This is a genomic window from Bradyrhizobium sp. 141, assembly GCF_023074055.1.
Classification (GTDB): domain Bacteria; phylum Pseudomonadota; class Alphaproteobacteria; order Rhizobiales; family Xanthobacteraceae; genus Bradyrhizobium.
Map to the genome: position 1 here is coordinate 111727 of NZ_JADPKR010000045.1, position 54204 is coordinate 165930.

Annotated in this window: 63 protein-coding genes and 1 pseudogene (2 of these 64 cut by a window edge); 30 read left to right on the top strand and 34 right to left on the bottom strand. The window is 64.6% G+C overall.

Features of this window, described 5'->3' with window-relative positions:
- Both minC and IVA81_RS12755 read right to left on the bottom strand, forming a co-directional pair.
- Window positions 1–146, bottom strand: the 5' end (the start) of a protein-coding gene (minC, locus tag IVA81_RS12750) for a septum site-determining protein MinC (RefSeq protein ID WP_247317035.1). It extends 553 nt beyond the left edge of the window; only the first 146 of its 699 coding nucleotides appear in the window; it begins with the start codon at window positions 144–146; the stop codon falls past the left edge of the window.
- A gap of 342 nt (window positions 147–488) precedes the next feature.
- Complete coding sequence (locus IVA81_RS12755) at window positions 489–1496, bottom strand: ABC transporter substrate-binding protein (protein ID WP_247317037.1); 1008 nt, start codon at window positions 1494–1496, stop codon at window positions 489–491.
- Between the two features lie 100 nt (window positions 1497–1596).
- Between IVA81_RS12755 and IVA81_RS12760 the strand changes: the two genes are divergently transcribed.
- From IVA81_RS12760 to IVA81_RS12785, 6 genes are all read left to right on the top strand, one after another.
- Window positions 1597–2244: a TetR/AcrR family transcriptional regulator gene (locus IVA81_RS12760; RefSeq protein ID WP_249812680.1), complete on the top strand. Its 648-nt coding sequence runs from the start codon at window positions 1597–1599 to the stop codon at window positions 2242–2244.
- Between the two features lie 83 nt (window positions 2245–2327).
- Complete coding sequence (locus tag IVA81_RS12765; protein ID WP_247317048.1) at window positions 2328–3098, top strand: ABC transporter permease; 771 nt, start codon at window positions 2328–2330, stop codon at window positions 3096–3098.
- A 26-nt stretch (window positions 3099–3124) separates the two neighbouring features.
- The gene (locus IVA81_RS12770; RefSeq protein WP_247317050.1) at window positions 3125–4162 is read left to right on the top strand and encodes an NAD(P)-dependent oxidoreductase; all 1038 of its coding nucleotides are present in this window, start codon (window positions 3125–3127) and stop codon (window positions 4160–4162) included.
- The gene (locus IVA81_RS12775; RefSeq protein ID WP_247317052.1) at window positions 4149–4970 is read left to right on the top strand and encodes a GNAT family N-acetyltransferase; all 822 of its coding nucleotides are present in this window, start codon (window positions 4149–4151) and stop codon (window positions 4968–4970) included. Before IVA81_RS12770 ends, IVA81_RS12775 begins: the two co-directional genes overlap by 14 nt.
- Before the next feature lie 6 nt (window positions 4971–4976).
- Window positions 4977–6032 carry a dihydrodipicolinate synthase family protein gene (locus IVA81_RS12780; RefSeq protein WP_247317060.1) on the top strand — a complete coding sequence of 352 codons (1056 nt, stop codon included), beginning with the start codon at window positions 4977–4979 and terminating at the stop codon, window positions 6030–6032.
- Window positions 6020–6802 carry an ABC transporter ATP-binding protein gene (locus tag IVA81_RS12785; protein WP_247317062.1) on the top strand — a complete coding sequence of 261 codons (783 nt, stop codon included), beginning with the start codon at window positions 6020–6022 and terminating at the stop codon, window positions 6800–6802. Before IVA81_RS12780 ends, IVA81_RS12785 begins: the two co-directional genes overlap by 13 nt.
- Before the next feature lie 148 nt (window positions 6803–6950).
- On the opposite strand, the gene IVA81_RS12790 is transcribed toward IVA81_RS12785, so the two are convergent.
- Complete coding sequence (locus IVA81_RS12790; protein ID WP_247317063.1) at window positions 6951–8042, bottom strand: substrate-binding domain-containing protein; 1092 nt, start codon at window positions 8040–8042, stop codon at window positions 6951–6953.
- A gap of 177 nt (window positions 8043–8219) precedes the next feature.
- Complete coding sequence (locus tag IVA81_RS12795; RefSeq protein ID WP_247317065.1) at window positions 8220–8774, bottom strand: MarR family transcriptional regulator; 555 nt, start codon at window positions 8772–8774, stop codon at window positions 8220–8222.
- A gap of 468 nt (window positions 8775–9242) precedes the next feature.
- Between IVA81_RS12795 and IVA81_RS12800 the strand changes: the two genes are divergently transcribed.
- Window positions 9243–11105: a tannase/feruloyl esterase family alpha/beta hydrolase gene (locus IVA81_RS12800; RefSeq protein ID WP_247317074.1), complete on the top strand. Its 1863-nt coding sequence runs from the start codon at window positions 9243–9245 to the stop codon at window positions 11103–11105.
- Between the two features lie 123 nt (window positions 11106–11228).
- Here IVA81_RS12800 and IVA81_RS12805 read toward each other — a convergent pair whose 3' ends face one another.
- Window positions 11229–11486 (bottom strand): hypothetical protein, encoded by a 258-nt coding sequence (locus IVA81_RS12805; protein WP_212085905.1) that lies wholly within the window; start codon window positions 11484–11486, stop codon window positions 11229–11231.
- Window positions 11487–11552: 66 nt separating this feature from the next.
- On the bottom strand, window positions 11553–12521 hold the full coding sequence (locus tag IVA81_RS12810) for a DUF2778 domain-containing protein (RefSeq protein ID WP_247317828.1): 969 nt from the start codon (window positions 12519–12521) through the stop codon (window positions 11553–11555).
- A gap of 202 nt (window positions 12522–12723) precedes the next feature.
- Between IVA81_RS12810 and IVA81_RS12815 the strand changes: the two genes are divergently transcribed.
- The gene (locus IVA81_RS12815; protein ID WP_247317076.1) at window positions 12724–13152 is read left to right on the top strand and encodes a DUF1810 domain-containing protein; all 429 of its coding nucleotides are present in this window, start codon (window positions 12724–12726) and stop codon (window positions 13150–13152) included.
- A 9-nt stretch (window positions 13153–13161) separates the two neighbouring features.
- Here IVA81_RS12815 and IVA81_RS12820 read toward each other — a convergent pair whose 3' ends face one another.
- On the bottom strand, window positions 13162–13938 hold the full coding sequence (locus tag IVA81_RS12820; protein WP_247317083.1) for a crotonase/enoyl-CoA hydratase family protein: 777 nt from the start codon (window positions 13936–13938) through the stop codon (window positions 13162–13164).
- A 40-nt stretch (window positions 13939–13978) separates the two neighbouring features.
- The gene (locus tag IVA81_RS12825) at window positions 13979–14461 is read right to left on the bottom strand and encodes a tautomerase enzyme (protein WP_247317085.1); all 483 of its coding nucleotides are present in this window, start codon (window positions 14459–14461) and stop codon (window positions 13979–13981) included.
- A gap of 103 nt (window positions 14462–14564) precedes the next feature.
- Between IVA81_RS12825 and IVA81_RS12830 the strand changes: the two genes are divergently transcribed.
- Complete coding sequence (locus IVA81_RS12830) at window positions 14565–15176, top strand: helix-turn-helix domain-containing protein (protein WP_247317096.1); 612 nt, start codon at window positions 14565–14567, stop codon at window positions 15174–15176.
- A gap of 117 nt (window positions 15177–15293) precedes the next feature.
- On the top strand, window positions 15294–17375 hold the full coding sequence (locus tag IVA81_RS12835) for a HAMP domain-containing methyl-accepting chemotaxis protein (RefSeq protein WP_247317097.1): 2082 nt from the start codon (window positions 15294–15296) through the stop codon (window positions 17373–17375).
- Between the two features lie 6 nt (window positions 17376–17381).
- On the opposite strand, the gene IVA81_RS12840 is transcribed toward IVA81_RS12835, so the two are convergent.
- Together IVA81_RS12840 and IVA81_RS12845 are read right to left on the bottom strand one after the other, a co-directional pair.
- Complete coding sequence (locus IVA81_RS12840; RefSeq protein ID WP_247317099.1) at window positions 17382–17972, bottom strand: NAD(P)H-dependent oxidoreductase; 591 nt, start codon at window positions 17970–17972, stop codon at window positions 17382–17384.
- A gap of 49 nt (window positions 17973–18021) precedes the next feature.
- Window positions 18022–18234: pseudogene (locus IVA81_RS12845) on the bottom strand (helix-turn-helix domain-containing protein); the annotation flags it as partial.
- Between the two features lie 127 nt (window positions 18235–18361).
- Here IVA81_RS12845 and IVA81_RS12850 point away from each other — a divergent pair.
- Genes IVA81_RS12850 through IVA81_RS12860 form a run of 3 tightly spaced genes read left to right on the top strand, consistent with a single transcriptional unit; the run spans window position 18362 to window position 20966 of the window.
- A complete protein-coding gene (locus IVA81_RS12850; RefSeq protein WP_247317109.1) occupies window positions 18362–19456 on the top strand; it encodes a DUF2336 domain-containing protein in 1095 nt (364 codons plus the stop codon).
- Window positions 19453–19782: a PilZ domain-containing protein gene (locus IVA81_RS12855; RefSeq protein ID WP_247317111.1), complete on the top strand. Its 330-nt coding sequence runs from the start codon at window positions 19453–19455 to the stop codon at window positions 19780–19782. The genes IVA81_RS12850 and IVA81_RS12855 overlap by 4 nt, the downstream gene beginning before the upstream one ends.
- A gap of 53 nt (window positions 19783–19835) precedes the next feature.
- Window positions 19836–20966: an HD domain-containing phosphohydrolase gene (locus IVA81_RS12860; RefSeq protein ID WP_247317113.1), complete on the top strand. Its 1131-nt coding sequence runs from the start codon at window positions 19836–19838 to the stop codon at window positions 20964–20966.
- Between the two features lie 122 nt (window positions 20967–21088).
- Here IVA81_RS12860 and IVA81_RS12865 read toward each other — a convergent pair whose 3' ends face one another.
- On the bottom strand, window positions 21089–21439 hold the full coding sequence (locus tag IVA81_RS12865) for a hypothetical protein (protein ID WP_247317119.1): 351 nt from the start codon (window positions 21437–21439) through the stop codon (window positions 21089–21091).
- Entirely contained in the window at window positions 21436–21567 is a 132-nt protein-coding gene (locus tag IVA81_RS12870; protein WP_247317143.1) for a nitroreductase family protein, read from the bottom strand. Before IVA81_RS12870 ends, IVA81_RS12865 begins: the two co-directional genes overlap by 4 nt.
- A 114-nt stretch (window positions 21568–21681) precedes the next feature.
- Here IVA81_RS12870 and IVA81_RS12875 point away from each other — a divergent pair, with 114 nt between their 5' ends.
- Window positions 21682–22644 carry an alpha/beta hydrolase gene (locus tag IVA81_RS12875; protein WP_247317146.1) on the top strand — a complete coding sequence of 321 codons (963 nt, stop codon included), beginning with the start codon at window positions 21682–21684 and terminating at the stop codon, window positions 22642–22644.
- Between the two features lie 6 nt (window positions 22645–22650).
- Here IVA81_RS12875 and IVA81_RS12880 read toward each other — a convergent pair whose 3' ends face one another.
- Complete coding sequence (locus IVA81_RS12880; RefSeq protein WP_247317149.1) at window positions 22651–23115, bottom strand: cupin domain-containing protein; 465 nt, start codon at window positions 23113–23115, stop codon at window positions 22651–22653.
- A gap of 202 nt (window positions 23116–23317) precedes the next feature.
- On the opposite strand from IVA81_RS12880, the gene IVA81_RS12885 reads away from it, so the two are divergent.
- Complete coding sequence (locus tag IVA81_RS12885; protein ID WP_038970146.1) at window positions 23318–23566, top strand: hypothetical protein; 249 nt, start codon at window positions 23318–23320, stop codon at window positions 23564–23566.
- A 181-nt stretch (window positions 23567–23747) separates the two neighbouring features.
- Here IVA81_RS12885 and IVA81_RS12890 read toward each other — a convergent pair whose 3' ends face one another.
- Complete coding sequence (locus IVA81_RS12890; protein WP_247317151.1) at window positions 23748–24623, bottom strand: MBL fold metallo-hydrolase; 876 nt, start codon at window positions 24621–24623, stop codon at window positions 23748–23750.
- A gap of 174 nt (window positions 24624–24797) precedes the next feature.
- Here IVA81_RS12890 and IVA81_RS12895 point away from each other — a divergent pair, with 174 nt between their 5' ends.
- A complete protein-coding gene (locus IVA81_RS12895) occupies window positions 24798–25748 on the top strand; it encodes a glycerophosphodiester phosphodiesterase family protein (protein ID WP_247317847.1) in 951 nt (316 codons plus the stop codon).
- Here IVA81_RS12895 and IVA81_RS12900 read toward each other — a convergent pair.
- Together IVA81_RS12900 and IVA81_RS12905 are read right to left on the bottom strand one after the other, a co-directional pair.
- Entirely contained in the window at window positions 25745–27367 is a 1623-nt protein-coding gene (locus tag IVA81_RS12900) for an ABC-F family ATP-binding cassette domain-containing protein (protein WP_247317154.1), read from the bottom strand. The genes IVA81_RS12895 and IVA81_RS12900 overlap by 4 nt on opposite strands.
- Before the next feature lie 137 nt (window positions 27368–27504).
- On the bottom strand, window positions 27505–27966 hold the full coding sequence (locus IVA81_RS12905) for a heme-binding protein (protein WP_247317156.1): 462 nt from the start codon (window positions 27964–27966) through the stop codon (window positions 27505–27507).
- Window positions 27967–28067: 101 nt separating this feature from the next.
- Here IVA81_RS12905 and IVA81_RS12915 point away from each other — a divergent pair, with 101 nt between their 5' ends.
- From IVA81_RS12915 to IVA81_RS12930, 4 genes are all read left to right on the top strand, one after another.
- Window positions 28068–28955, top strand: a complete 888-nt coding sequence (locus IVA81_RS12915) for a LysR family transcriptional regulator (RefSeq protein ID WP_256469333.1) — start codon at window positions 28068–28070, stop codon at window positions 28953–28955.
- 319 nt (window positions 28956–29274) lie between these two features.
- The gene (locus tag IVA81_RS12920; protein WP_247317173.1) at window positions 29275–29601 is read left to right on the top strand and encodes a hypothetical protein; all 327 of its coding nucleotides are present in this window, start codon (window positions 29275–29277) and stop codon (window positions 29599–29601) included.
- Between the two features lie 82 nt (window positions 29602–29683).
- Window positions 29684–30790, top strand: coding sequence for a tetratricopeptide repeat protein (locus IVA81_RS12925; RefSeq protein ID WP_247317190.1), 1107 nt, complete (start codon window positions 29684–29686; stop codon window positions 30788–30790).
- Between the two features lie 28 nt (window positions 30791–30818).
- Window positions 30819–31544, top strand: a complete 726-nt coding sequence (locus tag IVA81_RS12930; RefSeq protein WP_247317193.1) for a hypothetical protein — start codon at window positions 30819–30821, stop codon at window positions 31542–31544.
- 126 nt (window positions 31545–31670) lie between these two features.
- Here IVA81_RS12930 and IVA81_RS12935 read toward each other — a convergent pair whose 3' ends face one another.
- The 6 genes from IVA81_RS12935 to IVA81_RS12960 all read right to left on the bottom strand — a co-directional run bounded on the left by IVA81_RS12935 (window position 31671) and on the right by IVA81_RS12960 (window position 36328).
- On the bottom strand, window positions 31671–32375 hold the full coding sequence (locus IVA81_RS12935; protein ID WP_247317196.1) for a hypothetical protein: 705 nt from the start codon (window positions 32373–32375) through the stop codon (window positions 31671–31673).
- 244 nt (window positions 32376–32619) lie between these two features.
- Window positions 32620–32769, bottom strand: a complete 150-nt coding sequence (locus IVA81_RS12940) for a hypothetical protein (RefSeq protein ID WP_007591825.1) — start codon at window positions 32767–32769, stop codon at window positions 32620–32622.
- Window positions 32770–32840: 71 nt separating this feature from the next.
- The gene (locus tag IVA81_RS12945) at window positions 32841–33662 is read right to left on the bottom strand and encodes a tetratricopeptide repeat protein (RefSeq protein ID WP_247317850.1); all 822 of its coding nucleotides are present in this window, start codon (window positions 33660–33662) and stop codon (window positions 32841–32843) included.
- Between the two features lie 32 nt (window positions 33663–33694).
- Window positions 33695–34378 carry a substrate-binding domain-containing protein gene (locus tag IVA81_RS12950; RefSeq protein ID WP_247317199.1) on the bottom strand — a complete coding sequence of 228 codons (684 nt, stop codon included), beginning with the start codon at window positions 34376–34378 and terminating at the stop codon, window positions 33695–33697.
- Between the two features lie 18 nt (window positions 34379–34396).
- Window positions 34397–35098: a GrlR family regulatory protein gene (locus IVA81_RS12955; RefSeq protein WP_247317853.1), complete on the bottom strand. Its 702-nt coding sequence runs from the start codon at window positions 35096–35098 to the stop codon at window positions 34397–34399.
- A 195-nt stretch (window positions 35099–35293) separates the two neighbouring features.
- Complete coding sequence (locus IVA81_RS12960; RefSeq protein ID WP_246929930.1) at window positions 35294–36328, bottom strand: glutamine synthetase beta-grasp domain-containing protein; 1035 nt, start codon at window positions 36326–36328, stop codon at window positions 35294–35296.
- A 539-nt stretch (window positions 36329–36867) separates the two neighbouring features.
- Between IVA81_RS12960 and IVA81_RS12965 the strand changes: the two genes are divergently transcribed.
- Window positions 36868–37071, top strand: coding sequence for a DUF2735 domain-containing protein (locus IVA81_RS12965; protein ID WP_247317203.1), 204 nt, complete (start codon window positions 36868–36870; stop codon window positions 37069–37071).
- 113 nt (window positions 37072–37184) lie between these two features.
- Here IVA81_RS12965 and IVA81_RS12970 read toward each other — a convergent pair whose 3' ends face one another.
- Complete coding sequence (locus IVA81_RS12970; RefSeq protein ID WP_247317205.1) at window positions 37185–37496, bottom strand: MliC family protein; 312 nt, start codon at window positions 37494–37496, stop codon at window positions 37185–37187.
- A 70-nt stretch (window positions 37497–37566) separates the two neighbouring features.
- Between IVA81_RS12970 and IVA81_RS12975 the strand changes: the two genes are divergently transcribed.
- Together IVA81_RS12975 and IVA81_RS12980 are read left to right on the top strand one after the other, a co-directional pair.
- Window positions 37567–38310, top strand: coding sequence for a tyrosine-protein phosphatase (locus IVA81_RS12975; protein ID WP_247317208.1), 744 nt, complete (start codon window positions 37567–37569; stop codon window positions 38308–38310).
- Window positions 38311–38333: 23 nt separating this feature from the next.
- Entirely contained in the window at window positions 38334–39014 is a 681-nt protein-coding gene (locus IVA81_RS12980; RefSeq protein WP_247317226.1) for an SDR family oxidoreductase, read from the top strand.
- On the opposite strand, the gene IVA81_RS12985 is transcribed toward IVA81_RS12980, so the two are convergent.
- Window positions 39015–39362 carry a GrlR family regulatory protein gene (locus tag IVA81_RS12985; protein WP_246929940.1) on the bottom strand — a complete coding sequence of 116 codons (348 nt, stop codon included), beginning with the start codon at window positions 39360–39362 and terminating at the stop codon, window positions 39015–39017.
- Between the two features lie 140 nt (window positions 39363–39502).
- Between IVA81_RS12985 and IVA81_RS12990 the strand changes: the two genes are divergently transcribed.
- Together IVA81_RS12990 and IVA81_RS12995 are read left to right on the top strand one after the other, a co-directional pair.
- Window positions 39503–40210 carry a DUF2161 family putative PD-(D/E)XK-type phosphodiesterase gene (locus IVA81_RS12990; RefSeq protein WP_247317230.1) on the top strand — a complete coding sequence of 236 codons (708 nt, stop codon included), beginning with the start codon at window positions 39503–39505 and terminating at the stop codon, window positions 40208–40210.
- Between the two features lie 73 nt (window positions 40211–40283).
- Window positions 40284–40589, top strand: coding sequence for a hypothetical protein (locus tag IVA81_RS12995; protein ID WP_247317233.1), 306 nt, complete (start codon window positions 40284–40286; stop codon window positions 40587–40589).
- An 80-nt stretch (window positions 40590–40669) separates the two neighbouring features.
- On the opposite strand, the gene IVA81_RS13000 is transcribed toward IVA81_RS12995, so the two are convergent.
- The 7 genes from IVA81_RS13000 to IVA81_RS13030 all read right to left on the bottom strand — a co-directional run bounded on the left by IVA81_RS13000 (window position 40670) and on the right by IVA81_RS13030 (window position 47243).
- Entirely contained in the window at window positions 40670–41281 is a 612-nt protein-coding gene (locus IVA81_RS13000; RefSeq protein ID WP_247317236.1) for a GNAT family N-acetyltransferase, read from the bottom strand.
- A gap of 151 nt (window positions 41282–41432) precedes the next feature.
- Window positions 41433–41834, bottom strand: coding sequence for a PaaI family thioesterase (locus IVA81_RS13005; protein ID WP_247317239.1), 402 nt, complete (start codon window positions 41832–41834; stop codon window positions 41433–41435).
- A 257-nt stretch (window positions 41835–42091) separates the two neighbouring features.
- Window positions 42092–43294: a kynureninase gene (kynU, locus tag IVA81_RS13010; protein ID WP_247317242.1), complete on the bottom strand. Its 1203-nt coding sequence runs from the start codon at window positions 43292–43294 to the stop codon at window positions 42092–42094.
- Window positions 43295–43302: 8 nt separating this feature from the next.
- Complete coding sequence (gene kynA / locus IVA81_RS13015) at window positions 43303–44142, bottom strand: tryptophan 2,3-dioxygenase (protein ID WP_247317297.1); 840 nt, start codon at window positions 44140–44142, stop codon at window positions 43303–43305.
- Window positions 44143–44178: 36 nt separating this feature from the next.
- Window positions 44179–44988, bottom strand: a complete 810-nt coding sequence (locus IVA81_RS13020; RefSeq protein ID WP_247317302.1) for an alpha/beta hydrolase — start codon at window positions 44986–44988, stop codon at window positions 44179–44181.
- A gap of 198 nt (window positions 44989–45186) precedes the next feature.
- Complete coding sequence (locus IVA81_RS13025) at window positions 45187–46464, bottom strand: ArgE/DapE family deacylase (protein ID WP_247317320.1); 1278 nt, start codon at window positions 46462–46464, stop codon at window positions 45187–45189.
- Window positions 46465–46517: 53 nt separating this feature from the next.
- The gene (locus tag IVA81_RS13030; RefSeq protein WP_247317323.1) at window positions 46518–47243 is read right to left on the bottom strand and encodes a pyridoxamine 5'-phosphate oxidase family protein; all 726 of its coding nucleotides are present in this window, start codon (window positions 47241–47243) and stop codon (window positions 46518–46520) included.
- A gap of 74 nt (window positions 47244–47317) precedes the next feature.
- On the opposite strand from IVA81_RS13030, the gene IVA81_RS13035 reads away from it, so the two are divergent.
- Together IVA81_RS13035 and IVA81_RS13040 are read left to right on the top strand one after the other, a co-directional pair.
- Window positions 47318–48790: a PLP-dependent aminotransferase family protein gene (locus tag IVA81_RS13035; protein WP_247317326.1), complete on the top strand. Its 1473-nt coding sequence runs from the start codon at window positions 47318–47320 to the stop codon at window positions 48788–48790.
- Between the two features lie 67 nt (window positions 48791–48857).
- Window positions 48858–49103, top strand: coding sequence for a DUF6719 family protein (locus tag IVA81_RS13040; protein WP_247317854.1), 246 nt, complete (start codon window positions 48858–48860; stop codon window positions 49101–49103).
- Between the two features lie 12 nt (window positions 49104–49115).
- Here IVA81_RS13040 and IVA81_RS13045 read toward each other — a convergent pair whose 3' ends face one another.
- The 3 genes from IVA81_RS13045 to IVA81_RS13055 form a co-directional block, all read right to left on the bottom strand.
- Window positions 49116–49478 carry a hypothetical protein gene (locus IVA81_RS13045; protein WP_247317344.1) on the bottom strand — a complete coding sequence of 121 codons (363 nt, stop codon included), beginning with the start codon at window positions 49476–49478 and terminating at the stop codon, window positions 49116–49118.
- A 34-nt stretch (window positions 49479–49512) separates the two neighbouring features.
- On the bottom strand, window positions 49513–49740 hold the full coding sequence (locus IVA81_RS13050) for a hypothetical protein (protein ID WP_247317347.1): 228 nt from the start codon (window positions 49738–49740) through the stop codon (window positions 49513–49515).
- A gap of 591 nt (window positions 49741–50331) precedes the next feature.
- The gene (locus IVA81_RS13055; protein ID WP_247317350.1) at window positions 50332–50880 is read right to left on the bottom strand and encodes a CreA family protein; all 549 of its coding nucleotides are present in this window, start codon (window positions 50878–50880) and stop codon (window positions 50332–50334) included.
- A 208-nt stretch (window positions 50881–51088) separates the two neighbouring features.
- Between IVA81_RS13055 and IVA81_RS13060 the strand changes: the two genes are divergently transcribed.
- The 3 genes from IVA81_RS13060 to IVA81_RS13070 form a co-directional block, all read left to right on the top strand.
- On the top strand, window positions 51089–52678 hold the full coding sequence (locus tag IVA81_RS13060; protein ID WP_247317353.1) for a L,D-transpeptidase: 1590 nt from the start codon (window positions 51089–51091) through the stop codon (window positions 52676–52678).
- 89 nt (window positions 52679–52767) lie between these two features.
- Entirely contained in the window at window positions 52768–53337 is a 570-nt protein-coding gene (locus IVA81_RS13065) for a glutathione peroxidase (protein ID WP_247317355.1), read from the top strand.
- Between the two features lie 168 nt (window positions 53338–53505).
- Window positions 53506–54204, top strand: partial view of a polysaccharide deacetylase family protein gene (locus IVA81_RS13070; RefSeq protein ID WP_247317358.1) — the 5' portion only. It continues 327 nt past the right edge of the window; the window shows 699 of its 1026 coding nt (coding positions 1–699); the start codon lies at window positions 53506–53508; its stop codon lies off the right edge, out of view.

Below are 54204 nucleotides of genomic sequence, written 5' to 3' on the forward strand. Positions count from 1 at the left end.
GCAAAGAAGCCCGGCGAACGCGCGATGGTGGCGTCGATCTCGTGCAGCCAGTCCTGGACCGGAACCGTCGGCGTGAACACGAAGGCCACGTAGGAGCGCCCGCGCAGGCGCACCATTTGGCGTTGAGGTTTTGCTGCAGCCTCCATGGCGGCCGACTCGTTCCCTGTTATTGAATGGTTAACGATGCGGCGGATATGGTTAACGGCTGGTTAATTTCTCCGTGGAGATACGCGGGGGATGGGTTGCGGGGGCCGCTCGCGTGTCCCGGACGCGCTGCAACGCGCGAGCGTTGCCGCGCAGAGCAGCGCACCGTCGAAGAGACGCTGCGCTGCGTCCGGGGCACGAGCAGAGCGTGTGGCGGGCGCACGCTCTCTCCACCCCGTCATTGCGAGGAGCCCTTGCGACGAAGCAATCCAGAATCTCGCCTCAGAAAGATTCTGGATTGCTTCGCTGCGCTGGCAATGACGGAGGATGGAGAAAGCCCTCTCCTACTTCTTCACCTTGCTCGCATCCATCTTGATATCAGGATCCAGCATCTTCGTCGTGAACGCCGTCGTCACGTCAAACGGCTTCTCCATGCCGAGATAGGTGTGGACCAGCTCGTAGTCCTTCTTCATCCGCTCGCCGTCGATCCAGCCGAGACCCTTGGTGGTGGTGAACTCGTCCGTCATCAGGAATTTGATGCGCTCCCACTGGCGCTCCTGGTTCGCCTTGTCGAGGCCGGAGACCTGATCGAGCAACGCCTTCAGGCACGGCGTGGCGTCGGCGACGCAGGCCGCAAAGGCCTTCTGCGTAACGCGCACGAAGTCTTCGACGACCTTCGGATTCTTCTGCAGGTAAGCGCCGTTGACGATCAGCGAATTGCCGTAGGGGTTGAGTCCGATGTCCTTCCAGTTGACGTAGCCGAGATCGGGCCCGAACTCGATCACCTTCAGGTCATGCTCATTGTAGAAGTCGCTGATGATGTCGACGGTATGACTCTTCAGTGCCGCGATCTTCGCCGTCGGCCCGACATTGACGAAACCGACGGAGTCGGGCGCAAGCCCTGCGGCCTTGGCGAAGGCCGGCCACATCACGCGCGAGGCATCGCCGGGCGGATTGCCAATCTTGTGGCCGGCAAAATCCTTCACCCCGTTCACGCCGTGGCTCTTCAGCCAGTAGAAGGTCTGGCCGGTATTGGCATAGACGCTCATCACGGCAACCGTGTCGGCGCCCTTGCTCTTGGCCACCAGCATGGTGGCGAGATCGGCGACGCCGAACGGCGAGCCGCCGGAGCCGACCTTGGCGGCGGAGACCCCGGAGCCCTTGCCGGTCTCGATCGTGAGGTCGATCCCCGCCTTCTCGTACCAGCCCTGCGCCTTGGCGAAATAATACGGCGAGTGGTCGGCCGTCGGCGTCCAGTTCAGGATCAGATTGACCGCCTCCCCCGCGCTCGCCGGCACACCGAGCATCAGGGTCAAGACCAGGGCCGAGCCCGCCGCCTGCAAACGCTTCATCGCATCTCTCCTCATGCCAGCGACCCGGCTTGTCGCTCTTCCCTTGTGAGGATACCAATGCAACAAGTCCGCCCTCAACTTGTCAACTGTTTGGTTGGAAATGCCCGCAAATCGATCTGGCGACACCGTGCCACAGCGCCGCGATCCCGTCGCCACCCGGAAGAAACTGTTGACCGCGGCGCGGCTGGAATTCGCCCGCCACGGCCTTGCGGGTGCCCGCGTCGACGAGATCGCCGAGCGCGCGGGTGTCAACAAGCAGCTCGTCTACCACTATTTCGGCGACAAGGACGCGCTCTACCTCGCGGTGCTCGAATGGGTCTATGAGGACATCCGCGAGCAGGAGCGGAAGCTCAATCTCGAAGGCCTGCCGCCGGAAAAGGCGATCCGCAGGCTGATCGAAGCCTCGTTCGACCATCTGGCCGCGAACCCCGATTTCATCGTGCTTTTGAACGACGAGAACCGCGGCGGCGCCCGCCACGTCCGCGGCTCGACCCGGCTGGAGGCGATGCATTCCCCGCTGGTCAAGAGCGTCTCCCACATCCTCAACGAGGGGGTGCGCGCCGGCGTGTTCCGCAAGGGGATCGATCCGGTCCATCTCTATATCTCCATTGCAGGCCTCAGCTATTTCTTCTTCTCCAACACGCCGACGCTGTCGGCGATCTTCGGCAAGGACCTGTCGAGCCGCGCCCAGCGCCGCGCCCGCCGCAGGCACGTCGCCGATCTGGTGCTGCAGTCGCTCCGGCCCTAATCAACCAATTGGTTGAAACTTTCCTTGAGGACGGCTAGGCTCGCGACCTGCGGCATCGCCGTCGCGCCAACAGGGAGCAATCGGTGGCAGGAGACAGGGCACGCGCCTCGCGCAGCTTCGCGATCATCCTGATCGTGCACCTCGCCGTGCTCGTGCTCTGGCAGGTCGCGGTCGATGCCTTCCACGTGCCGAAATTCATCCTGCCCTCGCCGCTCGCCACCGTGCAGACGCTGGGCACCGCGGGCTATGCCTGGAGCAGCAACACACTGGTGACGGCGGTCGAGATCCTCGGCGGCTTCGCGCTCGGCGCCTTCGTCGGCGTCGCGCTCGCGGTGATCTTCAGCTGGGCGCCGCTGCTGAGCCTCGTGCTGCTGCCACTGTTCGTGACGCTCAACATGATCCCGAAGGTCGCGCTTGGCCCCCTCTTTATCGTCTGGTTCTCCTACGGCATCGTGCCGAACATCCTGATCGCCTTCAGCATCTGCTTCTTCCCGATCCTGCTCACCACTGCGCGCGGCCTGCGCGAGGTCGAGCCTGATCTGCTCGATCTCGTCAAATCGCTGCGCGGCTCGCGCTGGACGCTGTTCCGCAAGATCCAGCTGCCGGGATCGCTGCCTTACATCTTCTCCGGCATGAAGGTCGGCGCCATCCTGGCGGTCGCCGGCGCCATCGTCGGCGAGTTCATCGCCTCCGAGCGCGGGCTCGGCTACCTCATGATCCAGGTGCAGTCCTCGCTCGACACGCCCGCGATGGTGATGGCGGTCGTGCTGCTCACGCTGCTCGGGGTCGCTCTCTACGGACTGGTGCTCGTCCTCGAACGCATGTTCGTGGTCGGCGACGCAAGACAGACCTGACAACGGCAGACCTAAGGACCACATCCATGCTGCTCACCCGCCAGAAGCTGCCGAAGACCATTCCTGACATCGCTGCGCTCGACGATCTGCTGTGCCGGCCGAGCCAGGCGCTGATCGACGACCTCGCCAAGGTCGACGGCGACATCATGATCCTCGGCGTCGCCGGCAAGATGGGCCCGACACTGGCAGGGCTTGCGAAGGCCGCCGCACCCGATCGCCGGATCATCGGCGTCGCCCGCTTCAGCGACGCCAGTGTGAAGGACTGGCTGCACGCGCGCGGGGTCGAAACGATCAATTGCGACCTGATGGACGAGAAGGCGATTGCGGCGCTGCCGAAAGCGCCGAATATCGTCTTCATGGCCGGCCGCAAGTTCGGTGCCGAGGGCGATCTGTCGTTGACCTGGGCGATGAACGCGCACGTGCCCGCCCTGGTGGCCCAGGCCTTCCCGTCCTCGCGCATCGTGGCGTTCTCGACCGGCTGCATCTATCCCTTCGTCCCTGTCGACGGCAAAGGCTCGACCGAGGACATGGCGCCGAATCCGCCCGGCGAATACGCGCAATCCTGCGTCGGTCGCGAGCGGATGTTCGAGTATTTCTCGCACAAGTTTTCGACGCCGGGGCGGCTGTTCCGTCTCAATTATGCGATCGACATGCGCTATGGCGTGCTGCACGACATCGCCACAAAGGTGCTCACGGGCACGCCGATCGACGTCAGCCTGGGCCATGTCAATTTCATCTGGCAGGGCGACGCCTCGGCGCAGGCGCTGCGCTGCATCGCCCATTGCACCACGCCGACCTCGCCGATCAATGTCAGCGGCCACGAGATCCTCGCAGTGCGCGATCTCGCCCAAAAATTCGGCGCGAGGTTCGGCCGCACGCCGGTGCTGACGGGCAAGGAGGAGCCGACGGCGTGGCTGACCGACACGTCAAAGGCGGTCGAGCTGTTCGGCCTGCCGGTCGTCGACACCGAGCAGCTGATCGCCTGGACCGCCGATTGGGTCTCCCGCGCCATGCCGAGCCTCGGCAAGCCCACCAAATACGAGGTGCGCGATGGCCGTTACTGACGCCCCGCCTATCCTCAAGCTCGGCGTCGACGACGCGCTGGCCGGGCTGGTGCTGTCGACGGAGGCGCACTGGAATCAGACCGAGGACGATTGGCGCGTCTTCCTGCGTGAAGGCGTGGTGTTCGGCATTCGTGACGGTGCGAGACTTGTCGCGACCGCAGCCCTGCTGCCCTATTCCGGCAACAACGCCTGGATCAGCATGGTGCTGGTATCAGGCACGCATCGCCGCCGGGGCCTGGCAACGCGTCTCGTCGATGCCTGCCTGGAAACCGCGCGTAAGAACGGCCTGACGAGCTGGCTCGACGCCACGCCAGACGGCGCTGCCGTCTACGGCCCATTGGGGTTCACGCCGACGCTGCAATTGCGCCGCCTGAAGCTGTTAAAGCCTGCGCGCGCCGAAGCACCGCCATCGTCATCCGCAACGCTCGATGCGCTTCGCACGCGGGACCGGCGGGCCACCGGTTTCGACCGGACCGCCCTCCTCTCCGCCTTCGCACAGCGCTACGGCTCGCGCATCGTCGCCGCGAACGGCGCCATCGCGCTGGTTCGCGACGGCAGAACCGCCCGTCATATCGGCCCGTTGTTTGCCGACGATACCGCGGCAGCTCTGGCCTTGGTTGCCGCGATCGTGCGCTCCGAGACCAGCCCGCTCCTGCTCGACGCCGTCGCCTCGCAAGGCGCGTTCCTGGAAGGCTTGACCGCCTCCAGCTGGACCATCGAACGCCCGTTCCAGCGCATGCGGTTCGGGCCCGCCACCGTCACGGGTGAGGAAATGCCATTCGCCGTCGCCGGCCCCGAATTCGGATAGGACATCATGCACCACAGCCAGATCAACAGCGATATCCGCAAGCTGATCGCCGACGGCACCGTGCTGCCGGCGCATCCCCTCGCCCTCACCGCCGCGCGCCAGCTCGACAAGTCGCATCAACGCGCGCTGACGCGCTATTACATCGACGCAGGCTCAGGCGGCCTTGCGGTCGGCGTGCACACCACCCAGTTCGCCATCCGCGACGTCGGCCTCTACCGCCCCGTGCTCGAGCTCGCCGCCGAGACAGCAGCACACTGGACCAAGCGTCCGCTGGCAATGGTCGCAGGCCTTGCCGGCCCAACCAGCCAGGCAACCGCGGAAGCCCGCACCGCGCGCGACATCGGCTATCACGCCGGGCTGCTCAGCCTTGCCGCGATGAAGAGCGCGACCGAGGACGAGATCATCGCCCACTGCACGGCGGTGGCCGCCGAAATCCCGCTGATCGGCTTCTATCTTCAGCCGGCCGTCGGCGGTGTCATCCTGTCGAGCCGCTTCTGGCAGCGCTTTGCCTCGATCGACAATGTCATTGCGATCAAGATCGCGCCGTTCAACCGTTATCGGACCCTCGACGTGCTGCGCGGTGTCGCGGCGGCCGGCGCACTCGACCGCGTCGCGCTGTACACCGGCAATGACGATCACATCCTGCTCGACCTGATGCTGCCGTTCGACCTGCGCGATAAGGGCGTCACCACGCGGACTTATTTCAAAGGCGGCCTGCTCGGCCATTGGTCGATTTGGACCGCGAGTGCGATAAAACAGTTCGAGCGCTGCAAGGCGGCCCGGCACAAGGACAGCGTGCCTGCGGACCTGCTCGCACTCGATGCCCGCGTCACCGACTGCAACAGTGCGTTCTTCGACGTCGCCAACAATTTTCACGGCTGCATCGCCGGCTGTCACGAGGTGCTGCGGCGCCAGGGCCTGATGCAGGGCCTGTGGTGCCTCGATCCGAACGAGGGCCTCAGCCCTGGCCAGAAGGAGGAGATCGATCGCGTCACGCGCGAGCACGCCGACCTCAGCGACGATGCCTTCGTCGCCGCAAACCTGCACAAATGGCTGGCATGAGCTCGGCCCCTTTCATCAGCCTGCAAGGCGTCCGCAAGGTCTATCGCAGCGGCGGCGCCGAATTCCTGGCGGTGTCCGACGTCACCATGGACGTGCAGGAAGGTGAGCTGGTCTCGCTGGTCGGCCCGTCCGGCTGCGGCAAGACCACGGTGATGAAGATTTTGGCCGGCCTGCATGGTGCCGACGGCGGTACTGTGAAGATCGGCAATGCCAACAGCCCGTTCGATCCGACCCGCGACATCGGCATGGTGTTCCAGCAGGCACTGCTGCTGAAATGGCGCACGATCCTGGACAACGTGCTGCTGCCGGCCGAAATCGTTGGCCTGCCGATGAAGGCCGCGCGCGATCGGGCGCGCGATCTGCTCAATCTGGTCGGGCTCGCCGGCTATGAGCAGAAATATCCGCAGCAACTGTCCGGCGGCATGCAGCAGCGCACCGCGATCGCCCGCGCCTTCATTCACGATCCCAAGCTGATCCTGATGGACGAGCCGTTCGGCGCGCTGGATGCGCTGACGCGCGAGCAGATGAATCTGGAGATGCTGCGGATCTGGCGCGAGAGCGGCAAGACCATCATCTTTGTCACCCACTCGATCCAGGAAGCCGTGTTCCTGTCCTCGCATTGTGCGGTGCTGACCGCGGGCCCGGCGAAGATGGCCGACTACTTCCCGATCGACCTGCCCTTCCCGCGCGATCTTCCGCTGAAGACCACCGACGCATTCGGTGCCTATGCAAGGCGGATTTATGCGAAGCTGGGGCTGGGCGCAGCGTAAGACGCTTGCTCGGAGCCCGTAGGGTGGGCAAAGCGCAAGCGTGCCCACCATTGCCAGTGAAGCGAGAGAACGTGGGCACGGCGCAAATGCGCCTTTGCCCACCCTACGAGAGCCGGGCGCGGCGTGAACACCGCGCCCTCCTCTTCTTTCAGCTCTTGTTGCGCATCTTGCTGAGCAGGTAGTTGTCGTAGAAGTTTTCGGCGATCTGCGTATAGAACAGCAGCTCCTTCATATACGCGTCGTGGCTGTCCTTGGTCCGCTTGAACAGCTCGCTCTTGGCGGCGAGCTCGTTCAGATGCTCCTGGGTCGCGTTGTAGCAGGCCTCCAGCACCGGCTGCGGGAACGCCCTCAGCTCCGCGCCATTGGCGAGCAGCCGCTTCAGCGCCGCCGGATTCACGCTGTCGTATTTCTCGAGCATCCAGGCGCCGGCCGCCGCGCCCGCCTGGTTGACGATCGCCTGGTACTGCTTGGGCAGCGAGGCCCATTTCTCATCGTTGACGATCATGTGCAGCATGGCGCCGCCCTCCCACCATCCGGGGAAGTAGTAGTATTTGGCGACCTTCTGGAAGCCGAGCTTCTCGTCGTCATAGGGACCGACGAACTCGACCGCATCGATCGTGCCCTTCTCCAGCGCCGGATAGATGTCGCCGCCCGCGATCTGCTGCGGGACGACCCCGAGCTTTGCCAGCACATGGCCGCCCATGCCGGCGATGCGGAATTTGAGGCCCTTGAGGTCGTCGACGGTCTTGATCTCCTTGCGGAACCAGCCGCCCATCTGGGTGCCGGAATTGCCGCAGAGGATCGCGTGCGCCTTGAACGGTTTCAGCGCCTCATTGGTGAGGTCGGCGCCGCCGCCGAAGTGCCACCACGATTCCTGATGGCGATGGTTCATGCCGAAGGGCGCGCCGGTGGCATAGGCCAGCGCGGGCTCCTTGCCGATGTAGAAATAGAGCGGGGTCTGCGCCATCTCTACCGAGGCGGTGCTGACGGCGTCGAGCGCCTGCAAGCCGGGGACGAGCTCGCCGGCGCCAAAGGTCTGGATCTGGAATTTGTTGTCGGTGGCCTCGGCAATATATTTCGCGAAGGTCTGCGCCGTGCCGTAGATGGTGTCGAGCGACTTCGGGAAGCTCGAGGTCAGGCGCCATTTGATCTCGGGCGCGCTCTGCGCGATCGCAGGTGCAGCAACCAGCGTCGTCGCGCCGGCGACTGCACCGCCCTTGAGGAATGTACGGCGTTTCATGATGGGGGTCTCCCTTGATGTCAGCTTCGAAACGGGCGGTTCTGTGAACCGGCTTGGCCACGGACTTGGCGGACCGTTTGCCTGTTCCTGGCGCGGAGTACAAGCTGCGAGAACGCATGGTGCCGCAGCCATCGGCCGCCAAAAGGGCGTACCGAACCGAGGGGCGCGAAAGGCGGCTCAGGCGTCCTGGAGAAACACGGACAGCGCCCGCTGTAACTCCTTGAACGCGCGCGCTCCGATCTTGGCCGCAAGCATCTTCTCGCTCTCGGCAATCGCCGGGCGCAAGCGGCTCAGCAGCGCCGCCCCGGTCGTCGTCAGATGCAACACGTAATAACGGCGGTTGATCGCGGAGGCCGAACGCTGCACCAGTTCGCGCCGCTCCAGATGATCCACCAGTCGCCCGAGCCCGGCCCGCTCGATTGACAGGGATTGCGCGATGGCGAGTTGATTGACGCCCGGATTGGCCTCGATCACCGACAGGACGGAGAACTGTGCCGGGCTGATGTCGAAGGCGGCGAGCCGCCGGCTGACGTCCTTGAAGACCCAGAGCTGGGCCCGCCGGATGCGATAGCCGAGCGAACGGGACAGATCGTCGGAGGCGAGCAACCTGGGCCGGGCGGGCTTTGCAGCCGCTACATTGCGCGGCGCGGACCGCTGCGGCTTTCCAACAGGCGCCCTGCGCGGCGCGCCCTTGGACGATCCCTTCCTGACGCCCGTCTTCTTCGGCTCCATCGACGATGATCTTTCACGCAGCGGCATCCGTCCCGGCCATCCGGGATTCGCGTGTCGAGCCTATCGCAGCCGGGCAGGATCGAGAAGCCGGGCGGAGATCGCGCGCTTCGCGAGCACAGCTTCTACGACAGGTTGCGCAGCGCACTCGCGCGCTGCGTCATGTTGACACGGCAACATCGACCGCCCTAGGATCGTGAACGCCCGCCGCAATACGAGCGGGGCCAAAGGGGGATGACGTCGTGCTTCCATCACAGATGGGCGCCGAGCTGCGTGCGCTTATGCATCGCGGTGCGGCCGACCGCGTAGCACGCATTACGCGTTGCGTGTGCCACATCGCACAGCCGCGCCCGGCGACCGCACCGTCATCCCTGCACCGGCTACGACATTGCCAACGACACCAACTGAACGAACACGCGCTCACGGGGAGCGCTCGTTCGACCATCATTAATGAAACTGGGAGGGACTGACATGAAACGCCTATTTCTCGCATCGACCATCATGGCCGGCTGTGCCGTTCTCGGCACGCAGGCTGTTGCGCATGGATTTCCGCCGAGTGGCGTCGCGCCGCGGGCGTCCTGCACGGCGCTCACCGGCCTCACGCTGCCGAACACACAGATCCTGAGCGCGACGCAGAAGTCCGGCTATTGCAACGTGATCGGCATCATCAACAAGCGCGTCTCCACGCAGGATCCCAACCATTTCACCTACGGCATCGGCTTCGCACTCAACCTGCCCAACACTTGGCAGGGCCGTTTCGAGATGATGGGCGGCGGCGGCACCGACGGCAGCCTCAATGCCGATCCACAAGGCGCCGCCGGCACCGAACTCGGCCAGGGCTGGGCTGTCGCGGCCAATGACGGCGGCCACGAAGACAACGCCAACAATGTTGTCGGCGGACATCAGGATGACGATGTCAACGCCGGCGGCTCCGCGCATTTCGCCATCGACGCGCAAGCACGCCGCGACTACGGCTACAACGGCATCGAGAAGACCGCGACGATCTCCAAGCAGATCATCTCCTATTTCTACGGCCTCGACACCGTCTATTCCTACATCATGGGCTGCTCGAACGGCGGCCGTGACGCCATGATGGCGTCGCAGCGCTTCCCCTGGCTGTTCGACGGCGTCATCTCGCAAAATCCCGGCTTCAACCTGCCGCAGGCGGGCCTTGCGGAGGCCTGGAACGAGCAGGTGCTCGGCACGCTGGCGACCAGCAACGACGTCAACGGACAGCCGTTCATTCCCGACACGTTTCCTGTGCAGGATCTTCAGGTGGCCTCAGCCGCGATCCTGAGTGCCTGCGACGCACTCGATGGTCTGGTCGACGGCATCATCGACAATTATCACGCCTGCACCGCGAAGAAGGTGTATCCGGCTCTTGCTTCTTACACCTGCGGCACCGGCTCGCACGGCAGCACCCCGCATGGCGGCACCTGCCTCACCCCCGCGCAAGTGAACGCACTCAAGAAGATCTATGCCGGGCCGGTGAACTCGAAGGGCCAACGGCTCTATTCGAACTGGTTCTGGGATGCCGGCATCTGGACGCCGCCGACCGCGCCGGGCGCGGGCTGGCAGTTGTGGAACGTCGTCACCGCCCCGGTGCCTGGTGTCAACACCGCGATCAACCTGACGCTCGGCGCAGGCGCGATCCCGATGATCTTCCAAACCCCGCCGGTCGTCACGCCCGTCAACGGGCCGAACGGCCAGGAAGCCTTCGTGTTCAAATTCAACTTCGATACCGACGCGCCGAAGATCTTCACCAAGACGGCGGCCTATCCCGAAAGCAGCATGGACTTTATGGCCGCGACCTCGAGCGATTTGCGTCCGTTCAGGGCACGCGGCGGCAAGCTGATTATCTCCTCGTCTGTCAATGACGGCATCTTCTCGGGTGCCGCGATCGCCCGCTGGTACCGCAGCATGGACCGGCGCATGGGGGGACGCGCCGAGGATTTCGCGCGGCTGTTCATGGTGCCGAACATGGCCCATTGCGGCGGCGGCGCGGCCACGGCGAACTTCGCCGGCAACGAACTCAAGGCTATCACCGACTGGGTCGAGAAAGGCATCGCGCCGGAGCGCATCGTCGCGGCCAACACCAACGCGACCTCACCCTATCCGGCCGGCGGGCTGTTCGATCCGCGCATTGCCATCAACTTCCCGGCCAGTGGCACGCGGCCGCTCTGCGTCTATCCGAAGATTGCCGCCTACAAGGGCAGCGGCCTGACCAACGACGCCAGCAGCTTCGCCTGCATCGACGCGGGCTTCAGGCCCGGCGGCGATCACGACTTCCACGACGACGACGACGACGACGGGCACGGGGGCCACGGGCACTGATCGTCGCGACACCCACGCTCGTGCTCGCAGCGCATCGCTTCTTCAGCGGTGCGCTGCGGCGCGTCCGGGATGCGTCCCCATCTCGTCCTTGCGACAAGTCCTAGGCCTCACGCGGAGTACGCGTCAGAGCAGCTTCGCGCTCACGAACAGCGCGCGCACGGCGTTGGTCGCCTGCACCGCCAGCATCGCGTTACCGGCCGCGCCTTCCAGGGCCGCGACGGCGTCCTCATGCAGGGAGCGGAATTCCATCCACTCGACCGACTTGAAGTTGGTGAGGAATTGATAGGCCTGCCCGACAGTCGCGATCGCCAGCGTGTCACCGTTCAACTTGATCTTGAACGTCGTACGCAGCGGGGTCTCGGAATTTGTTGGATCACTCATGGGCTGCTTCTGGACGATGACGGCTTAACGAAGGGGAAACGGCAGCCCCGCCGCAGCAGGCAAATATCAGGAGTTGGTGCTCGCGCGCTGCGAGGCGGTCGCCGATCCGCTCAGGCTCGGCACCACGACAAGACGGTTGAACTCGCCATTGTCGTAAGCTTTGAGGAAACGATCATAGTCCTTGATCGAGACGCAGCCGTTGGAATCGCCGCGCGGCCCGAGCATGTAGTTGTGCGTGAGCAGACCGACGCGGCCAAGCGCGCTGGTGCCTTCGACCGGGGTCATACGCAGCGCACGGACGCCGTGGAACGGCTTTTCGCGCGGCTTCAGATCATAAGTCGCCGGCGGGGTCGCGCCGACCATCCGCCGGTCGACATGGTCGGGATCGTCCATCAGCGCGCCCAGGCCCGAATGGGCCTCCAGCGCCACGCCGCTCGGCAGGTAAAGCGCCTTGGCCTTGATGTCATAGACTGCGGTGCGCGAATCGTAGCCGAGGGCGGCGAGATCCGGTGCCCTGCCGAGCAGGCCATCGCCGGGTGTCAGCGAGGCCAGCCTGATTTTGTCGGTGAATTTCTCGAAGAAGTTGCGGTTGTCGACCCTGGGGTTGGTCTCGGCATAGGCTTGGCTGGACGCGATCTGGGCGGAGAAGTCCGCCTGCGCTGGGCGCGAGCGCGGCATCGGAATGGCGTCGGCGCGCTGTGAGGGCCTCGCCTCCTCCTCGGTCACGGACCGGTCGTCGTCGGTCAGGGTCGAACGCCAGTCGTCGCCCTGCAGCTTCTGGGCAAGCATCGCCTTGGCGTCGCGAAGCTTGAGTTGGACCGCATTCAGGGCGGAACGCTCCAGTGTCCGCAGGCCGAGGTCCCGGGCTGGCGGATTGCCGGACGCCGAAGCGAAACGATCTTCGAAAGACGGCGCATTGGTCGGCGGCAGCGCGGCGGAGACCAGGGGGCTCGAAGCGCCCAGATTCGAATCCCCGATGTCCGCGACCCAGGCGGCGGCGCCCAGCGCCAACGCGACGGCAGCCAGAGACAGCAAAACGCGCTCGGCCCGCCCGATACGGCGGCGCGACAACAGCCTCTCGGCGTGTCCTGCGTCGGAAACCATCAGATCCCCAAATCGACCCCCGGGGGGCCCAACCCCCACCCGGAGACTCTATACCAGCTACCACATTGGGAGCCAAAAGTTAGGCATAATCGCGGCCGGCGGCGGTCCGACTGGGCAAATCCCGAGGTATCCAATGACCGATCCTTTCGATCTAGACCGGTTTGTCCGGGCCCAAGACCCGGTCTATCGCGACGTTCAGGGGGAGCTGACCCGAGGGCGGAAGCAGAGCCACTGGATGTGGTTCGTCTTCCCGCAAATCGCAGGCCTCGGCTTCAGCGCCATGTCGCAGCGCTACGCCATCGGCTCCCGCGGGGAGGCCCGGGCCTATCTCGCCCACCCGGTCCTCGGCCCGCGTTTGGTCGAATGCACCCGCCTCGTGCTCGCCGTCGAGGGGCGAACTATCAACGCGATCCTCGGCGCGCCCGATGACGCCAAATTCCGCTCGTCGATGACGCTGTTCGGCGCGGTGTCCGATCAGCCCCTTTTCGGCGAGGCGCTCGCCCGCTATTTCGCAGGCGAGCGTGACGCCGCGACCCTGGAGATCCTGTCGAAACTGGGCTAGCGCGCGTGATCAACGCCCCTGGAAGACGGCCGCACGACGCTCGATGAAGGATTGAATGCCTTCCTTCGCGTCCGCGCTGCCGAGCACGCGGGCGCGAATCTCGGGGATGAAGGCGATCGCCGCCGCCTCGCCGCCTTCGACGTACTTGGCCGCCGCCTCCTTGGTGACCTGGATGCCGAGCGGCGCATTGCGCGCGATGATGACGGCGAGCGCCATCGCACGCGCGACCTGCTCGCCCGCCGGCACGACCTCCTGAACGAGACCAATCGCGTGGGCCCGCTCGGCCGAAAACTCGTCGCACAGGAACAGATGGTACATCGCATCGCCCCAGCCGGCGCGCGACAGGAAACGGAAATGCGCGCCGCCAAGTGGCGCAATGCCGCGCCTGGATTCCATCTGGCAGAAGCGTGAATCCGCTGCGGCCACCACGATATCACCGGCAAGCATCAGCTCGATGCCAACGGTGAACACGATGCCCTGCACGGCGGTGATAACAGGCTTGCGACAGCGCTTGGCAAGGCCGAACGGATCGACATTGCCTTCCCTGATGTTGCGCTTCTCCGCGGAAGGCCCGAAGAATTTCGGCATGTCGAGACCGGCGGTGAAATCCCTGCCCTCAGCGCAGATCACGCCGACGCGGTAGGCCTCGTTGTCGTGCAGCTCGGTCAGCGCATCGGACAATTGCTCCATCATCACCGGCGTGAACGCGTTCTTCTTCGCGGCATTGTCGATGATGATCTTGAGAACGTGGCCGTGCACCTCGGTACGAATTTGTCCTTCGCTCATGCGCTTCTCTCCGTGATCGTCGTTTGCTGTTGGTGGCGCGTCAGGCCGGCGGTTGAATCGCCGCGCGGATCGCCTTGATCCGCTCCGGCGTGAACACGCCGGTCTCGAGCAGTTGAAGGATCGAGAGCACGCCGCCCCGCGATCCCCAGCTTCCCTCGTCGATGATCTCGAAATTGACCCACCAGGTCGGTGCCGGCGTCTGCATTCCGCAGGCCTCCGCGAGCCGCGCGAGCACGTTGCGGATCACCTCGGCGCGCACCTCTGCCGGCCAGGCAGCGTTCATCACCGCGATCCTGACGGTGATGATGTCACGCGGGGTGTCCTGATCGGACAGGAGCTGGCCGCCGATCGCCATGCAGTCGGCTGGCTGATCGTGGAAATGGACCTGAAAGCCCCTGCGCGCAGCCGGAACGTGCTGACCGATCTCGGGCTCGAGCACGGCGTCGGTGAGGGTTTCCGCGAGGCGTCGGCGCTGCGTCAGGCTGAGCCGGCCCGCGGGCGCGGTCACGGTGATGATGGTCAAATTGCACCCCTCTCGAGAATTATGACGTACGTCATATTTCAGTGCCGCTTGCTTATGTCAAGCGTCATAGTCTAGATCAGGACGCCAACCATGGGGACCTCCGATGACCTCCAGCACGCGCGACAAGATGATCGCCGGCGCCGCCGATTTGATGAGCCGTCGGGGCGTCAATGCCACCAGCATGCGTGACGTCGTTCGCCATACGGCGACGCCGCGCGGCTCGATCGGTCACCATTTTCCGGAGGGCAAGCGGCAATTGATCGCCGAAGCCGTGGCCTTTGCCGGCAAGGAGGTATCCATTCCCCTGGAGAAGGCCATGAGTGACCGCGGCGTGATCGGCGGCTTGCGGGCTTTCGTTGCGTCCTGGCGCCGCCGGCTGGAGGCGACCGGCTTCGAGGCTGGATGCCCGGTGCTCGCCGTCGCCGTCGATCGCTATGTCGGCGAGGCCTCCGACAAGGAAGATGAGGCGGCGCAGCAGCGTTTGCTCGGCCTCGCCGACGGCGTGTTCGCCGAGTGGCGGCTGATCATGCGCGCGGCCTTGCTGCGTGAAGGGCTGGCTGCGGAACGCGCGGAGCGGCTTGCAACACTCGTCGTCGCCGCGATCGAAGGCACGGTCGCGATGTGCCGGGCAAACCGCAGCGCGGACGCGCTCGATCAGGTTCAAGAAGAGCTGGAGACGGCGCTGTCCGACGCCCTCGCCCGCGCTACCGGATAAGCGGGCGCGGATCGATCGCGGCGGGGCCGGCCGCGAGAGCGTAAACCCCGGATTAACATCGCCTGCCTATCTTCCGTGCAAATTGAGTCTCTTCCCGCGCCAATTGCCGGACAGATCATGAAAATCGGTACGCTCCTGACCTCCGCCATCGTCTCGCTCTCGACCGTGGGCGGCGGCCTCGCCGTCTACGTCGCCGTGACCAAGTACCAGACGATGGAGCGGATCACGGAAGCGGAGGGTCGGCTCGCGATCGTTCGCGCTGTCAGCGACATCCCGCGCTACCTCAATCCGGAGCGCGGCTTTTCCACCAACATCCTCTATGGCCCGGCCACCATCGACCCCGCGCAGCTCGCCGGGCAGGATAAGCTGCGGAAACAGACCGACGGTGCCCGCGACAAGATGAATGCACTGCGCAAGCAGCTGCCCGGCTCCCTCGACGACGGCAACACCACCGGCGGCAACATCGACGGCATCAATTCGAAATTCACCGCGTTGCGCGAGGCCATCGACAAGGCGCTCGCAGGGCCCGCCGAGGCGCGCAAGGACGCCGCCAAGAAGATCGTCGCCGACAACGCCGTTCTCAACAGCGGCGTGACCGCACTGCTCAACGAGCAGGTCCGCCGCATGGCGATCCTGAACGGTGACGCCTACCGGCAGGCCAGCTACGCCAACACGGCGATGACGCTGCGCGACGTCGGAGGTTTCAACTCCAGCCTGCACAAGAACCTCGTCGGCGGCACGAAGCCGGCGACCGACGCCGAGAAGGCCGACATCGGCCGCTCGCAGGGCCGCAACGACCAGCTCGTGATGGCGCTGCTGGAATTGCGCGGCAATCCGGCAACGCCGGCGAACGTCGCCGCGGCGCTGGAGAAATTCAACTCGATCTATGTCGAGGAGTTCGGCCGCGAGCTCAAGCTCGTCAAGGACGGGGCGATCAGCGGCAAGTACGAACACGACATGGAGACCTATTACGCCGCCACGCAGCGCGGCCTCAGCACCATCATCGAGGTTCGCGACGCCTTCTACGACAACGCCGAACAGATCCTCGCCGGCGCCTCTTCGGCCGCGCGCACCAGCTTCAGCATCGCGCTTGCAGGCCTTGCCGCGGTGTTGATCGCGAGCGTCGGCCTCATCGTGATGGTTCGCCGCCGCGTCTGCGCTCCGATCGTCAACCTGACGACGCGGATGTCGCGGCTTGCCGAGGGCGAGGTTGCCGACAGCATCCCCGGCGCGGATCGCGCCGACGAGATCGGGGCGATGGCCGCGGCCGTTCAGGTCTTCAAGGACAACATGATCCGGGCCGACCGGCTCGCGGCCGAGAAGCAGGCCGAGAACGACGGCAAGATGCGCCGCGCACAGGCGCTCGACGAGCTCACCCGCGCGTTCGAGGCCAAGGTCACCGAGCTCGTCGGCGGCCTGTCGCGCGCCTCCTCGACCATGGAAAGCACCGCACAGTCGATGACCTCGACGGCGGCCCAGACCAACAGCCAGGCCGCGGTCGTCGCCGCCGCCTCCGAGCAGACCTCGACCAATGTGCAGACCGTCGCCAGCGCCACCGAAGAGCTGACCTCCTCGATCTCGGAGATCGGCCGTCAGGTCGCACAAAGCACCGAGATCGCCGCCCGCGCCGTCGACAACGCCCGCCGCACCGGCGACACCGCGCGCACGCTCGCCGAGGGCGCGCAGAAGATCGGCGACGTCGTCACGCTGATCCAGAGCATCGCCGAGCAGACCAATCTGCTCGCGCTGAACGCGACCATCGAGGCCGCCCGCGCGGGCGATGCAGGCCGCGGCTTCGCCGTGGTTGCTTCCGAAGTGAAGTCGCTGGCGGGCCAGACCGCAAAGGCCACCACCGAAATCTCCGAGCAGATCACAGCGATCCAGACCGCCAGCGACCAGACCGTGGCCGCGATCCGTAACGTCGCCGACGTCATCGGCGAGATCGACCAGATCGGCACCGCGATTGCCGCCGCGATCGAGGAACAGGGCTCGGCCACCAAGGAGATCGCCCGCAGCGTTCAGGAGGCCGCCCGCGGCACCCAGGAGGTCAACACCAACATATCGGGCGTGCAGCGTGCCGCCGACGATACGGGCGCCGCCGCCAGGGAAGTGCTGGTCGCCGCCGAGCAGCTCTCGACCCAGTCGCGCGATCTCGCCGGACAGTTCGACCGCTTCCTCGGCGAGGTCAGGGCGGCGTAGCGCGGCTCAATACGGCGGCGCCTTGCGCGCCCGCTGCGCCTTGGCGGCCTCGATCCACCACTGCAGATCATCGGCAAAGCGCGGGAACGAGCGTTCCAGTGCCTTGCCACCGTCGCCGATCGGCTCGCCGCCCTCGGACAGGGTCTGCGCGATCGGCCCGACGCCGATGGTGCTCGACACCACCACCATGCCCATCTCCGACAGCGTGCCGTGCCAGGCGGTTGCGGCGCGCGCGCCCGAGAGCCGGCCAGCCGAATAGCTCACGATCGCCGCCGGGCGCCAGAACCACTCTTCGAGGAAATGGTCGGTGAGATTCTTCAGGCCGGGCTGGATGCCCCAATTGTATTCGCCGGTGACGAAGACGAAGCCGTCGGCTCCGCGGATCTGTTCGGCCAGCTTTTCCAGCGCCTCGGGCGCCGCGCCCTTGGGGTATTCCTTGTACATGCGATCGAGCATCGGCAGGCCGATCGCCTTGGCGTCGATGAACTCGACGTCCTCGCCGCGGCTGCGCAGCCGATTGATGACGAAATTCGCAAGGCGGATGCCCATGCGGTCGGAACGGTAGGAACCGTAGAGGACGAGAATGCGATTGCTCATGGCTGGACGCTAGCACGAAACCGGCGTCCGCCGCCCTCGATTTGTCGAGCTATCGCCCGCGTCCGCCGTCCAGCGTTCGCGGCGGCGTCTCGCCGAACTGGTCGCGATAGCTTCTGGAGAAATCGCTGAGATGCCAGAAGCCGAACGCCAGTGCGACCGCCTTAACACTGTCGGCACCGGCAAGTAGCCGCCGGCGCACCAGCCATAGCCGGCGCAGGCGCAGGTAACGGTGCAGGCTCATGCCGCGATAGCGGCGGACCACGCCAATACCCCGACGTCTAAATCTCAAAATTCAAATTATCGGATTTAAGGCGCAATTAAAAATTAACGGATTTAAGGCGGAATAACGGTCGTTGTATAACCACATTTTTTCAACTCAGGCTCCTGCCATGATGGCAAATTCGCCTGCTGATATTCTGGTCGAGTTGGAAGACGCGGTCGCGACGTGTCCGCTGGACCGCTGCGCTCGCATCCTCTCCGGCATTTTGCAGCTGCTCACCAGCAGCCGCGACCGGCCTCAGGAATTGCTTGCCGGTGTGGTCGATGGCGTCCTGCTGCGGTTGGCAGGACGGGTCGAAGCCGGTGCGTTGATTGAAATCGGCGCGACGATTGCCGAACTCACGGTCGCTCCGCCGCAGACCTTGCGGCGTCTTGCATCGCACAACGATCCGGACGTGGCGTGCCCAATCCTGCTCAAATCTCAAGCGCTGCAGACGATCGATCTTGAAACGATCGCGATGTCGAGCGACGAACCGCAACAACTCGCGATTGCCGCCCGCAAGCGCGTCGAGCCGCCGCTGGCCGAGGCGCTGATCAGGGTCGGCGGCCGCGCCGTCCACCTTGCGCTCATCGCCAATCCAGGCGCGCGGTTCTCCGACGCTGCCTACGTTGCCCTTGCTGAGAAGGGCCTGACGGATGACGAGCTGATGAAGGCGCTGGCGCTCCGGCCGGACACGCCCGACACTGTCATGCGAAAGTTGCTGTCGGCCTCGCCGGCTCCGAAATCCGGCATAGTGCGGTCTCAAGCCGCAGCGGCCGCGCCCATTGTCCCCAAGTTGCCCTGCGCGGCCGCCTATGCAAGCGCGCGGCCGGAGATCGTCGCGCTCAACCGCAGCGGCAAGCTCAACGATTCCACGGTGAACCGCTTCGCGATCCGCGGCGAGACCGCCAACCTGGTCACTGCGTTATCGGTGCTTTCGGGCGCTCCCATCGAGATCGTCGAGCACGTCATGACCGACGACGATTGCGAGGGTCTCGTCATGGCCTGCCGTGCCTCGCGGCTGAATTGGCAGACCACGTTGGCCATCCTCAGCAACCGCTGTGGCACCAGGCTCTCTTTTGCCGAGCGCGAACGCGCGCAGCACATTTTCGAGACACTCCTTCTGTCCACCAGCCAGTGGACGGTGCGATGGGGGGAAATTGCCGCAAACACCAAGGAGAGCAGTCGGGGAAATCGCGGCGCAAACACGGGGGGTAGCCGATGAGGTTCGACGGTCGCAAAGCGTCTCGCGTGAAAATGGATCACAGGCAACCGGTCAATCTGATGGGTTCGGACGGCACTTGGCGACGCAGTTGCGTCCTGCTGGACGTGTCGCAAAGCGGTGCCAAGATCGAAGTGGAGGGCACGCTCGACGTGCTCCAGGCCAAGGAGTTCTTCATGCTACTCTCGTCAACGGGCCTCGCCTACCGGCGCTGCGAACTGGTCTGGATCGACGGCACCATGGCCGGCATCCACTTCATCACTGCTGACTGCAAGAAGAAGGCCGCAAGCGCACCAGCGCCAGCGGAGAAAGCCCTTCAGAGCAAGTAGGTTCGAACATTCACCATTTTGGATCATTACAGTCGTAAGGTCGATGTCAGACCGTGCAGCACGCGCGAACCATATCCGGCCCAGTCAATGGTGTCGGCAGTGACGGCGGCATCCGAGAGACAGGGATGGTTCGCCCCGTCCTGCATGTGCTGGCCGACACGTCCGACAAGCTCTCAGGTATCTGCTCGATCCTCCAGGAGAAATTCACCGTTGCAGGCGAGCGACTCGATGCCGATTCCAAGCTGTCGCAGACGCCCGCCGCCATCGTCATCCGCGCGGAGCTGCGCGACGTCGATAATATCGCCGCCATCAAGAAGCGGGCCGACAAGCTGGCGAAGGTCAGGAAGCGCATTTTCTTGCTCGAGCACACCTCCCACGTCTGCATTTCGCAGGCCTACGCGCTGGGGGCGACGCTGGTCCTTCCCAGCACGGTGAGCCGGACCAAGCTGCTGGCGGCACTGACCGATCCGGCCGACGGGACTTCTGCTTCGTCAGGCGACACGCCACAACCGGACAACGCCGTCGAGACCGCGGCGACCGTCATCGCATCGATGTTCACGGCCGTCACGCTCGGTCAAACCCTCGATGTCGAAGGCACCAGGAAAGCCGGTCGCCAGATTGCCGATCGTATCACCCAGCATGGCCTGACGGAGTGGCTGATGACGGTGCGGCGCCACCACGAAGGAACCTATCAGCATTGCCTGCTCGTGACCGGCGTTGCCATCGACTTCGGACTGAGCCTCGGCGTCGGCAGGGCCGACCTGGAGCGTCTCTACTCGGCTGCCATGTTCCACGACATCGGCAAGGCGCAGATTCCGCTCGCCATCCTCGACAAGCCGGGCCGCCTTGATGCCGAGGAACGCGCGCTGATCGAAACGCATCCGGCCGCCGGCTACCAATTTCTCAAAGGGCATGGCGGGATCTCGTCGGAGATACTCGACGCCGTTCGCCATCATCACGAGTACCTCGACGGGAGCGGCTATCCCGATGCGCTCTGCGGCGATAGCATTGGCGACATCGTGCGGATTCTGACGATCTCGGACATTTTCGCGGCGCTGATCGAGCATCGGCATTACAAGCCGACCATGCCGCGCGCGGAGGCCTACAACGTTCTGTGCGGGATGAAGGGGAAGCTGGAAAAGGCGCTGGTCGACTCATTCAAGCAGGTCGCGCTCACGCGGTGAGCGCGGCAGACCCGTCTCGGACGCGGCCTAATGCGTCGCGCGATAACTCGCGCGGCGCGGTATGGACCGGCAGGCCAGTCCTTCGGCCAGCACCTTCATGTCCTCATGCCGGCCGCTGCGGATCAGCCGGCCGAACTCTTCGGGTGTGAAAGGAAGACTTGGATCATCATCGATCGGGTGCCGCATTCGCGGACCGAATAACCGTCGAACCAGGCTAGCCAGCCGCCGCATGTCAATTCCCTCGCGCCAGCAACAAACCTCACAGTCTGCATATTGTTCCTCCCGCCCCTTCGAGATTGCAAGAGGCCGCAAGGAGTCCACACCAAAAATTTCCGTAAGAGAATAATCTCCTCTTCGTCGTGCCAATCGGCAAAACCCACGTAGCGCACGAACTCTTCGTTATGTTCGCGATCCGAGCGAACGCCGTTCGCGGCAAAGCCGTCGTCGGGATAGCCCATCGCGACGCAGGTCATGATGACCTCGTCTTCCGGAATCTTCGCTTGGCGCTCTCGATGATCGCCTCGATCACTGCGCGCGGCACCGGCTCGTTCTTGAAGCCACGCACGCTGCGGCGCGACTGGACCAGCGTTTCGAATTCCACCTCGTGAACCTCCCTGCCCGTTCGTCCGGCGTTGCGGCACACTGCCGGTTGCCGATGCGGCGGGCGAAATCTATGCTAACCGCAAGCAAGACCAAGAACCCTGGAGGAGCCGCCATGGCCGCGCCACTTGACCCCGTCATCGCCCAAATCATTCCGCTCTTGCCGATGCGCGATCCCACGGTCATGACGCCACAGAGCGCCCGCGATTCCTTGCGCCAACTAGCTGCCTCGCGCGCCGCCATTCCGCCACCGCCTGTCGATCGCGTCCAGGACATCAAGGTGAAAGGCGGCGCCGGCCCGCTCGACGCACGTGTCTACCGGATCGGCACCACGCCGGCGCCGACCGTGGTGTTCTTTCATGGCGGCGGCTGGGTTGCCGGCGATCTCGAAACCCACGACAGGCAGGCGCGCAATCTTGCGATCGAGACGGGCGCGGTCGTCGTCTCCGTCGACTATCGCCGCCCGCCCGAGACGCGCTTTCCCGGCGCCTTCGACGACGCCTTTGCGGCGGTGAATGACATCTTCAACCGCGTCGCGGAATTTGGCGGCGATGCAAAACGCCTCGGCGTTGCCGGCGACAGCGCGGGCGGCAATCTCGCGGCAACCACTGCAATCGCCTGCCGCGATGCCGGCATCAAGCTCGCCGCGCAATTGCTGGTCTATCCCGTGACCGACCTCCTCGGCGGCTACGCCGATGCGCGCGAGAACGCGCGCTATCCCTCGCGCGCCGAGAATGCCGACGGCTACTTCCTGACGCGTGCCACGATGGAATGGTTTTGCGGCCATTATCTCGCCGATCCCACTCACGCCAGCGACTGGCGCGTCTCGCCGCTGCGCGCGGCATCCCTCGCCGATGTCGCACCGGCAGTCGTGACGACAGCCTGGTTCGATCCCCTGCGCGATGAAGGCGCGGCCTATGCACGGGCGCTGGAGGCCGCTGGCGTCCCCGTGAAGCACCACGAGGGCCCCGGCCTGATCCACGGCTATTTCGGCATGGGTGATGCCTCAGACGTCGCGCGCGCCGAGGCGCAGCGCGCGCGGGCCGACTTCAAGGCACTGCTCACGCGGGGTGCATGAGAACGATCAAGTGCTCCGCGACTGCTGCGCGCCGGTGTGCCCCCAGGTTTCGTCCCAATCCTGACCGGCGGCGTCGACGACGCGGCCGTCGGCTTCAAAGAACTTGTTCGGCACCTGGAAAATCGCCAGGATCAGGGCCCCGTCCGGACACCAGGCGGCGTGCCGGCTGCCCGCCTCGCGCCAGATGAATTCGCCGGCCTTGCAGGCGATCCCCTCAGCGGGCCCCTCCTTGTCGACGAGCGCGCCTTCGATGACGTAGCTCTGCTCGATGCCGACATGCTCGTGGTCCGGCAGCACCGATCCCGGCGCAAAGCGCATCAAGGCGGTCATCAGCCCCGTGCGGCGGTCGAACAGCAGCGTCTTGGCCTCGCAGCCCGGAAAGCGCGTTGTCTGCCATTCCATGTCTTGAGGCCGAACCAGGTGAGAATGCTGGTCGGCGGCTTCCTGGTGTTTCGGGATCACGGCGTCCATCACGATGCTCCGTCCAGCTAAGCTGGCCAAGCCTAGCAGGATTGCCCGCCGAGGTCAGCGAGCAGTGCAACAGGCCGCGGGCCGGCGAACTCCCACTCCAAAAAATCGCCGGGCGAACCGCACGACAGGCCGTCATCCTGCTTGATTGCGCCACGATTCCCGGCTCCAATCCTCCCGCCATTTCTGGTTTACGGAGACACCCATGATGAAGCGGATTTTCCTGGCTGCGATCGTTGCCACCTTTGCGGCCGGCTCAGCCTTCGCGCAAGAAACCTGCGAGAGCAAGGCCGTCGGCAAGGACGGCAAGCCGCTGGCCGGCGCCGCCAAGACCTCGTTCCTGAAGAAGTGTAAGGCCGACGCCTGCACGCCCAAGGCCGTCAGCGCCGACGGCAAGCCGCTCGCCGGCGCCGCCAAGAACAGCTTCATGAAGAAGTGCGAAGTCGGCGCGTAAGGCGCTCATAGCAAGAAACTCTCGTGCCCCGGACGCAGCGCAGCGCTTCTTCAGCGATGCGCTGCAGAGCCGGGGCCCATGCAACCGCACAACGCTCCGAGAGATGGGTCCCGGCTCCAGCGGAGCGGCACTGCGTGCCGCACCGCGTCCGGGACATGAGCGTCGTGACAAGTTCGCTGCCTCACTCCCGCTTGAACTTATAATCAAATGCCCCCTCACGCGGCTTGATCCACCCCACCGTCGGCGCCGGAAAATGCACCGGCAGGATCAGCGTGTCGGTGTCCGCCACGGAGGCGAAGAATTTTCGCCGCGAGACCGCCGACTGCTTCGGATCCCAATCCGGCCTCGCCGACCAATCCGGCTCGCGGCACTGGATCTGGTGATGCATGAGGTCGCCGGCGACCACCGCGCGCTGGCCCTTCGAGAAGATATTGACGCAGCAATGACAGGGCGAATGCCCCGGCGTCGGCGTCAGCGTGACGGTGTCGTCGAGCGCGTAATCGTCGTCGACCAGCAGCGCCTGCCCGGCCTCGACGATCGGCAGGCAATTGTCGCGAAACACGGTGCCGGGCGGATTGTGGCCCTTGGCGTGCTCGGCCTCCCACGCCGCGTACTCGCCCTTGTGGAAGACGTACTTTGCGTTCGGGAACGTTGGCACCCAGCGGCCGTCGCGCAACGTCGTATTCCAGCCGGTGTGGTCGATATGCAGATGCGTGCAGAACACATAGTCGATCTGTTCAAATCCGATGCCGAGCGCGAACAGCTCGTTGCGCCAACGTTCCTTGCCGGGGAAATCGAACGGCGGCGGATGGCCCTTGTCTTCGCCAGTGCAGGTGTCGACCAGAATGGTGTAGCGCGGCGTGCGCACCACAAAGGTCTGATAGGTGATCACCATCATGCCGCGCGCGGCATCAAACACCTCCGGCTCCATCGTCGGCAGATGGCGTTCGAATACGCTCTCGTCATAGGCCGGGAAAAAATCCTGCGGCCGCCGCCACGGCCCTTCCCGCTCGATCACCGCATCGATGGTGATGTCGCCGATCCGGATTTGCTTCATGGTGTTCGCTCCCTTTTTGCGAAAGCGTAGCGAACGGAGTTAGGGCATTCAAGGCGCTGACCTCAGGGGCCTCCCATGCGCGGCGTGCCGCAAATCAACCTCAAATACCGGAGATGTTGATCGTGGAATGAGGAATGTCTGGTGGGCAGGAAACTGAGAGTGATCGCGGCAATCATGATTGCCGTCGCAGCTGGCGTCTATTTCAACAACACCAGTCTTCTGGCGCCGCATCAGAGCGGCAAGCCGGTGCTGCTCGCCCATCGCGGCATGGCACAACGCTTCGACGAGCGCGACCTGAAGAACGATACTTGCACCGCCACGCGGATGTTGCCGCCGACACACGATTATCTGGAAAATACGCTGCGCTCGATGCGCGCAAGCTTCGATACCGGCGCCGATGTCGTCGAGCTCGACGTGCACCCGACCACCGACGGCGAGTTCGCCGTTTTCCACGACTGGACGCTCGACTGCCGGACCGACGGCCACGGCGTCACACGCGCGCAGAGCATGGCAAAGCTGAAGACGCTCGACGTCGGCTACGGCTACACCGCCGATGGCGGCAAGACCTTCCCGTTCCGCGGCAGGGGCGTCGGGATGATGCCGACATTGTCGGAGGTGCTCGCCACCTTCCCCGACAAGAAGCTCCTCATCAATGTGAAGAGCCGCGACCCGGACGAAGGCGAGAAGCTTGCCGACTTGCTGAACGCGCTGCCAGCCGAGCGGCGCCGGATGGTGATGGTCTATGGCGGCAACGAGCCGATCGACGCGATCCGTCGCCTCACCCGGGATGTTCGCACGATCTCACGCGCGGCCATTCGAAGCTGCCTAATCCGCTATATTGGCTATGGCTGGACCGGCCAGGTCCCGACGGCCTGCCGCAACGCGATGGTGCTGGTGCCGATCAACGCCGCGCCCTGGCTATGGGGGTGGCCCGATCGTTTCCTCGCACGGACGAACAGCGTCAACAGCGCCGTGTTCGTGCTCGGTCCCTACAGCGGCGGTGAGTTCTCCACCGGCATCGATACGCCGGAGGCGTTCGCGCGGCTGCCGCAAGGCTACTCCGGCGGCGTCTGGACCAACGAGATCGAGGCAATCGCCAAGATCGCGGGCAAGAGCAGAGATTAGCTCCGCAACCCCGGCGCCTCCTGCCCGGTGCGCGCGACATATTCCGTGTAGCCGCCGCCGAACTGGTGGATGCCCTCCGGCGTCAGCTCCAGCACGCGGTTCGACAGCGTCGCCAGAAAATGCCGGTCATGCGAGACGAACAGCATGGTGCCTTCGAAATCCGACAGCGCCGTGATCAGCATCTCCTTGGTGGCGAGGTCGAGATGGTTGGTCGGCTCGTCCAGCACCAGGAAGTTCGGCGGGTCGAACAGCATCTTGGCCATCACCAACCGCGCCTTCTCGCCGCCCGACAGCACGCGGCAGCGCTTCTCGACGTCATCGCCGGAGAAGCCGAAGCAACCGGCGAGCGCCCGCAAGGAGCCCTGCCCGGCGGTCGGAAACGCGTATTCGAGCGACTGAAACACCGTCTGCTCGCCGTCGAGCAAATCCATCGCGTGCTGGGCGAAATAGCCCATCTTGACGCTGCCGCCGACCGCCACCGTGCCCTGATCCGGCTCGCTCGTGCCCGCGACGAGCTTGAGCAGCGTCGACTTGCCGGCGCCGTTGACGCCCATCACGCACCAGCGCTCGCGGCGGCGGATCATGAAGTCGAGGCCGTCGTAGATGCGCTTTGAGCCGTAACCCTTGTGCACGTTCTTGAGCGCCACGACGTCCTCGCCCGAGCGCGGCGCCGGCGGAAAATCGAACGCCACGCTCTGGCGCCGGCGCGGCGGCTCGACCCGCTCGATCTTGTCGAGCTTCTTGACCCGGCTCTGCACCTGAGCTGCGTGAGAGGCGCGCGCCTTGAAGCGCTCGATGAACTTGATCTCCTTGGCGAGCATGGCTTGCTGGCGCTCGAACTGGGCCTGCTGCTGCTTCTCGTTCTGCGCGCGCTGCTGCTCGTAGAACTCGTAGTCGCCGGTGTAGGTGGTGAGCGAGCCTGAATCGATCTCGATCACCTTGGAGATCACGCGGTTGATGAATTCGCGGTCATGCGAGGTCATCAGCAGCGTGCCTTCGTAGTCGTGCAGGAATTTTTCCAGCCAGATCAGGCTTTCGAGATCGAGATGGTTGCTCGGCTCGTCGAGCAGCATGACGTCGGGGCGCATCAGGAGAATGCGGGCCAGCGCCACGCGCATCTTCCAGCCGCCGGAGAGTTTTCCGACGTCGCCGTCCATCATCTCCTGGCTGAAGCCGAGACCGGACAGCGCTTCGCGCGCGCGGCCGTCCAGTGCGTAGCCGTCGAGCTCCTCGAAACGGTGCTGCACCTCGCCGTAGCGGGCGATGATCTCGTCCATCTGGTCGGCCTTGTCAGGATCGGCCATGGCGGCCTCGAGCTCGCGCAGCTCGGCCGCGACCTCGCTGACGGGACCGGCGCCATCCATCACCTCGGCCACGGCGCTGCGGCCGGACATCTCACCGACATCCTGGTTGAAATAGCCGATGGTGATGCCGCGATCGGTCGAAACCTGCCCCTCGTCGGGCAGTTCCTCGCCGGCGATCATCCGGAACAATGTGGTCTTGCCCGCACCGTTCGGACCGACGAGGCCGATCTTTTCGCCCTTATTCAGGGCGGCGGAGGCTTCGATGAACAGGATCTGGTGGCCGGCTTGCTTGCTGACGTTGTCGAGGCGGATCATGAGGTCTTTTGTGGGGGTTTTTGCGTTGCAGCGTCATAGGCCATGCTGCTCCCAAGGGGAAGCCCGGCGGGGTACGGATTCAGCCATTGTCGTCTGCCCGGAGCCTTGTGGCCCGCCGGTGGCCGCCGCCGGAGCCATCAGGCACCGAAGGCCGCAAGTCCTGCCGAGGCGGCCTGCGTATCCTGGGTCGACTGCATGCCCGAGACTCCGATCGCCCCGATCACCCTGCCGTCGCGCAGAATCGGAAGGCCGCCCTCCAGAGGCGTCAGGTTGGTCATGCCGAGCAACCGCCAGTGAAGGCCGCCATCCGCCAGCGCAGATTCGAATGCCCCGGTCGGCCGCCTGAAGTCGACGGCTGTCTTCGCCTTCTGCTGCGCCACGAGCACACTGCCATGCTGCGCCTGGTCGAGGCGATACAGCAGGACGAGATGGCCACCGCTGTCAGTGACGGCGATCACCATCGGCCAGCCGTGACGTTGCGCCTCGGCACGCGCCGCATCGGCCACGCGCGTCGCCTCATCGAGCGTAATCGGGTCGCCATAGAGAGGGGTCAAGGCCGCCAGAGGGGCTTTTGCCGCGCAGTTGTCGGGTTTCGTCATGGAATGGTCCTCGTTATTGCAGCCCATTCACAACACATCACACTTCTGATGATAATAGCTGCAAATGTGGATAGATTATCTCATTTTTCGGGAGATCCTCGCTGGCCTCGCTTGCTGATTACGCGGTATTTCTGGCCGTCATTGACGAGGGCAGCCTGACGTCAGCGGCAACGCGGCTTGGCCGATCGCTGCAGTCGGTGAGCCGTTCGCTTGCGCGACTTGAAGACGATCTTGGCATGGAGCTGGTCTCGCGAACGACGCGGCGCCTGCATCCGACACAAGCAGGCCTCGAATTCGCCGGCCGCATCCGCTTCGCGCTCACGACCATCGACGCTGCGCGTGAAGATCTGCTTGCCAGCGACCGGCGGCTTGCCGGCACCATCCGCGTGGGCACGTCGAGCCTGTTCGGCCCTGAATATGTGACTCCCGTCCTGAGTGAATTCCTGGCGCGGAATCCGGAGATCGACCTCGAACTTGTGCTGTCCGATGACCGTGTCGATCTCGTCGCCGAGAAGCTCGATTTTGCCATTCGCATCGGCAACCTGCCGGACTCGAATTTGCGGATTCGGCAGCTCGGTGGACTGAGCTGGGCCGTGTTCGCTTCACCGGCCTATCTCACCGCTCATGGCCGTCCTGAAAATCCAAGAGACCTTTCCGGCCACGAGTGCGTGTTGCGCGCGAGCGATGACGACCGATGGGCCTTTGGTGACAAGAGGCGGCGCGTCGAAGTTCATGGTCGGTTTCGGTCGGAAAATGCAGCAGCGCGCAACGCGGCCGTCGCGTCCGGCCTTGGCATCGGGCTGGCTCCGCTCTGGCAGGTTCGCAGGCTCATCGATCAGGGTATCGTCGAGCAAATCCTTGTCGGTCACGAGCCGCGGCCTATCCCGCTGCAGATTGTCTGGCCCAAGCGAGGGGCGGGCGCGATGCCTCGACGGGTACGCGCCGCCATCGAGTTCCTCGTCGCGCGGCTTTCCGCGCTGCGGATCTAATCGAACCAATGCAACATGATGGGCACGCCTGCTCTCTTCGACATGGCACCGAGCGAGAAATTTCTGTCCATGGGATCATGCGACGAGCTGTTTCCGGAAAAATAGGAAGCGCTCGACACTTGCAGACCACTATTTGCGGGTGTTCGCGTCGGACGCGAGGGCTTGCGATCGCCGAGATGCTCGTAGATTCTATCCGGCCGATGCGCCGCAAATGGGATCAAGTTCTGTGTTTTTCCGCTCCGTCATTGCCCCAGTAGTCGTTTTGGCGCTCTCCGCAGCCCCAGGACCCGCCACGGCCGCCCGTGCGGCCAAGCCAAGATTGGACCCCATCACCGACTTCATGCGCATCCACGGTCGGCCCGATTCCGTCGATCTCGTCGGCAAGCACAACCGCGCCTACCATTGGCGATTGACCACAGACGTAAGCTTCTCGGACGACGCGTTGGTGACCCGCGAGAAATTCACCTGCAACGTAACGGTGCTGGCATCAGCGAGTGGACGTATCCTGCGCATAGCTGTCGAACCGCTCAATCCCGGTGCGGCGGCGATCGCTTCGATCGGAGCGTTCGGCCCGCTCTGCGAAAAGAACTTCGGCCTGAGGCCGCACGCCTCTCCGGGCACGACACTGCGCGCCAAGGCGCGATGAGAGTTCGACCTGGTCGCGCCGAATCGATGTTACGAACAGAAGCACTTCGTGATTTTCATTACGTCCGGAGGCCCGTCGTTTGATGATCGAAAGCCATCTTGCTCATATCGCCCAGCTGGAGGCCAAATTTGGCGCCGAGAGCGACGAGGTGGCGACCGCGCTCAACACCCTGGCTTTTCTGATCTGCCAGTATGGCGAACCGGCAGAGGCGGTGCCCTATTTCGATCGCAGCATCACGATCCGCGAGGCGCTGCACGGCCCGGCATCGCTACTGCCGCAGCTCGAACAATGGATCGATCAGAAGGGGCCGGTCCAATTCAAGCATCTGGAGCCGTTCGTGCTGGGGCGTCTCGAAATCATGGCCGCCACCTGGGGCGAGATCGATCCGAGAATTGCCGAGGAGTGCGATCGCATCGCCTCGCGATATCTGTACCGGAACGAGCCTGCGCAGGCCAAGCCGTTCCTCGAGCGAAGCCTCGCCATCAGGACGGAGCTGCACGGCGCCGAGAGCGACGAGGTCGGCCGGGCCCTCCAACGATTGTTCGACGCCTGCCTTCGCACCAGCGAGCACAAGCTGGCCGCCCGTCATCGCGAGCGCTGCATTGCCGTTGCCGAACGCCTGCACGGCGCGGATAGCAAGGAGGTTGCGGCGACGCTGGTCGCTCTTGCGCTCGCTGCTATCGCCGCGAGCGAGCAGTCGCAGCGCGACAGCGCCAAGAAGGACATGCGCCGCAACGCCCACGCCATGTGCGAGCGCGCCGTGTTGATCCAGGAGGCGCTATTCGGGCCGGACAGCCTGCAAGTGCAAAAGACACTGGAGGCCGCAGCGCGCGCCCATCTCGACTGCCGGGATTTTCACAACGCTGAACCCCTGCTCCGGCGCCTGCTCGATATCTGCGAGCGAAGCTACGGCAACGATGCCGCCGCGCTGCTGTGGATCCTGGCCAATTTGGCACAGATTTATGCGTACGACCGGTCGCGGCACGCCGAACCAATGCTGGAGCGATGCTTGGCGATCCTGCGGACCTTCCTCGACGTCAGGCGGCCGACGATGACGACCCGGATCGATGATCTGCCGGAAAACCGCGGAGCGCTCTACAGCGGCAACGCCTCGGGCCTGCTGGAGATGCTGATCCGTACTTCGGAGACGATTGACTACAACACCAGGAAGCGATGGGAGGGGAGCTAGTCCCCGGATAGGGTCACGCGGCCACCAGATGACAAGCTACGACAGAGAGAAGCTGCGCTGCTATTGCTGCGGCAAGAGCTCCGAGCAAACCGTGCTGATGAGCACCAATTCCTTCGGCTCGCCGGACCTTGACCAACGGCCGGCAGGGATGGCGCGTTCGACCATCGCGAGCCGGCTGCTGGAATGTCCCTATTGCGGTTACGTCGCCGGCAGTATCGATCGGGGCGATGCGAAGGCGCGGGCCTTCCTCGACACTGCCGAATTCCGCGCCGCGTCATTGGAGCCATTTTCCGATCCGGCGGCGCGCCGCTTCCTGGTGCGCGCCGCGCAAGCGGCCTATGAGGGCGACCGGAGGGCTGCGTTCACGTATATGCTGGCGGCAGCATGGGTTGCCGACGACAAGAAGCAGACCTCGCAGGCGACGGCGTTTCGTCTCAGGGCCGCCGAGCAACTGGGAGACGGCCCGATCCGGTCGATCGATACCCGCCTGGAACTGCTCGACGTGCTCCGGCGCGCATCGAACTGGGAGCGCGCCGCGGCGCTGGCCGACGAATTGACCGCCGAGGGGCTCGGACATCCCTTCGCTCCGATTGTGGCCTTTCATCGCCGCAAGCTCGCAGCAAAAGACAGCGGCCGCTACACCATCCAGGAAGCGCACAGGAGGGAGAGAGGAAACGACGAGGCCAACGCCGAAATGCTGAAGCTGCTGGCGCATCACCTGCAGAAGCGGCGTACGCCGGGTTCGCCCACGTGATTGGATCAACGCGACAGACGCTGCTGCCCGCAATGTTCCGCAGCCCTGCGGAAAGCTTCGCAGTGGATGGAGCGATCGATGGCTTGCACAAATCCGCGCTGCACTTGAAGACGACGCCGAGTAAGATCAGGCCCGCCGCATCAGCTTGAGCGAGGCCGCCAGCCGCAGGCTCCGCTTGCCGGCGAGCGCGATGCCTTCGAGCTCGCCGCTATCCGCGGTGCAGCTTCCGGAGAATCCGATCCCGACCTCGAAGCCGCCGAAAACCGGGTTTTCGCCTTTCGCCGGCGTGTGCTCCTGGTTCAGCATCTCGCCCTTCCAGCGGCCGTCCGCCGAGGAATAGGAGCCGAGATAGTAGAAGAACGCATCGCCGCCGAGGATGCGGCCGTCGATCAGCAGCATCACGCCGGAGAGGCCGGCATGGACACCATCGAGCGCGCTCAGGCTCATCCCGTACAGCCCGTTGGCGATGCCGCCCTGCCCGATCGTGCCCCGGGGCGGCAGCGCCCCATCATCGAGCCGCGTGAGATTGGCCCAGAAATTGGCGCCCGGCATCGTGTTCGCACTGCCCTGAAGACGGATCTCGTTCCCGATCAGCCGGCCGCGTGCCCCGATCGCGGCGACGTCGGCGCCCATCAGCGGCTTGTAGTTGGGATCGAGGTTATGCCGCTCGGTGATCACCTCGGCGATGATCTCGCCGCCCTGCTCGGCATAGGTGCCGAGATGCGCGAAGCCCGAATTGCCGCCCAGCATCTTGCCGTCATGCAGGCACATGATGCTGCGCCCGAACGCATCGTTGACGCCGTATTCAACCTTGTAGAGTCCGTCCAGCAACGCAATAGACTCGCAAAATCGGAAAAGAATCGCGGCTACCTAGCATTACCGCCGCCGCTCGGCCATCCGGCTTTTCCGCCAAGGGGCCTTGCGGGACCTCCGCTGCCACGATGCCATCATGCCCCTGTTTTGCCCGACGGGTCAACCATCAATTTCGCTTAATCAGCAGTGAGCGATTTCAAGGGCTTGGCTACTGTGCATGGGGTTGTTTTCGCGTTTATCTTTGCCGCAAGGCTCATCAGGATCAGTGACGCTTGAAATACTGCACCTCGCGCTCGTGCTTCTCGGCTGCCGCACGGCTCCTGAAGGTCCCGAGGTTACGACGCTTGCCGGTCTTCGGATTCACCTTGCGTGAGTAAAGGCGGTATTCGCCCGACGCCAGTTTGCGGATCATGTCCATGCTCCCATGTGTCTGGACGTCAACTTCGGACGCGCGAGCCAGGTTCCGTCAAATCCTGGCTCTGTTCAGAAGCACAGCGTGGTGACGAGCTTGCCCTGTTTGTCCTTGATCGCGTAAGGGCAACGCAGCCGCTCCAGCGCCTTCTTGGCATCCTCGTCGCCGAGCGCCGCGGCGCGCTCGTAATAGGCTTTCGCGGCGTCCTTGTCCTTCGGCCCGCCGCGACCTTCCTGCGCGAAGGCTCCCATCCGCTCCAGCGCGCCGGGATGATTTTGCGCGGCCGCCTTTTCGAACAGCGCGCGCGCCGCGACGTCGTCCTTCGCGCCGCCTGCGCCTTCGGAGAGCATCAGGCCGAGCTGGTACTGCGCTTCCGCGTTGGTCTCGGCAGCCTTGCCGAGCAGCGCACGTGCCTGCGCGGGATCGGCCGGCGCAGCGCCGCCTGCGCCGCCGAGCGCAGCGAGATTGCTGACGCCGCGGGGATTGCCTGATTGCGCCGCCTTCTCGAACAGTTTTCGCGCCTGTGCTTCGTCCTTGGCGATACCGGAGCCGGTGCCATAGGCAACACCGAGCTCGACCATGGCCGCGCTCGATCCCTTGTCGGCCGCCTTGCGCCAGGCAGCGATCGCCTCTGCCGTCTGCCGGTTGGCCGCATAGGCGCGGCCGAGCGCGAACATCGCACGGCGCGAGGACGGCGCGGCCTGTTTGCAGAACTTGATCGCGGTCGCGACGTCGGCGGATGCGATCTCGCTGACGCCCCTCACGTCGGCCGGTTTGTCGGGATCGCTGGGATCGGCCGCCACGCGATCGCACAGAACGAGATCGGCTGATTGCGCATACGCAGTCAGGGGCGTGGCGAGTGCAAAGAGGATGACAACCAGACAAGTCCGCATGGACATGACGTTGCGTCCCCGCTCCGGCAAATTCAAGGCTCGAGTCCCGATTGGCGCAGGACGGGCACGACCTCCGGCGAAGCCAAATAGCGCAGCAGGCGGTCGGCGGCATCGGCCTGTTTTGCGTTCGCCATGCGGCCGGCGGAGAACACCGCCGGCGTCTGCAATTCATGCGGGATCGGTCCCATTACCTCGATGCCTTCGACCTGCTTCAGCTCGCTGATCTGCTGAACGGCAAGATCGGCCTCGCCGCTGACGAGGCGCTGCGCCGTAAAGCCCTGCTCGACGATGGTCGCCTTGGCGTTGATCTCGGCTGCGATCCCCATCCGTACGATCAACTGGGCGAAGTAAACGCCGCTCGCGCCAAGCCGCGAATAGGCTACGGACCGCGCCGCAAGCAGCGTCTTCCGCAGCGCTGCTTCGCTTCCGATATCGGGGTGCGCCTGCCCTGCCCGCACGGCAATGCCGACATAGGAGCGCGCCAGATCGGCCGCGCCGCCCGCGAGCACGCGCCCCTCCGCGATCACCTCGTCCAGCCCCTCGCGCGTGAGGATCACGAGATCGGCGGCCTCGCCGTCGCGCAAGCGTTTCAGCAGGGCCAGGGTCGGCGCGAAGTCGGCGTCGACATGGATGCCTGTTTCAGCCTCGAAGGCGGAGGACAGGCTGCGCATCGCGCCCATCAAGCCGAGCGTCGAAAGCATACGAATGTTTTGCATGAGCGAGTCCCGTCGCAATCAGGCGCGGTGCATCAGCTTGAGCGCGGCGGTCAGGCGCAGGCTGCGCTTGCCGGCGAGTGCGGTCGCCTCCAGCACCGCCTCTTCCGCGTCGTAGCTGCCGGAGAAGCCGATGCCGACTTCGTGGCCGCCGAAAATCGGATCGTCCTTGGCGGGCGTGTGCTCCTGGTTGAGGATCTGGCCCTTCCAGCGGCCCTTCGCGGCGGTGTAGCTGCCGAGATAATAGAACGCGGCATCGCCGCCGAGGATGCGGCCATGGTTGAGCAGCATCACGCCGGTGAGACCGCCGTCGAGACCGTCGAGCATCCGCAGATGGATGGAGTAGAGACCATCAGCGATGCCGGCTTCGCCGACGCCACCGGCGATCGGCACCTCGTCCTCCGTGATCGGCGTCATCACCGACTGGAAGGGGATGCCCGGCAGCTCCTTCAGCTCGCCCTTGAAGCGATAGAGATCGCCATCGGCCCAGCCCTTGGCGAGCAGGGTGGCATCATCGGTGCCCGCCATGGCGCGGTAGTTCGGATCGGGGTTATGGCGGACGGTGCTGATCACGACATCGACGCCGCTGTCAGTCTTCTCGTAAGTGCCGATATGGGCGAAGGCCGAATTGCCGCCGAGCATCCTGCCGTTGCCGGCATGCATCACGCTCCGGCCGACGGTGTCGCCGAGCTGAAATCTCACCTTGTAGAAGCCTTCAAACACCAGCCGTGTCCCCGGCCCTGCGCGCATCCAGTCTCACTCTATCTCGCATTCCGCGGCGGTGGACAAGTTTCACGAGCCAGGGCTCGGCAGGCACAGGAACGGCCGTCATCCAAATGCAAAAATCCGCCGGAGCCTTGCAGCTCCGGCGGATTGAGACCAACCCGGGCCAGCCCCCCAGCCCGGGCCGGGAGGATCTTAGGCCGCGGCCTTCTTGTCTGCCGGCACGGACGCGATCGTCTTCAGGATCTGGGAAGCGATCTGGTATGGGTCGCCCTGCGAGTTCGGACGACGGTCTTCCAGATAGCCCTTGTAGCCGTTGTTGACGAAGGAGTGCGGAACGCGGATCGAGGCGCCGCGGTCGGCAACGCCGTAGCTGAACTTGTTCCACGGCGCGGTCTCGTGCTTGCCGGTCAGACGCTTGTCGTTGTCCGGGCCGTAGACGGCGATGTGGTCCATCAGGTTCTTGTCGAAGGCGGCCATCAACGCCTCGAAATACTCCTTGCCGCCGACCGAGCGCATGTACTCGGTCGAGAAGTTGGCGTGCATGCCGGAGCCGTTCCAGTCGGTGTCGCCGAGCGGCTTGCAGTGGAATTCGATGTCGATGCCGTACTTCTCGGTGAGGCGCAGCATCAAATAGCGAGCCATCCACATCTGATCGGCAGCGGTCTTGGAGCCCTTGCCGAAGATCTGGAATTCCCACTGGCCCTTGGCGACTTCCGCGTTGATGCCTTCATGGTTGATGCCGGCAGCCAGGCAGAGGTCGAGATGCTCTTCGACGATCTTGCGGGCGACGTCGCCGACGTTCGAGTAGCCGACGCCGGTGTAGTACGGACCCTGCGGAGCGGGGTAGCCCGAGGACGGAAAGCCGAGCGGACGGCCGTCCTTGTAGAAGAAGTACTCCTGCTCGAAGCCGAACCAGGCGCCGGCATCGTCGAGAATGGTGGCGCGCTTGTTGGAGGCGTGCGGGGTCTTGCCGTCGGGCATCATGACTTCGCACATCACGAGCACGCCATTGGTGCGCGCGGCGTCCGGGAAGACGGCGACCGGCTTCAGCACGCAATCGGAGCTGTGGCCTTCGGCCTGCTGCGTGGAGGAGCCATCGAAGCCCCAGAGCGGAAGTTGCTCGAGCGTCGGGAACGACGCGAATTCCTTGATCTGAGTTTTGCCGCGCAAATTCGGGGTCGGCGTATATCCGTCGAGCCAGATGTACTCGAGCTTATACTTGGTCATTGAGCCTCTCTGTAGATGATGCGAAAGGTTGGGGGCCCTGGGGCCCCCGAACGTTTTGTACCCGGCCACCATCGGCCGGCCCTTTACAAGCATTTGTCGTGCCAAAAGGCCGCAGTGCCAGAGGTTTTCCACCGCGGCCGAGGTTGCCTTGCCGCGAGCAGACCGCGTCCGGCGATATGCGTCATAGCCGCGCACCTTCGCGTGTAGCTGCAGCGCAAAAAACCCGGGGAAATCGCCCGATTCTGATGCAGACGACCCCGTGCTGGAAGTTGCCGATGAAACGCGCATCAACGTCCAGCAATTTTCGCAAAGTCGACCACCCCTGCTCAGCAACCTTTGCAATGGCCCAGGCATTAGTCACCAACAGCGTGCCTTAGGGGATGCAGACCTCTGCCTGCCCACAAATTGGGCGGCAACTGATTTCCTTTTCAGCACTTCCCAATTCGGGGGGCGCGGCCGATATGGGGATTCCGGTAACCACAATCGAACGAGTCGGGCGCACCATGGAGGCTAAGGCGCTTCGACCAAGGAGAATCGCAATGATGAACAATGGTCTGAGTCACGGATCGGCAACGATCTACCAATTTCCGGTCGGGGGCCGCGCAGCTCTCGCCGGACGCCGCTATGGCGAGACCCGCCTTCCTGCCGATCACGCCTCGCTTCCCGCGAACGCCTCGATCTGCAGCGACAGCTGGTACCACCAGGACGCGGTCGACGAAGCCAAGCCGAAATGGGATCGCTGATGCCCGTGCTTGGTTTGAAACCGCGGCGCTCGCGCAAGCGCCCGGCGGCAGTTCAAAAAGGGTCGAAACAAAGATGTTTCGGCCCTTTTTGATTCTCGCGTGAACGACGCCGTTCAAATCACCGCGCAGGCCGTCGCCGGCCGCTTCAGATGCTTGACCGTGATGGTCCCCGTCTTGCCGATGGTCAGCGTGATACCGGCCCCCGCATAGCGTATGCCGGAGACAGTCAGCCGCTTGGTGAGCGTGACCGGCTCGCCGTCGATCTGAAGAAAAGCGCGCTTGTCGTAGTCATAGAGCCCAACGATGAACTGCGTCCCGTCGGTGCAGCGGTAGGTCTGGAACGTCTGCGCTCCAGCCTGCCGCGCGCCGGAAATTCCAACTGCCAGCATGGTGATCCCCAAAAGAATGGCCTTGTGCCGGACCATGATCGCCCCCTGTAATACCTCAAGGACGCCACCTCGTGCGTCCAATGGAACCATAACCGAAGCCGATCCCATGTCAGATTCCCCTGCCCGCCACCTCGCCTTGCAAGGCGCCAGCAATTTTCGCGATCTCGGCGGCTATCCGACGTCCGATGGCCGCACCACGCGCTGGCGGCACATCTTCCGCTCCAACCATCTCGGCCAGCTCACCGCCGCCGACGTCGAGATCGTCCGCGCGCTGGGCGTGCGAAGCGCGTTCGATTTCCGCGGGCTGGAGGAGCGTGCGGCCGGCATCTGCGTCGTGAACGAGATCACGGTGCATTCGCTGCCGATCGAGCCGAGCGTGGTCGCCGCGCTGCGCGCCGAACTCGCGAGGGGCACGCTGACCGCGCCAGTCGCCCTCGAGCTCATGCGCGAATCCTATCGCAACTATGTCCGTCACCATACGCATAGCTTTCGCAATCTGTTCGGCCATCTCCTGGAGGACCGTGCGCCGCTGGTGATCCACTGCACCGCCGGCAAGGACCGCACCGGCTTTGCCAGCGCGCTGATCCTCCATGCGCTCGGCGTACCCGATGACGTCATCGCCGAGGACTACCTGCTCACCAACCAGCACTACAAGCGCGATGCGACGGCGGCCATCGACCTGTCGGAAGACGTGCGCAATGCCATCGGCAGCGTCGAAGCCTCTTACCTTGCCGCGGCTTTCGAAGCGGTCGGCAAGGAATACGGCAACATCGAAACCTATTTGCGCGACGGGCTCAACCTCGGCACGGCGGAGCGGGCCGCGCTGAAGGCGCGCTATCTGCAATCATAGGCCGCCGCGCCGGGAGAACGATGATGCAAGACAAGGTCCTAATCGTGACAGGGGCACTCGGCGCGCTCGGCACGGTGGTGGCGGAGCTCGCACGGTCGCGCGGCGCGCGTGTCGCCAGCATTGATCATGCGCCTTCACAGAGCCCCGCAACGCCCGACCGCATCGAGATCGGCGGCGTCGACCTGTCCGACGCAATCCAGGCGAAGACAGCAGTCGATGCGGCGGCAAAGCATTTCGGCAGGGTCGATGCGCTGATCAACATCGCCGGCGGCTTCGCGTTCGAAACCGTCGGCGACGGCGACATCAAGACCTGGCAGCGCATGTACACGCTGAATGTCCTGACCGCGCTCAACGCCTCGCGCGCGGCGCTGCCGCACCTTGCCGCGTCCAAGGCCGGCCGCATCGTGAATATCGGCGCCATGGGCGCGCTCCAGGCCGGCAGCGGCATGGGGCCCTATGCGGCCTCGAAGGCAGGCGTGCATCGCCTCACCGAGGCGCTCGCCAACGAGTGGAAGGGCAAGGTCACGGTGAACGCGGTGCTGCCGTCGATCATCGACACCAAGGCCAACCGCACCGACATGCCGAAAGCGGACTTCTCCACATGGGTGACGCCGCAGGAACTCGCCGAGGTCATCCTGTTCCTCGCCAGCGACGCCGCGAGCGGCGTCACCGGCGCGCTGATCCCCGTCGGCGGGCGGGTGTGATCAATCCGGCACCAGCAGCCGCAGATTGCCTTTGAAACGGATGCTCTGTTTGCCGGCGAGCGCCATGCCTTCGCCATAGGCGCTCTCGTCAGTGTAGGTGCCGCTGAAGCCGATGGTCACGATTTTGCGGCCCCACACCGGGCGCTCGTCGAACGAGGGCGAGTGCTCCTCGTTCGTCAACTCGCCCTTCCACTTGCCGCCAGACGAAGTGTAGCTGCCGTAGGCGAAGAAGAATGAATCGCCACCCCGCATGGTGCCGTCGCGCAGCACCATGACGCCTTGATTGCCGCCCTGCACAGCATCCAGCATTTCGATACGGATGTGATAAAGCCCGTTCCTGATTGTCATCTTCGTCAAGCGCCCGGCGGTCCCGCCCGCAGGATAACCGTACCATCCGGTCCCGATCAAATGGTGCAGAGCCCCGAGTCCGATCCCGGCTAGACTGCCGGCAACTGATTCTCCGATCGGACCTCACCCGGAACCCTCCCTTGGAAACCGCGCTTTACCTGCCCGTCAAACGCTTCCTCGAAGAGCTCGGCTTCACCGTGAAGGGTGAGATCGGCGGCTGCGATCTCGTGGGCCTCAGCGCCGGCGATCCGCCGGTGGTGGTGATCGGCGAGCTCAAGCTCGCCTTCAATCTCGAGCTGATCCTGCAGGCGGTCGACCGCGCGCCGGCCGGCGACGAGGTCTGGATCGCGGCAAAGATGTCGATTCGAGGCAAGGGACGCGAGAGCGATTCGCGCTATCGCAATCTCTGCCGACGGCTCGGCTTCGGCATGCTCGGGGTCACCGATCGCGGCCAGGTCGAGGTGCTGGTAAAGCCGCCGACGGCGGCGCCGCGCCGCGAGCCGAAGGTCCGTTCGCGCCTCGTCGCCGAGCATCAGCGCCGCCAGGGCGATCCCGTGCTCGGCGGCAGCACCCGCGCGCCGATCATGACAGCCTATCGGCAGCAGGCGCTGGCCTGCGCCTCGGAGCTCGCCGGTGGGCCACGGAAAGTGCGAGAATTGCGCGAACGCTGCCCTGACGCCGGCAAGATCTTGCTTAACAATGTGTATGGCTGGTTCGAACGGGCGGACCGGGGAATCTACGGGCTTACTGAGGCCGGACGCGCCGCCCTGAAGCGCTGGCCGCAACCACGGATTGAGATCGATGCCGGTGTCGCGTCACACCCTGACATCCGACCGGTGCATAGCTGAGATGCCACACCAATTTCATATTGCAATGCAACATTCGTGGCACTAGGTATCCCGGCATCAAAACGAGGCCGTTATGAACGCAGACTGGAATACCAAATATGGCACGCGGCGCGTCCGCCATGATCCGCCCACCTTGGACGAGGCGATCTTCGCCGCCATTGGCATCACCGACGATCATGAGCAGCAGGCCGAGATCGCCGCAGCCTTGATGGGCATGCCGCTCGATGTCGTGCAGGCCGAGGTGAAGAAGCAGGCGCGCACCAACAGCCGCATCACTGCGACGCGCGTGATCGCCGGCGAACAGGGTGCACAGCGCTCCGTCGTGGTCGAACGCCGCGTCGTCCGCCGTTTCGGCAACGACAAGCGCACCGGCACCTGAGCGCGTGGTCGTCTACCCCAATACAAAAGCGGACCGGTTTTGCCGGTCCGCTTTTTTGATTCCGGTCCTGCCTTTTTAGGTCAGGCGGCGCGATTGCCGTACATGCTCGAGATGATCTTCCAGCAGGTCGAGTTGAAGCTGAGAAGAGCGCGACCGGCTGTGAACGGCGAAGCCGCGAGATCGGCCAGTTCGGCCTCAGGCGTCTTGGCGAGATCAATGGTGCCGGTCGATTCGCCGTGGCGGAAAGCCAGATGCGCGCCGAACTTCCTGGCGAGCGCCCGCATCGCGTGGTTCTCGGCGCCCGTGGTGATACGCAGGCGCTTATAGCCTTTCCAGCGCGCCTCCGCGACCAGGCGGCGGAACAGCACGGTGCCGACGCCCTGGCGGCGTGCAGAGGCTTCCACGCTGAAGGCGACTTCAGGCAGAGAATCGTCTTCCTCCGGATGCAGTTCGGCCGCACCGCGGACAACGCCGTCAACGATGTAAGCGACGATCACAGTGCCATCTTCGGCACAGCGCGCGGCGTATCGCTCGATGAAGCTGTCGTCGAGAAAACCGTTGAAACGATCGTGCCGGCTTTCGGCATCGAGTCTCAGCAGATGATCGCGCAGAAGCGGCAATTCTTCCTGCTGGCTCAAGGTCCGCACATAGCCCGGAACGGACGGCATGCGGGTAGTGTCTTCAAGTGCCACGTCAAAACTCCTCTTGGTGTCCCTCGAGGAGGCGTTCGAATCCCTAGATCCCCAATATTGTGCGTCGCAACATCCTTTTCAAGCCGGGAACCTGCCCAAGTTTCAGGCATGAGGGGCGCCTAATTCGTTAATGAGATCAAAGCCCCCGTATTCATACGAGGACAAGCTGGGTCTGGGTCACCACCGCGACCAGCTTACCGTCTTCGGTCTCCAGCCGGGTGGTCCAGACCTGGGTCCGCCGGCCCCGGTGAACCGGGGTGGCGATCGCGATGACCGTGGTTCCTTCCTTGGCCCCACCGATGAAATTGGTCTTGCTCTCCAGCGTGGTCGTGCCCTTGGCGTCGTCAGGCAGGTTGATCACGGTCGCCGCCGCGCCAACGGAATCGGCCAGCGCCATCACGGCCCCGCCATGGATGGTGTGGTGAAGCGTGCAGAGATCGGGCCGGACCGTCATCCGCGCCACCACGCGGTCCTTCTCGGCCTCGACGAACTCGACGCCCTTGAGCTCGGCGAACGGCATCTTCATCGCTTTAAGTTTTTCGAGCGGCGTCATCAGATGTCCTCCCAATCCATTGTTGTGTCAGCGTGAATGGCTTCGCGCGGCAAGGCAATGACGTCTGAGGTAATGGCCGCGCTGACTTCGGCACGCAGCGCCAACCCTCGCGTGTCCCGGACGCGCTGCAACGCGTAGCGTTGCTGCGCAGCGCCGGGACCCATCTCGCCACGATTTCGGTGTTGCGTGGGCCCCGGCTCTGCAGCGCATCACGCCGCAAGTGCGGCGCGCTGCGCTGCGTCCGGGGCACAGCAGAATCACGTCACCGCGTTCACGACCTGATATTCCGGCCGTCGCCACACCTCGCCCGCAATCACCTCCTCGATGATCTCGGCCGCCTTCAACACTTCGCCCTCGCCGATATAGAGCGGCGTGATGCCGAACCTCATGATGTCAGGCGCGCGGAAATCGCCGATGACGCCACGGGCGATCAGGGCTTGCATCGCGGCATAGCCGCCGTCGAAGGCGAAGGAGACTTGCGAGCCACGGCGATCATGCGCGCGCGGGGTGACCAGCTTCAAAGACGGGCAGCGGCGTTCGACTTCCGCGATCAGCAAGTCACCGAGCGCCAACGAGCGGGCGCGGACCTCCGCGATATCGACACGGTCCCAGATGTCGAGTGAGGCCTCCAGCGCCGCCATCGCCAGCACCGGTGGCGTGCCGACGCGCATACGCTCGACGCCGCCCGCGGCCGCATAGGCAAGCTCGAACGCGAAGGGTTTTGCGTGGCCCATCCACCCCGACAGCGCAGCGCGCGCGCTGTCGGCGTGGCGCGGTGCGACGTAGAGGAAGGCCGGCGCACCAGGGCCGGCGTTGATGTATTTGTAGGTGCACCCCGCCGCGAAATCGGCGCCGCTTCCGGCGAGATCGACCGGCAACGCGCCTGCGGAATGCGCGAGATCCCAGACCGTGACGATACCGAGCGCATGCGCTTTCGCAGTCAGATGCGCCATGTCGTGACGGCGGCCGGTGCGGTAGTCGACCTCGGTGATGTAGAGCACCGCGACCTCCTCCGACAGCGCGGATTCGATCTCCTCCGGCGCAACCAGACGCAATTGATGGCCGCGCCCGAGCGTGGCGATCAGGCCTTCGGCCATGTAGAGATCGGTCGGAAAGTTGCCGGTGTCCGACAGGATGATCTTGCGCGACGCGTTCATGTCGAGCGCGGCGGCGAGAGCCTGATAGACCTTGAGCGACAGCGTGTCCCCGACCATCACCGAGCCGGCTTCCGCGCCGATCAGTCGCGCGATGCGATCGCCGACATGGCGCGGCTGGGCGTACCAGCCCGCGGTGTTCCAGGCGCGGATCAGCTCAACGCCCCACTCCGTCGTGATGACGCGGTTGACGCGCTCGGCAACGCCTGATGGCAGCGCGCCAAGCGAATTGCCGTCGAGATAGATCACGCCACCCGGCAAGTGGAACAAAGCTTTGGTGTCGTCATAGACGCGATATCTGGTCATGGGCATTTCTACAGAATCGTGCGGACGCGCCAGAGTTCGGGGAACAGCTCCACCTCCAGCATGCGCTTGAGATAGCTGACACCACCGGTGCCGCCGGTACCGCGCTTGAAGCCGATGACACGCTCGACCGTTGTCACGTGGTTGAAGCGCCAGCGGCGGAAATAATCCTCGAAGTCGACCAGTTTCTCGGCGAGCTCGTAGAGCATCCAATGCGTCCCCGGCGCCTCGTAGACGACGCGCCAGGCCTGCAGCACGCCTTCGTTGAAGCTGTGGGTCTCGCGAACATCGCGAGCCAGCACCGCGGCCGGCATCTTGAGCCCGTTGCGGTCGGCGAGCCGCAGCACTTCGTCATAGAGGCTGGGTGTCGCGAGTTCGGCTTCGAGCAGCTTCGTCGTCTCCACATCGTGCGCGTGCGGCTTGAGCATGGCGTGATTGCGGTTTCCTAGCAGGAATTCGATCAGCCGGTATTGCCGCGACTGAAAACCCGAGGACTGTCCGAGCTGAGAGCGGAAGCGCGTATACTCGCTGGGCGTCATGGTGCGCAGCACGTCCCAGGCGTTGTTGAGCTGCTCGAAGATGCGCGACATCCGCGCCAGCATCTTCATTGCAGGCTGCACCTCGTCGTTGGCGATGGCGCGGCGCGCAGCGCTGAGTTCGTGGATGGCAAGGCGCATCCACAGTTCCGTGGTCTGATGCTGGATGATGAACAGCATCTCGTCATGCGCTTCGGAGAGCGGATGCTGCGCGCCAAGGATCGCATCCAGCGCCAGGTAGTCGCCGTAGGACATCCGCCGGGCGAAATCGGTCTCGGCGCCTTCATTCGCAGGATCGTAATCGCTGGACGTCATGGGCAGGCCCTTTCGAACGATCTTCCCCGTCTTTGCTCAGTCGAGGCCGATCAGGCGCGCGGTGATCGGCGACGACGGATCCTTCAGTCCGTCGATCACGGTAAAATGGTTCAGCCCGGGATCGACGACGAGGCGGGTCGGCACGTCGAAACCGGTCCAGATATTGGCCATCAGATCCGACTGGCGAATGAATTCAGGCCGCTCGCCGCCACCGACCCAGGCCGTCACCGGCGAATGTCCGCGCGGCAGGTGCAGCGCCGCGCTTTCGAGCGTCGCCTCTTCCATCGTCATGCCGAGCGTCTCGTTCATCCGGGTCTTCAGCAGCGGACGAAGGTCGTGCAGGCCGCTAATCGAGAGCGTGCCCGCGATACGGTTGAAGACGGCAGGCTCGAGCCGGCTGTCGTCGCACAGCATGCGCGTGACGAGGTGGCCGCCGGCGGAATGGCCGGCAAGCCGGATCAACCCTGCGACGAGCGAAGCCGCCTTGGCGATCGCGGCAGTGATCTCGGCGGTGATGTCGGAGATGCGTGCGACCGGTGTCAGCGTGTAGCTCGGCAACGCCACCGTCCAGCCGTGGTGGCGCGCACCTTCGGCGAGATCGGTCCATGTCGACTTGTCAAACCGCATCCAGTAGCCGCCATGCACGAAGACGACGAGACCCTTGCTGTCGCCGTCGGGCAGGATCAGGTCGAGCTTCTGGCGCTCGCCCGCGCCATAGGCGATGTCGGCGCGAAAGTTCTTCAGCCCGGCACGATACGCCGCGGCTCGCTCCGCCCACAGCCCTGGCATCTTGTCCGAGCCGGCGATATGGGCCGAATTGGCATAAGCATCATCCCAATCGCGCATTGTGACTCCCGAGGACTCGTCCAGCGAACCGGCCGCCAGTCTGCCACCGGTCACTGCCGCATCCTAGTCTCTATTTTAAGCTTAAAGGATTTGCGAGCGCTCCAGCCATGGTGCCGTAGGGTGGGCAAAGCGGAGCGTGCCCACCAGTTCGTTCGCGAGAGAAGGAAGACGGTGGGCACGGCGCGAACGGAGCGACGGCTACGCCTTCTCCACTCCGCACCATTCCGCGATGAACAGCGCCATCGCCTTGGTCGTTTTCTTCAGCGATTCCAGCTCGACATATTCGTTGAAGCCGTGCATCTCGCCGCCGCTGGCGCCGAAGCACAGGCTCGGGATACCGTGGTTGAGGCCATAAAAGCGAGTGTCGGTGAGCGCGGTGAAGACGAGGTCCTCGACCGCGCCGCCATAGACCTTGTCGAACGCTCTGCCAAACGCAGCCTCCGGCGCGGCGGCGTCGGTCAGTTCATAGCCTTCCGACAGGAAGCCCGACCATTCGATCTCCGGCGGATTGTTGACGAGGAAGCGGTGGTTGCGCGCCGCGGCAGCGACGCAGGCCGTGATCTCCTTCTGGTGATCGGCGATCGACCACCCCGGCAGAACCGCGATCCGGCAATCGACATCGCACCAGGCCGGCACGCTGGAGGCCCAGTCGCCGCCCTTGATGATGCCGGGGTTGAAGTTGATGGGGTGATTCAACGTCTTGAAGTGCCGATCGGCCTTGGCACGCTCGTTCCACTCGACCTCGAGCTTTTGCAGCGCCTGTATCAGGTGATAGGCGGCCATGATCGCATTCGCCCCGGAGCCGGCAAAGGCAACATGGGTCGGATGGCCCTTCACGCGCAGGCGAAACCAGATCACGCCGACCTGCGAGCGCACCATCTTGCCGCCGGTCGGCTCCGGAATGAAGCAGGCGTCCGCGCGATAGCCGCGCTGAAGCGTCGAGAGCGCACCGACGCCGGTGCTCTCCTCCTCGATCACGGACTGGAAGTGGATCCGTGCCGTCGGCCTGAAGCCTGCGGCCTTGATTGCATCGAGCGCATAGAGCGCGCCGATCGTGCCCGACTTCATGTCGCAGGCGCCGCGGCCGAACATCTTGCCGTCCTTGATGACGGGCGAGAACGGCGGCGTGTCCCACAGTTCCAGGGGACCAGCGGGCACCACATCGCAGTGCCCCTGAAGGATCAGCGATTTGCCGCCGTTGGTTTGCGGACGGTAGGTGCCCACCACCGAGCGTGCTTTGGAGAAATCATGCTCGATCGGGCCGAAGCCGCGCAGGTCCCTGAGGTCGTCGACGTCGATGTGCCAGTCGTCGACCTCATAGCCACGCTCGCGCAGGAGGTCGCCGATCATGTCCTGACACGGCCCCTCCGCCCCGCGGGTCGAAGGGATCGCGACGAAATCGCGTGTGGTGGCAAGCTGGGCTTCGAAGCCGGCATCGACGGCGTCGAGAATCCTCTGCTGCGTTTCGGCATTCATCAGGCAACTCCAGGCATTCCAATGGTCCCAAGGAGTGCGCAAACTAACCGATTTCAGCCGTTCGGGTACTCCACAAAATAAGCATCCCGCAATGCATCTTCGAGCAGCCGGCCCTCGGAATAGCCATTCAACGTCGCAGGGCGCGTGACGCCGTCGAGCAGGCGCGGGCACGGTTCCGGCGCGCCGATCACGGTGCGGACCGGGATGCGCTCGGCATAGATCGGCAACGCATAGTCCTCGTCGTCGTCAGCGACGCCCTTGGCGCGGACCTTGGCCGAAGCTTCCTCGATCTCCATGGCGATGAAGGACGTCGCCTTGATCTCCTGCGTGTTGCTCGCTCGCAGGCCGGCGGTGCGATCCGGGAAGAAGCGGTCGACCATCGCGATCACCGCGCGCTCCTTCTCCTCGGGATCGGTGACGAGGTAGGCGGTGCCGAACGCCATCACCGCGCGGTAGTCGGCGGAGTGATTGAAGCCGCAGCGCGCCAGCACGAGGCTGTCGAGATGGGCGACCGTGAGACACGCGCGCTCGCCCTTGGTCTGATTGCGCAGCATCCGGCTTGCGCTCGAGCCGTGCCAGTAGAGCTTGGTGCCCTCGCGCCAGAAGAAGGTCGGCGTGCAATAAGGCTGGCCGTCAATCACGTAGGAGACGTGGCAGAGCATCGAGGAATCCAGGATGCGATGAACCGTATCGTGATCATAGAAGCCGCGATCGTGCCGGCGCTTCACCTGGTTGCGCGCCGATGTCGGATAGGAACTTGAGGTCTCGGTCTGGCTCACGGCCGCTCCTGCTCGGATTGGAGGATCTGGAAGCAGTTGTAGCGGCGCATTTGGTCTGCGATAGTTCCAATTCCATGCGAAAAATTCCGACCAATTCGCTCCCCTCCGCGGCCAAGATCGAGCTGCCGCTCGACCTCGCCGGCCCGCACGTCACGCCAGGCGCCTCCGCCGCGCACCGGCTCTATCAGGCGCTGTGCGAGATGATCGTCTCGGGACTCGTCAAGCCCGGCGAGGCGCTGCCGCCGTCACGCACGCTGGCCAGGCAGACCGGCTTTCGGCGCAACGCCGTCGTCACCGCCTATGAGCGCCTGATCGCCGATGGCTTTGCCGAGGCCACCGTCGGCTCCGGAACGTTCGTCGCCGCGCGCATCCCCGCGCGCGCGGCCGAACCGAACAAGCCCCGGGCGGCTGTCGAAACGCCCGGGCAAGGAGCGTTCGCGCTCGGCTGCACGCATGTCGACGAACGCGCGGTGCAGCGATTCCGCGCCTTCGTCGGCCGCCGCATGCGCGCCTTCGGCGCCGAGCACCTTCACTATGGCGATCCGCGCGGCAGCCGCGAGCTGCGCGCGGCAATCGCCGATCATCTGTTGTCGGCGCGCGGGCTGCGCTGCGATCCCGGTCAGATCATGCTGACTTCAGGCACCCTGCACGCGCTGCGCATCGTGTTGAGCGCGATCCTCAAAGCGGGCGACCAGGTCTGGTGCGAGGACCCCGGCTATCCCGCCGCGCGCAAGACTATCGCGCATTGCGGCTACCGCGCCGTGCCCGTCCCCGTCGACGAGCACGGCATGCGGATCGCCAAGGGCCGCGCCGCGGCGCCGTCTGCGCGTGCAGCCTATGTCACGCCGTCGCACCAGTTTCCGCTGGGCGTGCAGATGTCGATGCCGCGGCGGCTTGAGCTTCTGGACTGGGCAAAGCAGGCCGGCGCTTTCGTGCTGGAGGACGACTACGACAGCGAGTTTCGCTATGACGGCGCACCGCTGATGTCGCTCGCCGGCATCGACCGTCTCCAGCGCGTGATCTATCTCGGCACGTTCGCCAAGACACTATTTCCAGGCCTGCGCATCGGCTATTGCGCCCTGCCCGAACGCCTGATCGGGGACGTGACGGCTGCGCGCGCAGCGCTCGACCGCTTCCCCGGCACGCTGATGGAAGGCGCAGTGGCCGACATGCTCAACTCGGGCGCGTTCGCCGCAAACCTCAAGCGCGTGCGAAAGCTCTATCGCGAGGCACGCGATGTGCTCGCCGAAACGCTGGAAGCCGCATCCGATGGCGCGCTATCGGTGCCAGTGCCGTCACAAGGCCTGCATCTCGTCGCCCGGTTCGATCCCGCGGTCGAACTTCCGGTCGCAGCAGAGGCCAAGCAGGCCGCCGGCGCGGAGGGCTGGCTATTGGCCGACACCTATTCGCGCGCGCGCCCTCTGCCCGGCTTCGTGCTGGGATTTTCCGGCCACGCGGTTCCACAGCTCGTGGCCTCTGCCGAACGGCTCGCGCGGGAATCGAAGTCAGCCTTGCGCTTGAAAAGCAGGTCGGTTCGGCGGGCATAAGCAAGCTTCGCTATCAGAATCGCTGACCGCTCCCTACATTGCGTCAGCGATTCCGGGAGCCTTCATGATGTCACTCCGCCACGCGACCTGCCTCTCGCTCCTGATCTCCATCGCGCTTGCCGCGGCGGCGAATGCCGCCACGGTCGGACGCGAGCAGGACATCGTGGATCTGAAGCTCGGCCAGCGCGTGCTGGTGGATGACGGAACCTGCCCTGCCGGCCAGGTCAAGGAAGTGCGCGGCGCAAAGATGACCGACAAGGGCGTCTCGCGCACGAGCTCCTGCGTGGCGCGGCACGGCCCGAAAACAAAATGATGGCCTGAGAAGCTACTTCGCCGGATCGAACATGCACTGCAGGGTTGGCTTGGCGATCTTGGTGAAGGTCGGGCCGATCTCGCCCTGCTTGGAAGCCGGAACCCAGTCGGTCTCGATGGTGGGCACGCCGGTCTCGCTGATGCCGCGCAACAGCGCTTCGCGCAGGTCGCGGTCCTCGACGGCCGCCGCGGCGTGATCGTGCAGGCAGCCGCAGACTGCCTCCGGGTGCTCCCAGCGGCCGATCATGCGCGGCGCGCACTGGCGCACGAACTCGCTGCGGGGATCCGGTAACCTGGTGGGCGCGCGCACCTGCGCCTGAGCGGCATTGATCGTCAGAACAAACACGAACGCAGCGGCGTAAAATCGAACGGTCATGACGGCCTTTATAGGCTGATTTTCTTGTTGTCGATCAGAAGCGCGCGGCAACCACGATCGGCTGCGACGCCGTGACGATGACCGGCGAACCGCTGTACTGGAAGGTGCCGACACCGGGCAGATTGCCGTCCGGCGAACCCGCGAACGAGGAGCCGGCAACCACGAAAGCGAAAGCAAGGATGAAGCTGAGCGCGCGCATGGTCTTGTCTCCGAATTCCGTGGCCGGCGGTGCGCCGTTCGTCGTTGTGAAGCTGATAACCATGGGCGGTTTCGCGCGTGATGCGCCCAAAGCGCAAAATGGTTTCATCTCCGTGAGAATTGTTTCGTCCGGTCCGAGACGACGACACAATTCTCGGAAACTCCCAATCATTTCAGTCTAGTGGCGCCGGAGCTCAAGGTGGCCTGCCAAGTTCCGGCTCCGGTGTGTGAACACATCCGACGCAGCCGCCGTCATGCTCCCGCCTCACCCGCTTCACACGCATTTTACGTTTTCCTGCGAATGGAGCGGCAAACGAAGGCTGGTCCTGTCGAACCGGGGGCACGTCGGCTGCGACCCAAGCCATCGAAACCTGGACGCCCGGATCACCGGGCGCGCTCACTTGAGGGATGGCCATTATGGTGGCGCAAGATCGCGCAACGCCGCGCGAGGCGGACCAACGGACGGACGGCGGAGATCAACGACCCCGTCGCGTCGCCTCAGCCGGCGCAATGTCACTGCAGTCGGGCCGCGGCTTTGAGGCCGCGCCGCAGGCATTCGTGCGGCTGACCGGCTCGCATCTTGTCAAACCGCAGGCCAGCCGCGCCTTTGTCCCTGAGTGAACGCAAGCGCGTCACTGTGTGAAACGCAAAAGCGTCACTGGGTGAAGAACTCGCCGCACTTCTGGACGTTTGCGTCCGCCGGTCCCCACGGCATGACCGGCACGGTCGAGGTCGAGTTCTTCGGCGAGCCCTCGATCAGCCTGTCCGAATAGACCATGTAGACCAGCACGTTGCGCTTGGTGTCGCAGCCGCGCACGATCTGCATCTTCTTGAAGAACAGCGAGCGGCGCTGGCGGAACATGTCGTCGCCCTGCTCCATCTTGTTCTTGAACTTGATCGGGCCGACCTGGCGGCAGGCCAGCGAGATGTCCGAGACCTCCTCGGCAAGGCCGAGCCAGCCCTTGAAGCCGCCCTTCTCCGGCACCGTGAAATGACAGGCGACGCCCTCGACTTCAGGATCGTCGAGGCCATAGGTCGCGAGCTTGTCGTTCGGGCTCATCCATTTGAACACGGTGGAGCGGCGGAAGATCAGATCGGGCTCGTCGGCAGCCCAGGCGGACGCCGCCGGCACAGTCAGGGCCAGGAGGAATAAGACGAGGCCTTTCAAGCGGATGCCGGCAAGACCAGGGAAACGAGATGACATGAAGTTCTCCGGTAACAAGTCCCCGCAATGTAGGAACGCGTCAGCCCGACAGGAAGACGACAGGCAGCCAGAGGCGGCCGCCGTTTACCCCTCTGTGAGGCTTTTTTGTTACGTCTTGGACAAAAGTCGCTGATGGCAGAACCACCCTGGTGGTGAACGCGTATCCCCTTTGCGAGACTAACGTCTGATTTGGATTGTGGATTCGAGGATGAACAGCGTGAACGGGTCGGGTTTTTCTGCCAAGCCGGCGCGGCTTTGGCAGGTCGCCATTTTGACGGCGGCGGGCGCGATCGGCGCGACCAGCCAGGCAGACGCAGCATTCTATTATTGGACGGATTATTCCGACGGATCCTATTACGCCCGGCAGAACCGGCATCCCGAGATACCGCGCCAGAAGCAGAAGCGTGGCGCTGGCGGCAAGAAAGAGGTTGTCGCCGAAAAGCAAGCCGGCGCAAAGCCACAAGGGCCGCTGGTCATCGTCGTCTCGATCGACCGGCAGAAGGTGACGGTCTACGACACCAACGGCGTGTTCGCGGAATCTCCGGTGTCGACAGGCATGAAGGGCCATTCGACGCCGATGGGTGTGTTCAGCGTCATCCAGAAGCACAAGTTCCACCACTCCAACATCTATAGCGGCGCGCCGATGCCGTACATGCAGCGGATCACCTGGTCCGGCGTCGCCATGCACGCCGGCGCGTTGCCAGGCTATCCGGCCTCGCATGGCTGCATCCGCATGCCGATGGCGTTCGCCGTGAAGATGTGGAATTGGACCAGGATGGGCGCGCGCGTCATCGTCGCGCCCGGCGAGATGACGCCGCACAGCTTCTCCCATCCCCTGCTCGCCTCCGTGCGCGTGCCGCCGCAGCCGGCGGCGAGCCTCGAGCCGCAGACCAATGTCGGCGACAAGGCCGACAAGGGCGCCGCGCAGACCAAAGCCGCCGAAACCAAGTCGGTCGAGACCAAGCCCACCGAGACCAAGACGGCCAGCGCCGACAGCGTGCTCGAGCTGCGCGCCTCCGTCGGCCATACCGTGACGTCGGATGTGACCACGGGCAATGCGCCGGCCCACGAGGAAGCCGCTGCCCCGGCCGACAAGGCCAAGACGGCCGACGCAACTGACGGGACCAAGCCGCAGTCGGAAGACAAGCCGGCTAAAGAGGACAAGCCTGCCGACAAGGCCGAGCCGGTCAAGACGGAAGCAGCGGACTCCGCAAAGACGACCGATGCACCGGCACCTGCGCTCGCCGCCTCACCCGACGCGAAGAAGGACGAGAGCCGCGTTGCTGATCCCGCGCCGGCCGCAAAGCCGGAAGCACCCAAGCGGACCGGCCAGATCGCCGTCTTCATCAGCCGCAAGGATTCCAAGCTCTACGTGCGGCAGAATTTTGCACCGCTGTTCGAGGTGCCGGTCACGATCGCCACGAGCGACCGGCCGCTCGGCACGCATATCTTCACCGCCGAGCTCGACAAGACCGATACCAATGCGCTGCGTTGGTCGGTGGTGTCGCTGCCCGTCTCCGCCCGTTCCGCGGCACGCGAGGACGATAGCCGCCTCACGGGCACGGGCCGCCAACGCGGCGCTGCCGTGATCCCCGTTGCCGCCAAGCCCGTGACCGCCAAGCCCGTGGTCACGCCGGACACCCCGGCTGCGGCCCTCGACCGCATCTCGATCCCTGCCGACACCATGGCGAAGATCAACGAGATGCTGACATCAGGTGGCTCCATCATCATCTCCGACCAGGGCATCAACCAGGGCGAGACCGGCGAAGGCACCGACTTCATCGTCCGCCTGTACTAGTCCATCGCCGCGCCAGATAACGCGGTGTTGACGAGGCCGATCGCACCGGCGGAGTAACATGCGCCCGGATCATTTCGGGGGATGCCGTCATGATGAACCGCAGGACCGTGCTCACCATGGCGCTGGCCGGCACGCTGATGCCGGTCACGCGCGCGTTCGCCGATGGCGGCATGAGCCGGATCTCGGCTTATGCCTTCTCCTTCCCCGCTTTATCCGGCGACGATATCCGTCTGGCCGCTTTCACCGGTAAGCCGCTGCTGGTGGTCAACACCGCCTCGCTCTGTGGCTACACGCCGCAATATGCCGGCCTGCAGGAGATCTGGACCGAGTTTCGCGCCCGCGGGCTCACCGTGATCGGCGTCCCGTCGAATGATTTCGGCGGCCAGGAGCCCGGCGGCAGCAGCGAGATCACGCAGACCGCACACCACCAATATGGTGTTACCTTCCCGGTCGCGGCCAAGGCTGTCGTAGCAGGAGCAAAGGCGCATCCCTTCTACAAATGGGCCGCCGAGGCGCGACCGAGGGAAGTTCCGCGCTGGAACTTCCACAAATACCTGATCGGCCGCGACGGCTATATCGCCGACGTCTTTCCGTCCGCGGTCGAACCGGCCGACACGCGGATCAAGACGGCAATTGCCAAGGTGCTGGCCGACAGTTGAGGCGAGTTGCGCCCGATCCGGTTGGGCACAATTCTGGCGGGATGCCAAACAGCCGTTGCAATGGCGATGGCCCACCATCTAGGCTAGGATCGTTTTGGGGCACGATGGGGTTTTGCCGGAGGCGAAAAGCCGCGGCGGAACAACGGGATCAATCTCGAGGACAACACCATGCGCGTGGCGGCAGGACTGATTTTGGCAAGCGCGATATCCCTGGCTATGACCGGCGCTGCGTGGTCGCAGACTCCGGCCGCAAAGCCCGCAGCCGCGACGCAAGCCGCCCCGGCGGCAACACCGGCTGCGGCAACGCCCGCCGCGCCTCCGGCTGCTGCTCCCGCAGCAGCCGCCGCGCCAGCGGGTTTCGTCAATCCGCCCCCACCCAAGCAAGCGCCGCAGCCCGCCCGCGCAGCCTGCAACACGCCGGGCGCGCTCGGTGTCGCCCGCACCGTCGAGATCGACACCACGGGCGGCCCCGGCTTCGGCTTCGAGCATTTCAAGGAGCTCGACTTCCTGCGCGACAAGGAGGTGGTGCTGACCTTCGACGACGGCCCCTGGCCCAAGAACACGCCCGCGGTGCTGAAGGCGCTCGCCGACGAATGCACCACCGGCATCTTCTTCTCCATCGGCAAGCACGCAACCTACGAACCAGAGATCCTGAAGCAGGTCTATGCGGCCGGCCACGCCGTGGGCAGCCACACCTGGTCGCACGCCAATCTCAACAATAAGAAACTCACGGAAGCACAGCGCAAGGAAGAGATCGAGAAGGGCCTGTCCGCGGTGAAGTGGGCGCTCGGCGGCATCTCGCCCTCGCCGTTCTTCCGCTTCCCGGCGCTCCAGCATCCGCCGGAGATGGTCACCTATCTCGGCAAC

Excerpts from the sequence above, each read along its gene's own strand:
- IVA81_RS12755 (WP_247317037.1), bottom strand. The coding sequence starts at position 1,496 with ATGAAGCGTTTGCAGGCGGCGGGCTCGGCCCTGGTCTTGACCCTGATG.
- IVA81_RS12760 (WP_249812680.1), top strand. The coding sequence starts at position 1,597 with ATGCCCGCAAATCGATCTGGCGACACCGTGCCACAGCGCCGCGATCCC.
- IVA81_RS12770 (WP_247317050.1), top strand. The coding sequence starts at position 3,125 with ATGCTGCTCACCCGCCAGAAGCTGCCGAAGACCATTCCTGACATCGCT.
- IVA81_RS12775 (WP_247317052.1), top strand. The coding sequence starts at position 4,149 with ATGGCCGTTACTGACGCCCCGCCTATCCTCAAGCTCGGCGTCGACGAC.
- IVA81_RS12780 (WP_247317060.1), top strand. The coding sequence starts at position 4,977 with ATGCACCACAGCCAGATCAACAGCGATATCCGCAAGCTGATCGCCGAC.
- IVA81_RS12785 (WP_247317062.1), top strand. The coding sequence starts at position 6,020 with ATGGCTGGCATGAGCTCGGCCCCTTTCATCAGCCTGCAAGGCGTCCGC.
- IVA81_RS12790 (WP_247317063.1), bottom strand. The coding sequence starts at position 8,042 with ATGAAACGCCGTACATTCCTCAAGGGCGGTGCAGTCGCCGGCGCGACG.
- IVA81_RS12795 (WP_247317065.1), bottom strand. The coding sequence starts at position 8,774 with ATGGAGCCGAAGAAGACGGGCGTCAGGAAGGGATCGTCCAAGGGCGCG.
- IVA81_RS12800 (WP_247317074.1), top strand. The coding sequence starts at position 9,243 with ATGAAACGCCTATTTCTCGCATCGACCATCATGGCCGGCTGTGCCGTT.
- IVA81_RS12805 (WP_212085905.1), bottom strand. The coding sequence starts at position 11,486 with ATGAGTGATCCAACAAATTCCGAGACCCCGCTGCGTACGACGTTCAAG.
- IVA81_RS12815 (WP_247317076.1), top strand. The coding sequence starts at position 12,724 with ATGACCGATCCTTTCGATCTAGACCGGTTTGTCCGGGCCCAAGACCCG.
- IVA81_RS12820 (WP_247317083.1), bottom strand. The coding sequence starts at position 13,938 with ATGAGCGAAGGACAAATTCGTACCGAGGTGCACGGCCACGTTCTCAAG.
- IVA81_RS12830 (WP_247317096.1), top strand. The coding sequence starts at position 14,565 with ATGACCTCCAGCACGCGCGACAAGATGATCGCCGGCGCCGCCGATTTG.
- IVA81_RS12835 (WP_247317097.1), top strand. The coding sequence starts at position 15,294 with ATGAAAATCGGTACGCTCCTGACCTCCGCCATCGTCTCGCTCTCGACC.
- IVA81_RS12840 (WP_247317099.1), bottom strand. The coding sequence starts at position 17,972 with ATGAGCAATCGCATTCTCGTCCTCTACGGTTCCTACCGTTCCGACCGC.
- IVA81_RS12850 (WP_247317109.1), top strand. The coding sequence starts at position 18,362 with ATGATGGCAAATTCGCCTGCTGATATTCTGGTCGAGTTGGAAGACGCG.
- IVA81_RS12855 (WP_247317111.1), top strand. The coding sequence starts at position 19,453 with ATGAGGTTCGACGGTCGCAAAGCGTCTCGCGTGAAAATGGATCACAGG.
- IVA81_RS12865 (WP_247317119.1), bottom strand. The coding sequence starts at position 21,439 with ATGACCTGCGTCGCGATGGGCTATCCCGACGACGGCTTTGCCGCGAAC.
- IVA81_RS12875 (WP_247317146.1), top strand. The coding sequence starts at position 21,682 with ATGGCCGCGCCACTTGACCCCGTCATCGCCCAAATCATTCCGCTCTTG.
- IVA81_RS12880 (WP_247317149.1), bottom strand. The coding sequence starts at position 23,115 with ATGGACGCCGTGATCCCGAAACACCAGGAAGCCGCCGACCAGCATTCT.
- IVA81_RS12885 (WP_038970146.1), top strand. The coding sequence starts at position 23,318 with ATGATGAAGCGGATTTTCCTGGCTGCGATCGTTGCCACCTTTGCGGCC.
- IVA81_RS12890 (WP_247317151.1), bottom strand. The coding sequence starts at position 24,623 with ATGAAGCAAATCCGGATCGGCGACATCACCATCGATGCGGTGATCGAG.
- IVA81_RS12895 (WP_247317847.1), top strand. The coding sequence starts at position 24,798 with ATGATTGCCGTCGCAGCTGGCGTCTATTTCAACAACACCAGTCTTCTG.
- IVA81_RS12900 (WP_247317154.1), bottom strand. The coding sequence starts at position 27,367 with ATGATCCGCCTCGACAACGTCAGCAAGCAAGCCGGCCACCAGATCCTG.
- IVA81_RS12905 (WP_247317156.1), bottom strand. The coding sequence starts at position 27,966 with ATGACGAAACCCGACAACTGCGCGGCAAAAGCCCCTCTGGCGGCCTTG.
- IVA81_RS12925 (WP_247317190.1), top strand. The coding sequence starts at position 29,684 with ATGATCGAAAGCCATCTTGCTCATATCGCCCAGCTGGAGGCCAAATTT.
- IVA81_RS12930 (WP_247317193.1), top strand. The coding sequence starts at position 30,819 with ATGACAAGCTACGACAGAGAGAAGCTGCGCTGCTATTGCTGCGGCAAG.
- IVA81_RS12940 (WP_007591825.1), bottom strand. The coding sequence starts at position 32,769 with ATGATCCGCAAACTGGCGTCGGGCGAATACCGCCTTTACTCACGCAAG.
- IVA81_RS12945 (WP_247317850.1), bottom strand. The coding sequence starts at position 33,662 with ATGCGGACTTGTCTGGTTGTCATCCTCTTTGCACTCGCCACGCCCCTG.
- IVA81_RS12950 (WP_247317199.1), bottom strand. The coding sequence starts at position 34,378 with ATGCAAAACATTCGTATGCTTTCGACGCTCGGCTTGATGGGCGCGATG.
- IVA81_RS12960 (WP_246929930.1), bottom strand. The coding sequence starts at position 36,328 with ATGACCAAGTATAAGCTCGAGTACATCTGGCTCGACGGATATACGCCG.
- IVA81_RS12965 (WP_247317203.1), top strand. The coding sequence starts at position 36,868 with ATGATGAACAATGGTCTGAGTCACGGATCGGCAACGATCTACCAATTT.
- IVA81_RS12970 (WP_247317205.1), bottom strand. The coding sequence starts at position 37,496 with ATGGTCCGGCACAAGGCCATTCTTTTGGGGATCACCATGCTGGCAGTT.
- IVA81_RS12975 (WP_247317208.1), top strand. The coding sequence starts at position 37,567 with ATGTCAGATTCCCCTGCCCGCCACCTCGCCTTGCAAGGCGCCAGCAAT.
- IVA81_RS12980 (WP_247317226.1), top strand. The coding sequence starts at position 38,334 with ATGCAAGACAAGGTCCTAATCGTGACAGGGGCACTCGGCGCGCTCGGC.
- IVA81_RS12985 (WP_246929940.1), bottom strand. The coding sequence starts at position 39,362 with ATGACAATCAGGAACGGGCTTTATCACATCCGTATCGAAATGCTGGAT.
- IVA81_RS12995 (WP_247317233.1), top strand. The coding sequence starts at position 40,284 with ATGAACGCAGACTGGAATACCAAATATGGCACGCGGCGCGTCCGCCAT.
- IVA81_RS13005 (WP_247317239.1), bottom strand. The coding sequence starts at position 41,834 with ATGACGCCGCTCGAAAAACTTAAAGCGATGAAGATGCCGTTCGCCGAG.
- kynU (WP_247317242.1), bottom strand. The coding sequence starts at position 43,294 with ATGACCAGATATCGCGTCTATGACGACACCAAAGCTTTGTTCCACTTG.
- kynA (WP_247317297.1), bottom strand. The coding sequence starts at position 44,142 with ATGACGTCCAGCGATTACGATCCTGCGAATGAAGGCGCCGAGACCGAT.
- IVA81_RS13020 (WP_247317302.1), bottom strand. The coding sequence starts at position 44,988 with ATGCGCGATTGGGATGATGCTTATGCCAATTCGGCCCATATCGCCGGC.
- IVA81_RS13025 (WP_247317320.1), bottom strand. The coding sequence starts at position 46,464 with ATGAATGCCGAAACGCAGCAGAGGATTCTCGACGCCGTCGATGCCGGC.
- IVA81_RS13035 (WP_247317326.1), top strand. The coding sequence starts at position 47,318 with ATGCGAAAAATTCCGACCAATTCGCTCCCCTCCGCGGCCAAGATCGAG.
- IVA81_RS13040 (WP_247317854.1), top strand. The coding sequence starts at position 48,858 with ATGTCACTCCGCCACGCGACCTGCCTCTCGCTCCTGATCTCCATCGCG.
- IVA81_RS13045 (WP_247317344.1), bottom strand. The coding sequence starts at position 49,478 with ATGACCGTTCGATTTTACGCCGCTGCGTTCGTGTTTGTTCTGACGATC.
- IVA81_RS13050 (WP_247317347.1), bottom strand. The coding sequence starts at position 49,740 with ATGGTTATCAGCTTCACAACGACGAACGGCGCACCGCCGGCCACGGAA.
- IVA81_RS13055 (WP_247317350.1), bottom strand. The coding sequence starts at position 50,880 with ATGTCATCTCGTTTCCCTGGTCTTGCCGGCATCCGCTTGAAAGGCCTC.
- IVA81_RS13060 (WP_247317353.1), top strand. The coding sequence starts at position 51,089 with ATGAACAGCGTGAACGGGTCGGGTTTTTCTGCCAAGCCGGCGCGGCTT.
- IVA81_RS13065 (WP_247317355.1), top strand. The coding sequence starts at position 52,768 with ATGATGAACCGCAGGACCGTGCTCACCATGGCGCTGGCCGGCACGCTG.